Genomic DNA, 56,255 nt, shown 5'->3' with positions numbered 1-56,255 from the left:
CGTCGACCTCGTCCTCGGGGTGCCCCGGCATCCGGAGCCGGGCGAGACCATCGCCGGCACCGGCTCACGGCGCTCCCCGGGCGGCAAGGGCGCGAACCAGGCCTGCGCGGCAGCCCGCCTGGGCGGCGACGTCCGCTTCGCGGGCCGCACGGGCAGCGGGCCCGACGCCGATCTCGCACTCGACCTGCTGCGCCGCGCCGGCGCGGACCTGACCGCCACGACCGAGCTCCCCGATACGGAGACCGGGCTCGCGGTGGTCACCGTCGACGAGGCGGGCGAGAACAGCATCGTCATCATCGCGGGGGCGAACGGCTCCTGGACCCCGCAGGACATCGAGAAGCTCCGGGCCGAGGTGTCGGAGAGCGATCTCGTCGTCTCCCAGGGAGAGATCCCGGCCGCCGCCGTGGATCAGCTGGCGCAGCTCTGCGCCGAGACCGGCACGAGATTCCTGCTGAACCTGGCTCCGGTGATCGACGTCGCCGAGAGCACCCTCGCCAGGGTGGACCCCCTCGTCGTCAACGAGTCCGAAGGACGCCTCGCTCTGACCGCGCTGACCGGTGCAGACGCGCCCGACGACGACGTGGCCACGGTGCGCCGGCTGCGGGAGGCAGGCGTCCGATCCGTGGTCATGACGCGCGGCGCCCGCGGCGCGATCCTGGCCGCCGACGCAGAGATCTCCGAGATCGGCTCCCCGACGGTGCAGGCCGTGGACACGACCGGCGCCGGAGACGCCTTCGTCGGCGCCCTGGCACTGGGCCTCGCCCGCGGCGAGAGCGCAGCCGACGCCTGCCGCCGCGCAGCGCGCGTCGGCGCCTTCGCGGTGACCCGGCACGGAGCGCAGCCGTCGTACCCACAGCAGGAGGACGTCCTGCCGGGGTGATGCCCGGGGCGGGCGCACTGCTCGAGGCGCTCTGGTCGCGAGCCTTCTGCCTGAACCAGAGCTGAGCAGGGTTGCGCGGTCTCGTCGCCGGAAGAAGGACGTGAGACGATCAGCTCACGAGCTATCGACCCGGAGGAGCGTAGATGCTGTCCATCGACAGGGACACCATGGGCGATCTGGCCCGTCGACATCACGTGGTCCGTCTGGTCGCCTTCGGCTCGATGACGACCGACGCGTTCGATCCAACACGCAGCGATGCCGACTTCCTCGTCGAGTTCTCCGCGTCGTCGCCCTCCCCCTTCGAGGACTACTTCGGGCTGAAGGAGTCCCTGGAATCCATCCTGGATCGCCCCGTCGACCTCATCTCCCCGACCAGCCTCGAGAATCCGCACTTCGCAGAGTCCGTCGCCCGGACTGCGGTCGAGATCTATGCAGCCTGACGCAGCCGCCCTGATCTGGGATGCACATCGCGCAGCCCGTCGAATCCGGGAGTTCCTCGCCGGTCGATCGCTGCAGGAGTACCGAGAGAACGTCCCTACGGCAACCCTGCTCGGGTGAACTCGTCCTGCAGGGCGGGGCGACGCCGGTTCCGCTCACGCATCTCGCGGACGTGCCGGTCGAAGTGCTCGAGTCCGCTGGCTCTCCGCGCGACATCACGGGCCTCGTGCAGCAGCTCTGCGGCACATCGGTACGCCGAGCGCTGCGCTCCGTCGACGGCGCGCTCCGCCTCTCGCATCAGGAGCGGGAGAGCGTCTGAAGGATTCGTCCGAGCACGCGCACGGGCCAGCTCGAGCCACAGGCTCGAACGGCATCCGCCCTCCTGCGCAGCCTCCCACGCACCGTCGATATCCCCCTCCCACAGCAGGGAGGAGACCAGCGCAGTGCAATCCCCTCCGCGAGAGCACGTGCCCAGCTCCTTGAGCACGGAAAGCGCTCGGTCACGCCAGCGCGTGAAGTCTGCGCCGGTGCCGCTCTTGAGGCTTCTGTACGTGAAGGTCCCGGGTGCATCGGTGAAGTTCTTCCACAGCAGCTCGCCCGCGAGATCCACACGGCCCGCCTCTCGATGGATGCTGGCAGCAAGCTCCAGCAGGCTCGCGTCGGAGCCACACGTCCCAAGACCACGGTCGATCCATTCCAGCGCCGCGTCCGCACGACCTTCCCGGTGCAGAAGTCCGGCGATGCGCAGGTAGTCATGGGACACCTCAGCGTGTTCCGTGAGCACCTCGATCAGCTGGTCCGTCCCGCCGAGCACCTCGGCGACCTGCTCCCGCAGGTACCGCACCGCGAACCGCCCGCCGTCCTCCTGCTCACCGCGAGCGGGCAGCCCTCTCCATCGCTCCGCCAGCAGGTCTCGATAGGTGTGCAGGCCACCTTCACCCAGGATCTCGGCGTACTCCGAAGCGGCATCGAAGAAGACTTCCGTCCAGCTGTCCACCGCCTGCTCGACGAGAGTGGCGGCGAGAGCGTCGGGATCAGGGGCCACCGACTTGCTCGCCCGCAGATGGATCTCCTCGATCTGCTGCAGAACCATCACGAGCCCGCCGTCGGAGTCATCAGCACACTGGCCGAACTCGCCGACCAGATCGAGAGCGAACAGCGTCAACCGGGCGGCTGAGGCTGCGAACCCTTCCTCGATGAGTTCCCCGACCTCGTCGAGCACCTCGCCGATGCCCCAGAAATAGTCTCCGGCGTCCCGGTAGTGCACGAAACCCTCGACAGAGAAGGCTTCGACCAGCGCCGATCTCAGCGGCGCCTCATCGAACGCCGTGGCCGCCGGTGCCCCGGCCTCGACGAGCAGTCGCGCGCGGAGCATCGCATCCACTCGAGTTGCCGCCAGCAGCTCGCCCACCAGCCTGCCCACCGGCAGCTGCGCGAGATGGGCACGAAGCAGCTCGTCCTCCTCGTCACCTGCTCGTGGCTCAACGTCTCGTGTGCCCTCCCCGGATGCGGAGCCGACGACGGTCACCTCGGGCTCCGGGGAACTGGATCCGGACACATCTGGGGTGTCCTCGGAGTCCACCTCCAGCCAGCGCAGCAGCACGGCGACCATGTGCTTGCAGACGTCCCAGTCCTCCGCGAAGGGACAGGTGCAGCTACCGAGGAATCCACGCTCCGCCAGCTCGATCTCCACCTCGTAGTCCTCGGATCCGGTGACGACCGCAGCGACATGCCTCGTGGTATGCCCGAGCAGGCGCACTCGCCCGTCGGCCGCGTAGCGACGGCCGCGTTCGAAGAGGACGTCACCCACCCGGTCGCTGAGCACATCCACAGAGATCTCCGACTTCCGCATACGGCAAGTCTGACGCACCCCTCTGCCCAGGGAGCCCCCCGACCAGGACGTGGGCGATCAGCGGTGCACATCGCGTTCTACCAGCCCGACACCGCGCACCACCCCCGCTCGAGCATCAGTTCCAGACCGAACCGCTGCGAGGAGAGCGGAACCGCTGCGGAAGAGCTCCTCGACACCCTCAACACCTGGCTCGCACCTGCTGGTTCTCGGACAGGGCGTGGTGGACGAGTTCTCGGACAGAGCGTGGTGCACGGCGCGCTCAGGCCTTCGCCCAGCCTCCCCGCCTACGCTGACCGGAGTCGTCCAGCCCGCGGCCGCCTGCGCGCCGCCGCGCTGACCACCCAGAGCATCAGGAGGCATCCATGACGGGCAACGGGGCATTCGTCGAGGTCGACGTGGCAGCCGGCCGCGTGCGTGGCGCATGGCGAGGGGAGCCCGGCGCGGCGGGCGCGTCCGCCGCGTTCCTCGGCATCCCGTTCGCCGAGGCGCCCGTCGGCGAGCTGCGGTTCGCCGCCCCGGTGCCGAAGGCTCCATGGGCCGGGGTGCTCGACGCGCTCGAGCACGGGCCCACTCCGCAGCGCGGCGATCCCGGCATCACGCTGATCCCCGAGCCGAGCATCCCGGGCGACGCGACCCTGAACCTCAACGTGTTCACGCCCTCCCCCGACGCCGGGGAGGAGAGCCCCGCGCTGCCGGTGCTGGTGTGGATCCATGGCGGCGGCTTCGTCTCCGGGTCCGCGGCGAGCCCCTGGTACGACGGCCGCGCCTTCACCCGCGACGGGGTGGTCGTCGTGACCGTCTCGTACCGGCTCGGGTTCGACGGCTTCGGCTGGATCGAGGATGCGCCCTCGAACCGCGGGGTGCGCGACTGGCTGCTGGCGCTGGAGTGGGTGCGCGAGAACATCATCGCGTTCGGCGGTGACCCGGACCGCGTCACCCTCGCCGGGCAGTCCGCCGGCGGCGGCGCCGTGCAGACGCTGCTCGGCATGGAAGCGGCCCAGCACCTCTTCCACAGCGTCTACTCGATCTCGGGTGTGACCACGGACGTCACACACGAGCGCATTGAGACGTTCGGTCGGGAGCTCGCCGCAGTCCTCGGCGTCGAGCCGACCCGCGTCGGGTTCAGCACGCTCAGCGAGGAGCGGATCCATGAGGCGGAGAAGGAGGCGACCGCGATGACCCCGGCGACGCTCCCGAGCCTGCTCGAGCACGGCCTGCCGCTCGGCCCGACCATCGACGGCGAGCTCATCCTCCGGCCGACGGACGAGTCGCTCGCCGCCGGCGTCGGCGCCGACAAACCGCTGGTGCTCGGCACGACCGACGACGAGTTCTCGATGGTCTTCGCCCAGAACGCGAGAAAGATGCGCATGATCCCGAAGTCGTTCCTGCTGCGCAAGCTGGGGATGCCGAAGCAGACGATGAAGCCCTACCTCGCCGCGAACGCCGAGGTCGCCTCCCGCGGCACCGCCCGTATCGGCGGACGCTTCCTCACCGACCGCATGTTCCGCACGGCGCTGCTGCGCACGGTCTCTGCCCGCCAGGACGGCCAGCGCGTCGCGGCCGACGCTGCGCAGGCCGCCATGGACCGCGGGGTCTCAGCTGCAGCACGCAGCGAGGCTCCGACCTGGGTGTACCGGTTCTCGTGGCCGTCGGGGGTGTTCGGCTTCGCCCAGCACTGCCTCGACGTGCCGTTCTTCTTCGACTGCCTGGGCTCGCCCATCGGCATGGATGCGCTCACCGGCCCGAATCCTCCGCAGGAGCTCGCCGACGACGTCCACGCCGCAGCCGTCGCCTTCATCGCCGGCGGCGATCCGGGATGGGAGCAGTACACCGAGCCCGGACGCTCGACGCAGATCTTCGACACCCCGACCTCGCAGGTCGCCTACGGGTATCGGAGCGTGCGACCGTTGCTGTGACGGGACCTGCGGCCAACGCACGGGAGGGAGCTCACCACCCATGAGCATCAGACTGCTGCGCTTCCAGGCCGAATAGTTCCGACTCGCACCCGGCGGCGACGTCAGGGAGCTCTCAGCGCTCCCACCCCGTGACCAGGACCGGTCTGGCCGCGTAGGTGGCGACTGGATTCGCCAGCGGGCTGGGTTCGTGCTGCCCGGTCGAGACCAGCTGCAGGCCCGGAAGGCGCGTGACGAGGGCCCGGAAGGCTTCGTCGAGCTCGACCCGGGCGACCTGCTGCCCGATGCAGCCGTGCGGGCCGTGCCCGAAGGCGACGTGCCCCCGAGCATCGCGACGCACGTCGAAGGCGTCCGGGTCCTCGAACCGTCGCTCGTCGCGGTTCGCGGAGACCGTCGAGACCGAGACGGTCGTCCCGGCCGCGATGGTGCGATCCGCGATCTCCACGTCCTCGGTGGCGGTGCGGGGGAACACGGTGAGGAACATCGTGCAGAAGCGCACGATCTCCTCGACGGCCCCTGGCACGAGATCGGGGTCCGCGACGAGGGTCCGGTACTGCTCGGCACTGTCCAGGAGCGCGACCGTGCCGGTCGAGATCATGAAGGCGACCGTGTCCCGACCGGACATGCTCAGCATGTGCAGCAGCCCCTCGACCTCGGCGGCGGAGAGGTCGTCGTTCGCGAGCAGGTCGCTGATCACGTCCTCCCCCGGATCCGCTCGCCGCACCTCGATCGCCTCCCGCAGCAGGTCGTGCCGGTCCTGGGGCGGGGCGCCGTGGACGAAGCACTGCGCGTAGCGGTCCACCAGATCGTCGCTCACCCCGAGCACGAGCGCGTGGACCCGGATCGAGATCGGCTCGGCGAAATGCTCGAGCAGATCCGCGACGGGGCCGGCGGCGATCAGGTTCTCCAGCTCCTCGGCCACGATCTCCGCGATGCGCGGCCGGCGCGTCCGCCCTGCCCGCACGGAGAAGCGTCCCGTGACAGCCTTACGCAGCCGCCGGTGCTCCTCACCGTCGAGTCCGAGGATGTTCGTGCTGGCCACGGCGAGCGCGCCGGCATCGTCCAGCGGGCCGCCGGGGAACCCGTCGTCGAGCTGGGCGTCGCTGCGGGGCATGCGCTGGGGCTGCTGGCTGAAGCGCCGATCGGACAGCACCTCCTTCGCCTCGTCGTACCGGGTGACGAGCAGGCCCTCATGCCCGTCCCGGAAGTCCAGCGGCACGAGCGCGTCGGCGTCCCGCCACCGCGCGAACAGCGCCGACGGCTGCGTCGGCATCGAGTCCGCGGGGAGCACGCGCGCCCCATGACCCAGGGGGCACGCGGTCATCGTGGGGTCTCCTGGCTCGCTCCGTGTCTCCGGGACATGGGTCAGCCCGTGACCCTGATGGCGCGGGACGGACACAGGGCCTCGGCATCGCGCACCGCGGTGCCGCCCTCGGACTCCGGATCCTCTGCCGCGTTCGGATCCAGGAGCACGACGAGGCCGTCGTCGTCCTGGTCGAAGACGTCCGGTGCGGTGAGCGCGCACTGCCCCGCCCCGACGCACACTGCTCGGTCGACATCGATCTGCATCATGGCCTGCCTCCCCGTCCGAGTATCTCGGAGGAACCACGATATGCCGCCAACGGTCGCAGAACACGGAGTATCTTGGGCATCTCGCTGAGGATGTTGCTCCATCGATCCCCACGTCGCCACCACCGCTGCCATCGCCCCGCCGCCAGCACCAGCACCAACACCAACACCAACACCAGCACCACTGTCATCGCCACCGTCACCGCGAATCGAGGCACCAGCCGACATGCCGAGCCCCGACCCCGCCGTGCGACTCCGTGACCGCTTCCCGACGCTGCGGCTCGCCGGCGTCTCCGCGGAGAGGTATCCGCGGTTCATCAACCCCGTCGTCGACCCCCATCACCTCGACGTCCTGCTCCTGACCTTCGTGCTGTCCGGGCAGGGGCACCACCTCATGGGGGCCACGACGCAGAAGATCGTCTCCTCGTCGGTCTCGGTCACGGCACCCGGGCAGACCCACAGCCTCGTCACCGACGACGACGGGCTCGAGGTCGTGAACGTCTTCCTCGACCCCGATCTCCACCCGCTGCCGAACCTGCAGCCCCCGCACGACGAGGCCCTGGCGGCCTTCCTCCCCCTGCCCTCGGCCCCGCAGGTGGTCACCACCGACCTCGCACAGGTCGAACTGGCACCGTCGGACACGATCGCACCGCTGCTCGATCTGCTCGTGCAGGAGACGGAGCATCCGCGGAGCCCCGACCTGCTGTCCTCGCTGCGCACCGCCCTGCTCGCCACCTGCGCACACGCCGTGATCGACCGCGGGCTCATCAAGGCGACCACGCGGACCCACCCGTCGGACGACCGTGTGCTCGCCGTGCGCGACTGGCTCGACCGGCATTACCGCGAGCCGCACGCCCTGGCCTCGCTCGCGCAGCGCGCCCAGCTCGAGCGCACCTACTTCTCCTCCCGCTTCACGAAGGTCGTCGGACTCCCCTCGAGCGAATACATCGCGCGTCTGCGCATCCGCTACGCCCTCAGCCTGCTCCAGGCGACCGACGAGCCGATCGCCGCCATCGCCCGGAGCAGCGGCTTCCACGACCTGTCGAACTTCGGCCGCACGTTCAGCCGGCTCATGGGGAGGCCGCCGCGGCAGTTCCGCGCGGAGACCCGGAGCGTCCGCCACGACGCGTCGGACGGCGGCGAGGGCGCCGGCTGACCGCCCACCGGCCGTCCAGGCTCGCCGTGGCAGGATGCCCGCACTGCATGATGTGAGCATGGATGAGGGAGGTGGATCATGGCCTGGATCGTCGACGTGGTGATCGCGCTGATCCTGCTGGGCACCACGGCCTCCGGCCTGAGGTCGGGTTTCGCCGCAACCCTGGGAGCGCTGGCAGGTCTCGCCGCCGGGGCGTGCGCGGCCGTATGGGCCATGCCCTTCGTCTCCGACGCCATCGATCCTCCGTGGCGCCTCGTGGCGGTGATCGGCACGCTCATCGCGCTGCTCGTCGTGGGCAGCGGCATCGGCGGCCGGATCGGTCACGCGGTGCGGCGCGGGGCCGATCGCCTCCACCTGGGGATCATCGACCGCCTCCTCGGCGGCGCTCTCGGGCTCGTGATCGGGCTGGTCGTGGTCTTCCTGGCCGGGAGCGTCGTCACCGGATCCGACGTCTCCGGCTCCGACCTCCCCGCCCTCACGACCGCCGTGGACTCCTCCCGCGTGCTGCAGTTCGTGGACCAGGTGACGCCCGCGCTGTTCGACGGCGTGCTCGCTCGGCTCCGCTGACACCTGCGGGGTGACTCGCAGCGGTGCATGGTCCGTCGTGCGGCGCTGATTTCCCGCTGCCGGACATCCCATGGTGGTGCGTCACGAGGTGCTCGTACACCGCCGAGTGTCACTGCCGCCTCCCGGGATGTGAAGTAGTGCAGCAGTGCCCCGTGTACCCCCGATACCCAGCTCGAAATGCTCAGGAGGAGCGCAGCACTGCGTTTGCGATCAGCAGGTCGAGGCGACGCACATCGATGTGCTTGCCGACATTGATCTTGATATGGCCGGCTCGCGTCCAGAGCTCGATCTCCGCATTCAGGTCCAGGGTGCCGGCGTTCTCCGAGGACCACATGTTGATCGCCGAGTACGGCAGGGAGTAGATCTCCACCTTCTTTCCCCGGAGCCCCTGGGCGTCCCTGACGATCAGCCTCTTCGTCGTGAAGACGGCAGAATCGCGGAACGTCTTGTACGCCGCGATCGCGCGCTCCTCCGGGACGAGCAGCGGCGTGACATCTTCTGGGATCGGGCACTCCTCAAGGAAGGTCCATGAGGTGATCGCAGCAACCGACGTGTCCATAACTGACTCCTTGACTTCGATGAACGACCTGTTCAGCAGGGATCGCTGGGTCTGTGACCTGCACTCAGCGAAGAGTAGCGGCGGGCACTGACACCCGGATAGTGCCTCACGCCCCTGTGTCGAGCACCGTTCTCGTCGCGAGATGGTCGCTGCTCCCGGCCCGGAACGAGGTCGAGGAGGCGACGTCGAGACCTCGGGTGAAGACGTGGTCGATCCGGGCGACGGGAGCGCTCGCGGGCCAGGTGAATCTCGGCGAGATGCCGGTGGGACGCACCCAGTCCGCGGCAGCGCGCAGCGGCCGCAGCGCGGGATCCGTGGAGGCGGCGTTGAAGTCGCCGACCACCAGGACCCGCTCCGAGCGATCCGCGGCGATCACGTCGGCGACCTGCGAGAGCATCTCGTCGCGCCCCTCCTGCTTGCCGAGACGCACGGAGGCCGCGTGCACCAGGTACAGGGAGACGTCCCCGGCAGGAGCCTGGACGGTCACGCGCGCCGCGCGCTTCCACCCCAGCCCCAGCGAGAGCGGTTCGCCCGCACCGAGCGGGTACCGGCTCCAGATCCCCTCGGTCCCGACCTCGTACCGGTAGGGGTAGTCGGCGTCGAGGACCGACTGCGCCGCCGCCCGGCTGTCGGCATCGAGCTCCGTGAGAGCGATGACGCCCGCGCCCTCATCGACCGCGGCCCGGGCGGAGTCCGCGGCGGTCCCGGATTCGGCCCTGACGTTCTGGGCGACGACGACCATCGGGTCGCCCTGTGCATCGGAGCCGACACCCGGCATCGCGGGGACCATCGCTGCGGCCCAGAGGAGTGTCGGCACCAGGAGCACGACGATGCTGCGGCGAGCCGACCACACCGCGAGGATCAGGCAGAGCACGAGCGGGATCGCCAGCCACGGAAGCAGGACAGCACCGATCGTTCCCGCCACTCCGGGGATCCAGCCGCAGACGATCAGCGCGACGAGCACCACCGCGAGGACGACCCCGATCCGTCCGCGCCGTACGAGGTGGCGGGCCGGCTCCGGCGTGGGCAGGGCATCCGACGAAGGCGCGTCCGACGGCGGGGCAGAAGACATGGCGAGCTCCTCACGAACGGACGGATCGTCGGCAACCGAGCGGCACCTGGGGCGCGGCGCGACGAACGCGAAGACGCTCCCCGCTGCCGGGCACCCCCGTGCCGAAGCCACACTGTATGGCGTCCTCACCTGGGAAGGCCGGATGGAACGTCCTCTCGCACCGACCCTCCACATCATTGCCACAGAACCCTGGTCGTGAGCTCGGATGTTCCCCACCCGCGACGTCCTGGACGCCACGGACCGCGTCCGCATGGAGCCACTCGAGAAGCGGTGGCTCTCCGCCGTCGAACGGTGCATTCCGACGGAGCAGCACCGCTAGACGTTTCGGTTATTTCGAATAAAATGGGGGTCAGAGCTCCAGGAGGACCGATGACTGCCGCCGCCCACCGCCGTACCCCCGAGACCTACGTACCCCGAGACGAAGAGCATGGCCAGCTTGTCGATCTCGTCGCGGCGCTCCGTGCACGAGGGACCGACGTGGCAGCGCAGCCTGCACTCGTCACTGCTGCCGGCGATCGCCTCGACCTGCCGTCGGACGTCGCAGACGCCTTCGAGCAGATCGTTCGCCACCTCGCCGAAGGCCACGGGGTCACAGTGGTCCCCCACCAGCGACTGCTCACCACTCAGGAAGCCGCTGACCTGCTCAACATCTCGCGCCCCACCTTCGTGAAGCTTCTCGAGCAGGGTGAGCTCCCGTTCGAGATGCGTGGCCGCCACCGTCGGGTGCGCCTCGAGGACGTCATCGAGTTCCAGGAATCGCTACGACAGGACCGTGCTGACACCTTGGACACGATGCAGCACGATGGCCAAGCCGACGGTCTCTATGACCTGCTGGACGGCCCGACACCCTCGACACGTTGAGCTGAGCGTTGTTCACCGTCACCCTCGATGCGTGCGTTCTCGTGCCGATCACGCTCTGCGACACGATCCTGCGTATCGCCGAGACGGGTGCCTTCGGAGTTCGATGGTCGGCTTCGATCCTCGGTGAGACCGAACGGACACTGGTGAACAAGCTCCATGTCCCACCAGCGTCTGCGGCGAAACGCGTCGGCATGATGCGTAGAGCATTCCGCTTCGCCGAGGTTGACGACTACTCAGCCATCGAGCCCTTGCTCACGAACGATCCGAAGAATCGACATGTCCTCGCGTGCGCGATCAGGGCACAGGTGCACACCATCGTCACCTTCAATCTCAAGGACTTCCCTGCTCCAGCGCTCGCACCGTGGGAGGTTGAGGTCGTCCATCCCGACACATTCCCCCTGAACCAGCTCGATCTCGCCCCGGCACACGTCACCACGGCCATCGAACACATGCTGTCCTCCTTCAAGAGCCCTCCGCGAACGATCGACGAGCTCCTCGGGTCGCTAGCGAGGTCCGGAGTGCCGGGCTTCGCCGACGAGCTACATCAGCACGTCACGGAGGGCTGACAGCAAAACGTCGCCCACCGCGAGCGTGCGCCCTCACCCCTTGAGCCCCGAGAACGCGAGCCCCTCGATCACCCGGCGCTGCATGAGGATGAACAGGATCAGGAGGGGGGCCATCGCCATGAGCGAGGCGGCCATCATCACGGGGTAGTCGATGACGTACTGCCCGTTCAGTGACGCGATGCCGACGGAGAGCGTGCGGCGCTCCGCGCGGCTGGTCACCACCAGCGGCCACAGCAGGTTGTTCCAGGCGGCGAGCACGGTGACGATCGCCAGTGCGCTGATCGACGGGCGGGCCAGCGGGAGCATCACCTTCCAGAAGATCTGGAAGGGGTTCGCGCCGTCCAGCCGCGCCGCCTCCTCCAGCTCATCGGGAAGGTTCACGAAGAACTGCCGCATGAGGAACGTGCCGAAGGCGCTGAAGATCGTCGGCGCCACGATGCCCGGCACGGTATCGAGCCAGCCCAGGTTCTGGACGATCTGGTACGGCGGGATCAGGTACGCCTGGTTGGGGATCATGAGGATCATGAGGATCGAAGGGGATGGGCGGTTGCTCCTCGACACGCTGGCGGAGTCCTTGCACGTCACGGTCGTGACGGCCGCGGGCTCCTGACGCAGCGCGGTCTCGCACGCAGGGCCATCGACCGCCCGGTGGAGACTTGGCAACGCTCTCCACACCCTCCCGACCTGCGCCCCTACACTCGCGCCATGACTACGACGTCCCAGATCACCGGCGCCAGCTCCGGCCTCGGCACCGAATACGCCCGCCAGCTCGCTCGCCGCGGCGACCACCTCGTGCTCGTGGCCCGTGACAGCGGCCGGCTCGAGGCTCTGGTCGCTTTGCTCCAGCGCGCGGGGGCCGAGGATGTCGAGGTCCTGAGCGCGGACCTGTCCTCGATGGACGGCATCACCACCGTCACCGACCGCCTCATGGATACTGCGCGACCGGTGGACACGCTGATCAACAGCGCAGGCTTCGGCCTCCCGCTCGCTTTCGAGAAGAACGACATCGAGGACGAGGTGCGCCACCTCCGGCTCCACGACGAGGTGCCCATGCGGCTCATGCATGCCGTGCTGCCCGGCATGCTGGCACGGCGCTCCGGCGCGATCCTCACCATCTCCTCGGTCTCGGCTGTCACCCCACGGTCCACCTACGCCGCCTCCAAGGCCTGGCTGGTGATGTTCTCCCGCTGGGCGAACAGCTACTACGGCCCCCGCGGAGTCACCGTCACGGCCGTGTGCCCCGGATACACCCACACCGAGTTCCATGAGCGGCTGGGCCTCGCGAAGGGCGAGGAAGGCATCCCCGACTGGCTGTGGCTCGATGCCCCGCGGGTCGTCGAAGAGTCGCTGCGGGACGTGAGCCGAGGCAGGGCCGTCTCCGTGCCGAGCAAGCGCTACAAGGCGATCTACAACGCCGCGCGCTTCGCCCCCACCGGGCTCATGGCCAAGCTGGCTGCGCGGGGGCGCTGAGCGAGCCTCAGGAGGCGGTCGCCTCCGGGAGCCTCTTCGCGGTCCGTGCCCGCGCCGTCTCCCGCTCCACCTCGCGGTCCTTCGGCGGAGCCGAGGTCACCAGATCCGCCAGCAGATGCTCGGTGACGTGGGCGATTTCGGCGACGGCGCCCTCGAACACCACCGCGTTCGTCTGGGACGGCTTCGGCATCCCGCTGACTGTCAGCACGTACTGCAGCGCGGCGTCATGCACCTCCTGGGAAGTCGCTTTCGGGGCGACATTGTGGAGCGGACTGATGTTCCGGCACCTGCCACAAGGCTGGCACGGGCCGACGGGAGCGGCACGGGCTGCCACGCAGGAGTCGTTCCGTCGGCCCCGTACTGGAGGGCCGAGGCCCCACGGGGACCGGCTCCGCAGCGCTCCCCTGCAGTCCACTGAGGACGCTCAGCGAGAGTCGGGCACGCTCGGCGCGCTGACGGCGACCGGGGCTGCGTCCTCCCCCGCGAGCTCCACCGCGACGCCCTCGCCGGGCCAGTCGTAGCCCGCCGGGAGGTCGGCGGCGCTGATCGTCAGCGGGCCCTGCGAGCCGCTGAGGAACACGAAGCACTGCCCGTCCTTCTCCACGGCTCGGGCCCAGGTCGTTCCCGGGATCTCCTGCTCGCCGAGCCCGCGCGAGCCGGCCAGGTGCGCCTTGTGCTCGGCCATGAACCCCCCGACTGCTTCGAGGGTCCTCACCTGGAGCTCGGGCAGCGTGCCGTCGGCCCGCGGGCCCACGTTCAGCATCACCCGGCCGTCCTTGGAGACCGCGTCGACTACGTGACGGATCGCCCGCGGACCGGACATGTACTGGGTCTCGTCCTCGACCTGGTTGTAGCCGAAGGACAGCCCGATCCCGCGGTTGTTCTCCCACGGCTGGTCCTCAGGGATCTCCCCGGCCTGGTACTCCGTGGTCACGAAGTCCTGGTGCGCGCCGGAGAAGCGGTCATTGATCAGACCCTCAGGACGCTGGTCGTAGAAGTGCTCGAGCAGCTCGCCGAGCCCGCCCCGGTCGAAGTGGAAGTTCTCGTCGGGCCAGCCGATGTCGTTCCAGAACACGTCGGGCTGGTACCGGTCGATGAGGTCGCGCATGTGCGCGCTGCAGTATTTCCCGTACTCATCGTCGCGTGGCCGCTTCCGATCTCCGACGTCCTGGCCGCTCACAAGCGGTTCCGTCGGCCGGACATGCCAGTCCAGCCCGCCGGAGTAGTAGACCCCGAACCGCAGTCCGGCATCCTTCGTGGCCTGCGCGATCGCCCCGACGAGGTCCTGGCGGGGCCCGCGCCGCACGGTGTTGCGCTCGCCGGTGCCCGGGGCGTCCCACAGCGTGATCCCGTCATGGTGCTTGGTGGTGGGGATGACGTAGTCCGCGCCGGCCTGGCGGAAGAGATCCGCCCAGGCCGACGGATCGAAGTTCGTCGGCTGCCACTGATCCAGGAAGTCGTCATACTGCGCGTCGCCGTGCACCTCCCGGTGATGCTCCGCGGCGGGCGAGCCCTCGATGCGGATGGTGTTGAAGTACCACTCCGCGTACGGGTTGTGGGCGAACCAGCCGAGGTCATCGGCGATCGCTCCGAGCTCCGCGGTGGGCTCCGCCCAGGCGGGGACCGAGTAGGCGCCCCAGTGGATGAAGATGCCCAGCGGGGCATCACGGAACCAGTCGGGCAGTCGCTGCGGGAGGGCATCCCAGGTCGAGGAGTCGCTCATGAGAATCTCTCTTTCCAGAGGGTCGTGATGGTCATCGTGGCAACCTCCGGAGGGCGGTCGCCCTGCTCCTGCGCTGCAGGTGGCGTTCCTGCGCTGCCTGTGACGTTCCTGAGCTGTGGTCGACACCGTCGGCCCGACATCGCAATGGGGCGGGCGCCCCGCCCGGGACTCAGCCCCCGACGGGCCCGCCTCGCTGCGCGAGCTTGTCCTTGATCCCGCGCACCGCACGCCCGAGGCCGGTGGCCTCGGGCTCCTCCTCGGCAGGGGTCTCCACGAAGTCGACGATCGCGCGCATGGTCGCCACGTCGATGCTGGGCATGCCGCCCGCCAGCAGGGTCCCGATCCGCTGCCCCACTAATGTCTCGAGGTTGTCGGCCGCCTCGTCGCCACGCTTCTCACGGGCGGTCCGGAGCCTGTCGGCCAGCATGCGCGCCGCCACAGGGGATGCGGGGATGGGCTCGGGGTGGCCGGCGACGGTGATCTGTTCCAAGGGGCGTCCCAACGTGTCGTGGATCAGCGCGCCGTGCGATCCGGCGCGGGGCAGGTCGACTGCGACCTGCTTCACAGCACAGTACCGGGATCGGCAGGCAGGATGCTGGGCCTTCCACCCAGCGTCCAGGCTGCGCAGCCTCTCCTGCCGAGCCGATCCGGACGGACCGTGATTGTCAGCGCCGGCCGTTCTCCCGGCGTGCGCGCAGCAGCTGGGCCTTGCGGATCTCCGCGTCCTCTCGCCCACGCTTCCTCTCGACCATGGCCTTGTTGCTGAAGTACCCGGGATGACTCGCGGCGTGCTCCGCGGCACGCTGCTCCCTCACGGTGGCACGCCTCCGGTGCGCTCTCCACGCGGCAGCGCCGCCGGCCATCGCGGCGCGCGCTCCGGTGGCCGCGGCCTGCCCGGCCCGGCGAAGGTCCTCGCTCTGCCGCCACCCCTCCTCCGGCGCCGCAGACTCCCTCACGCCGCTCTTCCTCGGAGCTGCCTGCGAGCCATCACCAGGAGCCGTCGGCGCCCCATCTGCGACCGCGCCGTGGCCGGGCACGCCCACGCCTCCTCCCGGGACTCCACTGGGACGAGGTCGCACGACCATCAGCGCGACGGAGCCTGCGCCTCCCAGCAGGGCGCACACAACCATGAGGACCGCGCGGAGCAGCCCGGCCATGGTGGTTCCCGCGGTCGGCTGCGCAAAGGCCACGGCCACCGCGATCAGGGCGACGAACATCGCGATCCCGGCACTGGCGAAGCCCAGAGCGGGTGCCCACCGCACTCCGCGATATCCGAGAATGGCTGCCGCGCAGTAGGCGGGGACCAGCAGGAGCCCCGAAAAGAACGGAGAGGGGAGGCTGAGGGCTGCGGCGAGGCCCAGAACGGCCACAGCCACCAAGACGAGTGGGGCTGTCGGCTGCTCGTCGGATCCCGGGAAATGCGACATGTGCGCTCCTGCTGACGGGGGTTCTGGAAGGGCGTGCTGTACTGACATCGGTTCCGAAACACCAGACCTTCGTCCGCACCGACCCCATGTCACCGTACATGAACATAGGGGCACGCTGGTGCTCGACAGGAAGCCCGGACCGTCCGGCATGACGCACTTCGTTCCCCTCGCGCACCAAGGAGCTCACCGTGAGATCGACGTTCTCTCCCGACCTGACATCCTTCGCGGGGCGCCTACTCGCAGCCCCTCTTGTGAACGACTGGGTCTCGACGCGAGCGGTCACGGAACAGCTGGGCCTCACCCAGTCCCTGGCAGCCCAACTCATGGTCTCCGAGCTCGCCGGCGATCTGGCCGACGGACCCACGAAGAGCTCGGGCGACGGTTCGGCCCACGGCCCTGCTGCGCGTGGCGACGAACCTGAGCCGGCCTGGGTGATCCGGTCAAGGTCCAAGCTCCTCATGCCACAGTCCGGCCTGGACCTGCTGTCGAGCGTCTCGTGGGCGGATGCGGACCCCGGGCCATACATCAACGTGCGCCTCGGTCCGGGAACGCTGCCGGACCGTCCCGAGGATTCCCGCAGGTACCTCGGCTTCCACCGGATCCTCACGGCGCAGGAGCGGTACGACGCCGCGACGCGATGGTGGTTCTTCACGCGGCTGGAGAAGTGGGTCGGCCTTCCCTTCGTGGCATCGATCGCCGGGTTCGTGACCCTCGCAGGGCGGATCGAACGGGTGACCTCCCATCCGTCCCGGGACGTCGTGGCGTTCGAGGTGGACGAGTCCGACGAGCACGTCCAGCAGGTGTTCGCGCGACGACGGATACCCGTGCATCCCGGAGGGCCCGCGCTGAAGATCCAGCACAGAGGCGCTTAGCCTGCGGGACCCGACTCCCTGTGCGAGGCCCGGCTGTCGGCGCTCCCGCCGCGCCGAGACCGCCTGCGCCAAGAGCCGGTTTCGTCGGGGCCCCGTTGGCGGAGCGATCACGTCCCCTCTCCCCGCTCCCACCGCCGCCTATAGGATCGAGGCGTACTCACCGCTTCCAGCGTCGGCAGCGATGCCTTGCCGACCTTCGCTGGAGCCTTCGTGACCTCGCCTTCCCTCTCGCCGCACGCCCCGCTGCCCCCCGGACGACTGCGGCTGGTCATCCTGGCCCTGTCGCTGGGCGCCTTCGCGATCGGCACCACCGAGTTCGCGAGCATGGGGCTGCTGCCGCAGATCGCCGAGTCCCTCGAGGTGGGCATCCCCCAGGCCGGCATGCTCATCACCTTGTACGCCCTGGGCGTGGTGATCGGCGCTCCGCTGGTGACGATCGCCGCGGTGAAGCTGCCCCGCGCGAAGCTCCTCGTGCTGCTGATCGCCCTGATCGGGGTGGGGAACCTGCTCTCGGCGCTGGCCACGGACTTCACGGTGCTGGCGTCGGCCCGCTTCGTCGCCGGCCTCCCCCACGGCGCGTTCTTCGGCGTCGCCTCGCTGGTCGCCGCGCGCCTCTCCCCGGCCGGTCGGCGCGCCCGCTCCGTGTCGCTCGTGATGCTGGGCCTGACGATCGCCACGATGCTCGGCGTCCCCGCCTCGACCGCGCTGGGCCAGAGCGTCGGCTGGCGCTGGGCCTACGTGATCGTCGTGGTGATCGCCGCGGCGAGCACCCTGGCGATCTGGCGCCTGGTCCCCGAACCGCCCAGCACCGGGGCCGACGGCGCCTCCGGCTCGATCCGCGGGGAGCTGCGCGCCCTGCGTCGCGTGCAGGTGTGGTTCGCGCTCGGCATCGGCTCGATCGGCTTCGGCGGCATGTTCGCCGTGTACAGCTACATCGGGGAGATCGTGCCCGGCGTGATGGGCCTCGGCGAGAGCGCCGTGCCGATCGCCCTGTTCGTGTTCGGCGTGGGCATGACGGCCGGGAACATCCTGGCCGGCCGCCTCGCGGACCGCAGCGTCTACGGCACCATCTTCCTGGGCCTGATCGGCATGGCGATCAGCCTCGCCATGTTCGCGCTGGTGGCCCACCAGGCCGTCGCCGCGATGGTCCTGCTGCTCGCGATCGCCGTGACCTCCCAGCTGATGGGCCCCTCGCTGCAGCTGTTCCTGCTCGACGCCTCCCCCGATGCCCCCTCGCTGGCCGCCGCCCTGCACCACTCGGCGCTGAACATCGGCAACTCCCTCGGCGCGGCGCTCGGGGCGGGCGTGCTCGCCGCGGGCTGGGGTCTGCTGGCTCCCGCGTGGACCGGAGTGGTGCTCGCTGTGCTGGGCCTCGGCATCGCGAGCTGGTCCTATCTCGTGCACCGGCGTCAGCAGGCGCGGGCCGACGTGCTCGCGGCCGAGGCGGCCGAGGTGCCGGCCGCCTGCTGACCCGCCCGTCGGCCGCCCCCGCTCGATCTGCTCGATCCACCGGGATCTTGTCGCCCCAACTATCCACGCCGCCACCTCTGCCCGCGCCGCTCACCCTGTCCCATCCCTCCGCCCATCCTCCCGTTAGTCGGGTCCTTGGTGCAGGATGTGCAGATGAGAATCGCACTGACAGGTGGCTCGGGAAAGCTCGGACGAACGGTGGTCCGCCACCTTCGCGACCAGGGACATCTGGTGATCAACCTCGACCAGGCCGGTGAACGCGGCGAGGGCTTCGTGCGCATCGACCTGCGCGACGCCGGCCAGGTGCTCGATGCACTCACCGGCATCGACGAGCAGGCGCCCGACGGGTTCGACGCCGTCGTGCACCTCAGCGCGATCCCGGCGCCGGGCCTGTCCACGAACACAGCCACGTTCCAGAACAACATGATCAGCACGTACAACGTGTTCAACGCGGCGATCAAGGCGGGCATCACGAACATCGTGACCGCGTCGAGCGAGACGGTGCTCGGCCTGCCGTTCGACACCCCGCCCCCGTACATCCCGGTCGACGAGGACTACCCGGCGCGCCCGGAATCCACCTACTCCCTCTCCAAGCACCTCGAGGAGCAGATGGCGATCGAGCTGACCCGGTGGCATCCGGAGCTCAAGATCATCGCGCTGCGCTTCTCGAACGTCATGGACGAGGCGGACTACGCCGAGTTCGAGTCCTTCGGCGCCGACGCGACGCTGCGCAAGTGGAACCTCTGGGGCTACATCGATGGTCGCGACGGCGCCGAGGCCGTGCGCCTCGCCCTCGAGCACCAGGCCACCGGCTTCGACCGCTTCATCATCGCTGCCGCGGACACGGTGATGTCCCGCGACAACGCCGAGCTCGTCGCCGAGGTGTTCCCGGACGTCCCGGTGCACGGCGACATCGCCGGCCACGGCACGCTGCTCTCGATCGACAAGGCGCGCAGAGTCCTCGGCTTCGATCCGCAGCACACCTGGCGCCGGTAGCACTGGCCTCCGCGGGCCGGTCGCCCGCTACGGAAGCTCCCCGGTCCCGTCGGCCCCGACCGACCCGCTCACCTCCAGAGCCGTCTGGTCCCGACTCCCCCTCCACGAGGACTACCGTGGCAGGGCATGCGATCCCGCTCCCCCGGGATCGCCCAGATGTCACACGGCCGAGGAGGTCACAGGTGGGTTGCACGACGCTGCTGGTGGGCAGGAAGGCGAGCGCCGACGGGTCGCCTCTCGTCGCCCGCACCGAGGACTCCTCGAACGGCTCCTTCGATCCCAAACGAGTCGTGGTGGTCCCTCCGGAGGATCAGCCCCGCGTCTACACGAGCGTCCTCGGCCACCTGCGGATCGAGCTGCCGGATAACCCGCTGCGCTACACCTCGGTACCCAACGCCTTGCCCGATGAAGGACTCTGGGGCTCGGCCGGGATCAATGCGGCGAACGTCGGGATGAGCGCGACGGAGACGCTGACCAGCAATCCACGGGTGCTCGGCGCGGATCCGCTCGTCGAGCTCGTCCCCGAGTCGGGCACTCCCGGCACGCCGGACCATCGGCCTGAGCGGCCCGGCGGGATCGGCGAGGAGGACATGCTGACTCTGGTCCTGCCCTACATCCGCAGCGCACGGGAGGGCGTGGAGCGCCTGGGCGCGCTGCTCGCCGAGCACGGCACCTACGAGATGAACGGGATCGCGTTCTCCGACGTGGCGGACATCTGGTGGCTGGAGACGGTGGGCGGGCACCACTGGATCGCGAAGCGGGTCCCCGAAGACCACTACGTGACGATGCCCAACCAGCTGGGCATCGACTCCTTCGATCTCGACGATGCGGACGGGGAGGGCAGGGATCACCTCGCGAGCCCGGATCTGCGGGCGTTCCTCGAAGAGCATCATCTGGACCTCACGCTGCGCCCCGCCTCGAGCACCGGCTTCGGTGCGGCCCCGTCGAGCGCCGGCGGGAGCGTCATCAACCCGCGCGAGGCCTTCGGCTCCCACACGGATTCCGACCACGTCTACAACACGCCCCGCGCCTGGTACATGCAGCGCACCTTGAACCCCACGAGCGAGGACTGGGACGGCCCCGGACCGGGGAACCGGCCGGACTCCGATGACCTGGCGTGGAGCCGCAGGCCGGAGCGGAAACTGACGATCGAGGACGTCAAGGACGTGCTCAGCTCGCATTACCAGGGCACGCCGTTCGATCCGTACTCCGCGCACGGCAACGAGGCCCAGCGGCGCGCGTTCCGCCCGATCGGCATCAACCGGCACAACGCCCTGGCGATCCTCCAGATCCGTCCCGACCGTCCGGAATCCTCCCGGGCGCTGCAGTGGATCGCGTACGCCTCGAACCCGTTCACCACGCTGATCCCGATGTTCACGAACGTCGACGAAGCCCCGGAGTACCTGGCGACCACGACCGCGCAGGTCAGCACCGACAGCTTCTACTGGACCTCCCGCCTGCTCGCGACCCTGGCAGATGCCCACTTTGCCGACGCCATCCCGCTCATCGAGCGCTACCAGCAGAGGACGCTCGCGCTCGGGCATGCCGCGGTGCATGCAGCCGATGGGGCGGCCTCCCAGCCTCCGCACTCTGCGGCGACGGGCGGATCCTCTGCAGCCGACGGGTCCGCTGGGCAGAACGTCCCTTCGCTGCTCGCCGAGGCCAACATCGCCATCGCCGAGCAGATCCGCACCGAGACCGATCAGGTGCTCGCCGCGGTGCTGCACACGACGAGCAACCTCATGACGAACCGGTTCTCCCGCTCGGACAGCTGATTCGACGCACACCTGCACACTCTGACGGGACATGGCGACCCGCAGCACGGCCGATGCCCCGAGGTCTCCACAGCCAGGCCCAGCGCATCCATCCGGGAGCGGCCGTCCGGGACTGTCAGACGAGGAATCGCAGCAGCAGCAACGGCAAGCGCACCACGAACTTCAGCACGACCCAGAACACGTCACCCAGCTCCAGTACCCACAGCGCGACGGTGCCGCTGCTGTTCCCATCCCCTCGTCGGCGTCGGCGGCTCATGGGGCCTCCCTTCCTCGTGACGGAGCAGCACCACCCTCAGCAGCAGCGCCTTATAACCGTCGACTCTACGCAGAGCGACCGCACCGTGCAGGGCTTCCCGCATCCCTGACCGAGAGCGGCCGGACCGTCACGCCGTCGTCACCAGGGGCTGGGCTTGTAGTCCTTCACGAAGCAGCCGTAGAGATCCTCGCCGGCCTCGCCGCGCACGATCGGGTCGTACACGCGCGCGGCGCCGTCCACGAGGTCCAGCGGCGCATGCCAGCCCTCCGCGGCGATGCGCAGCTTGTCCTGGTGGGGGCGCTCGTCGGTGATCCAGCCGGTGTCCACGGCGGTCATGAGGATCTGGTCGGTCTCGAAGGCCTCGCCGGCGCTGGTGCGGGTGAGCATGTTCAGCGCAGCCTTGGCCATGTTCGTGTGCGGGTGGCCGGCGCCCTTGTAGCGCCGCGAGAACTGGCCCTCCATCGCCGAGACGTTCACGATGTACGCGCGGCGGGCCCCGGCCTGCACGGCGGCTCGCATAGAGGCGCGCAGGCGGCTGATCAGCAGGAACGGAGCGGTTTCGTTGCACAGCTGGACCTCGAGCATCTCGAGGGCCTCGACCTGGTCCACCGTCTGCGTCCACGAGTTGGTGGTCTGCAGGTCCGGCAGCAGCCCTCCGGCGTCGACCGCGGTACCCGCGAGGTGCTGGTCCAGGCTCGCATTCCCGGCACGCAGCGCGAGCGCCGTCATCGAGGCGGCCGACTGCGCCTTCCGGGCGTGCTCGAGGGATTCCCCGTCGTGCTGCGGGACCGATTGGGCATCCAGCACCCCGGCGATCGATGCGGGGTGGGCCTGGGAGATCCGGTCGAAGGCCGTCATCTCCGGCAGCGCGAGGTCGGTGGGCAGCGGTGCCTCCTCGAGCTCCACCAGGGACGAGTAGGCGCTCGGCGAGCGGCGCACCGTCTGGGCGGCGTTGTTGATGAGGATGTCCAGCGGGCCGGCCGCGGCGACGTCGTCGGCCAGTGCGATCACCTGGGTGGGGTCGCGCAGGTCGATGCCGACGATCTTCAGGCGGTGGATCCAGTCCGCCGCGTCCTCCATCTGGGCGAAGCGGCGAGCCGCGTCCTTGGGGAAGCGGGTGGTGATGGTGGTGTGCGCGCCGTCGCGCAGCAGGCGCAGCGCGATGTACATGCCGATCTTGGCGCGGCCGCCAGTGAGCAGGGCGCGCTTGCCGGTGAGGTCGGTGCGCTGGTCGCGCTTGGCGTGGGACATCGCGGCGCAGTCCGGGCACAGCCAGTGGTAGAAGGCGTCCACCAGGGTGTAGTCGCGTTTGCAGATGTAGCAGCCGCGGGCCTTGTTCAGCTCCCCGGCGTAGGCACCCTTGGTGGCTGAGACCAGCGGGATCCCTTTGGTCTCGTCGTCGATGCGCAGCGGAGAGCCGGTCGCGGTGGCCGCCACCACGGCACGGTCCGCCTTGCGCTGCTCCCACGTCTTGGTGCCGCGTCGGGACTTCGCCAGGCGCTTCTCGAAGGTGCGCGAGGCTCGCTTGAGAGCCACGAGATCCTCGTCGTCATCCGCCAGCTTCGGACCGGCCGCCAGCACGCGCAGGGCGGTGGCGAGCTCGTCGGCGGAGAACGTGGCCGGCTTGCCGGCACCGGCCGACGAGTCGGCTGCAGAGGCGGAGGGAGAGTGGTCAGGCACCGCTCGAGTCTACGACCGCAGGGGGCACAACCCCGCGCTGTAGCATCCCGCAGATGGCCAGGATCATGCAGGTGCGCGACAGCATCGTCATCGCCGCGGAGCCGCTCGAGCTGTATGAGCTGATCGCGGACCCTTCGCAGATGGGCCGCTGGAGCCCGGAGAACACCGGCGCCGAGGTGCCCCGCCCCGGGAGCCCGGCGACCGTCGGCATGACGTTCACCGGCTCGAACCGGCGCGGCAGGGCTCGCTGGGTGACCTCCTGCACCGTCACGGAGGCCGTTCCCGGCGAGCGGTTCACGTTCGAGGTCACGGCGATCGGGCCGACGAAGCCGCTCCTCAAGGGTCGCATCGCGAGGTGGAGCTACACCTTCGAGCCGGCCGACGGCGGCACCCTCGTCACCGAGACCTGGACCGACGGCCGCACCCGCTGGCCCGATGCCGTCGCCAGCCGCTTCGACAGGTTCGTCACCGGAGGTCGGCTGTTCTCCGACTTCCAGCGCGGCAACATCGCCCGTACCCTCGCCGCGCTCCGCGCCGATGTCGAGGGCACCCCACGCCCAGGGGACGAGCGGGCCCCGCGCGACTGATCGCGGTGCCGGGCTCGCCATGGCCTGCCGCCGCGCACCTCATCTTGCATGATCCCGGTAAACCCCAGAGACTCGCAGTTCAGACGCATCGAGTGGAGCGAGGTCGCCCATGCCCCAGCAGGCACAGCAGGTTCAGCAGGTCCAGCACGTCGAGCAGGTCCAGCGCACCGTCCAGGCGCAGGACAAGTCCTTCCCCGTCGGCCTCGTCGGCCGCGAGATCACCGCGCTGGAGACGCCGCTCGCGGAGTTCTCCACACCACTGCTGGTGCTCGACGAGCAGGCGATGGCGCACAACCTGCAGGTGATGGCGGCGTGGACCGGCGAACGCGGGCTCGAGCTGATGCCGCACGGGAAGACGACCATGGCGCCGGTGCTGTGGCGCCGTCAGCTCGAGGTGGGCTGCACCGGGATCACGGTCGCGACCGGCTGGCAGGCGGACGTCGCCCTGCGCGCCGGCATTCCCACTGTGCAGATCGCGAACACGTGCACCGACCCGGCGCTGCTGCGTCGGCTCGCCGCGCACCTGGCAGAGCATCCCGAGCAGGAGCTCGTGTGCTGGGCCGATTCTCTCGCCACCATCGATCTGCTCGAGCGCGAGCTGCCGGGCGGTTCCGGGCTCGGCGTGCTGGTGGAGCTCGGGGCCGACGGGGGCCGCACGGGCGCCCGCACCGAGGACGAAGCCGTGGCGATCGCGGAGCGCGTGGCCGCCTCGAGCACGCTCACGCTGTACGGGGCGTCCGGCTACGAGGGCGCGCTGGCCCACGACCGCTCCGAGGAGGCGCTGGCCGTGGTCGGCGCGTACTGCGAGCGGCTGGCCGCGCTGGTCGAGCGCCTGCGCCCGCTGATCGACGGCACCCCGTGGGTCACCGCCGGCGGCAGTGCCTACTTCGATCTGGTGGCCGACGCCTTCGCGCCGCTGAGCGACGTGCGGGCGATCCTTCGCTCCGGCGCGTACATCGTGCATGACTCCGGTTTCTACCGGGGAATCTCCCCGCTGGACATGATCCGGGACGTCGCCGAGGCACAGGCTCTGCTGCCGGGAATGTTCGCCTACGCCCGTGTGGTCTCGCACCCTGAGCCCGGCCTCGCCCTGCTCGACGCCGGCAAGCGCGACGTGCCCTTCGACGAGGGTCTGCCCACGGCGCTCTCCTACTCCCCCGCGCTGGGCGGCGAGCAGCAGCCGCTCGAGGCCGAGGTGACAGCACTGAACGACCAGCACACCTTCCTGCGCTTCACCGGCGACTCCCCCCTCGCTGTCGGCGACGTGGTGCGGCTGGGGCTCTCCCACCCGTGCACGGCCTTCGACAAGTGGCGCCTCATCCCGCTCCTCGACAGCAGCACAGGCATCGTCCACGAAGCCGTCGAGACCTTCTTCTGAGCCGGGCGCGCCCGACCTGCTGAGCAGGGGGCGTCTGGCCTCTGAGCAGGGGGCGTCTGGCCTCCTGAGCAGGGGGCGCCTGGCCTCTGAGCAGGGAAAGTCCAACCTCCTGGGCAGGGGGGCGTCCAACAACGGGTTACCCGGAGGTATCCAGCAGCACGTGTCGTTGAGCGGCCTCTCAACGACACACCACGCATGCTGGACACGTCGGCCAGCCCCGCGTGACGGCGCTGCCGGTCCCGTGGACCTGCGCGGCCCTGCACGTGGCCCTGCACTCGCCCCGGCACGGGGTCCGGCACAGGGCCCGGCGCGCCGCCCAAGCTCGTGGCACGGCGCGCGCTGCCCGGGCATGAGGTCTGACGCGTCGAATACGGGCGGCGATACCGACGCGTGGGACCACATGGAAAGTCTGCAGGGAGTGTCCGACTGCGGGTTACCCGGAGGTACCCAGCAGTACGTGTCGTTGAGCGGCGCCTCAACGACACGCCACGCATGCTGGACAGATCAGGACAGGTCTGGACAGGACAGGACAGGACAGGACAGGACAGGTCTGGACAGGTCAGGACAGGTCTGGACAGGTCAGGACAGATCAGGACAGGTCTGGACAGGACAGGTCTGGACAGGACAGGACAGGACAGGACAGGACAGGACAGGACAGCACAGGACAGGACAGGACAGGACAAGTCTGGACAGGTCAGGCCAGGCGAGGCCAGGTCGCCGCGACTGCTCCCGGCGGGCGCCCCGCTCAGCCCCGCCGCACCTCGTCGAGGTAGCCGTAGATGGTCACGCGGGAGACGCCGAGGCGGGCGGAGACCTTGTCCGCCGCGCGCTTGATGCGGAAGGCGCCGCGGGCCTCGAGCAGGCGCAGGATCTCGATGCGCTCGGGTTTGGTCAGCGAGGGCACCGGCTTGCCGACGTGGGCGATGGCCTCCTCGACCATGTCGTCGAGAACGCTCGAGATATCCGGTCCCACCAGCTCCTTCGGATGCTCCCGGACCTCGTCGCGCACGGCAGGAAGCAGGGCGCTGAGCGCGGTCAGGGCGGTCTGTGCCGGGGTGAGGTCCACGTTGATGCAGAAGGAGGCGATGACGACGCCGTCATGGTCGCGGTAGTAGGTGGAGGAGCTGATCAGCTCCCGTCCATCCGCCGTGCGGCCCCGGTAGCCGTGGGCGTCGTGGTCCGTCGACGGGTCGCGCAGCACCTCGAGGCCGAGGTTCGTGGAGGGGCCGCCGACGGTGCGTCCGCTGAGCTGGCCGTTCACGATCGCTGCCACGGAGTGGTCGAGATCGCCGCCGGTGAGATCGTGCAGCACCACCTCGCAGTGCGGGCCCACGACCGCGGCGATCGCGCCCATCAGGGGGGGTCAGCACCCGGTAGGCCTCGTCGAAGCTCGCGAACCGGGCGCCCTGCTCGGGGACCGCGGGATACGCGGGCCCCGCGGGGGCCGAAGACTCCGAACGATCTGAAGGCTCCAGAGGGGTCAGAGACTCCGAATGATCCGAAGGCCCCGAGGGGGTCGGAGACTTCGGACGATCCGAAGGCTCCAGAGGGGTCCGGAACTCCGCGGGGCCGGGGGCACTGTGCGCTGCGCTCATGGGACACATCATGGCACTTGCGGCTCCGCGGTAGACGTAACCTCTGTCAAGGCTGTATAAATTCAGTCAAGCACGGTTCGTCGAGGAGGACTCCATGCATCCGACCACCCCACCGGCAGCCCAGCCTGCCCCGCTGCCGGGATCCCAGCCGGACCCGCAGAACACGCGGGACCCGCAGAGCGCGCAGCTGAACGCCAGGCAGCGACGCACCATCGCCGGCGGCGCCATCGGCACGCTGATGGAGTACTTCGACTACTACCTCTACGGTCTGGCCTCGGCCGCGGTGTTCCCCGCGGTGTTCTTCTCGTCGGACTCCGTCTTCGTCGCCCAGCTCTCCAGCTTCGCGACGTTCGCCGTGGGCTTCCTGCTGCGCCCCGTGGGCGGGCTCGTGTTCGGCTACATCGGCGACCGCTACGGCCGCAAGCTCACCCTGCTCATCACCGTGATCGGCATGGGTCTGACCACCGCCGCGATCGGCCTCATCCCCTCGGACGCCACCATCGGCCTGGCCGCCCCGGTCCTGCTCATCATCGCCCGCATGTTCCAGGGCCTGTTCGTCGGCGGCGAGATGGGCGGCGCGGCGACGATGGTCGTCGAGCACGCCCCCGTCGGCCGCCGCGGCCTGTACGGCGCGCTCCTGATCAGCGGCGCCGGCATCGCCAACGTGGCCTCCGCCGGCATGATGGCGGGCCTGGGCCTGGGCCCGGAGTCGTTCTTCATGACCTGGGGCTGGCGCATTCCGTTCCTGTTCGCCCTGGTGCTCGCGATCATCGCGGTGTTCCTGCGCCGCCACCTCGAGGAGTCCGAGGAGTTCACCCAGCACACACGCGACGTCGCGGACAAGAAGGTCGCCGCGACCTCGCCGCTGCGCGAGGTGGTGCGCCACCCCAAGAATGCGATCCTCGGGATCCTCATCGGCCTGCCGCAGTCGATCGCCGGGTACGTGGTGCTCACCTTCGGCCTCGCGTTCATGGTGGCCGACGGGGTCCCCGCGCAGGTCGGCTTCATCGGCACGATGATCGTGGGCGCCCTGCAGATCGTGATGGCGCCGCTGTACGGCGCGCTCTCGGACAAGGTGGGGCGCCGGCGGGTCTACATCGCCGGCTGCGTCGGCTTCGCGGTCCTGGTGTGGCCCGCCTTCGCGCTGTACGGCACCCACCAGCCGGGCATGATCTGGCTGGGCATGATCATCGGCTTCGTGATCCCGGGCATCGCCATGCAGGGCACCTTGCAGACGATGCTCACCGAGATGTTCGACGTCGAGCAGCGCACCACCGGCGTGAACATCGGCTACCAGCTCTCCAACACCCTCGGCGGCGGCCTCGCCCCGCTCATCGCGACCGCGCTCGTGGGATGGGCGAGCGGCTCGATCTGGCCCGTGGTCGTCTACGTTGTGGTGATCTGCGCGATCGGCGCGATCGCCACCGCGACCGCCTCGATGCGCCCCGATACGGCCGACGCCGGCCGCCTGAACGCCCTGGAGGGAACCCGATCGTGATGAGACTGCTGATCCGCGGAGGGCGCGTCGTCGAGGGCGGCACCGTCACGGCCGCCGACGTGCTCGTCGAGGGCGAGCGCATCGTCGCCGTGGGCCGCCTCGATCCGGCCGACGCCGCGGGCGCGCAGATCCTCGAGGCCGACGGCCGCCTCGTGGTGCCGGGCTTCGTGGACGCGCACTCCCACGCCGAGGGCGTCGTCGTCGATCCGGAGGTGCAGCTGGCCCTGCTGCGCCAGGGGGTGACGACCGTGATCGGCGGGCAGGACGGCGTCTCCTACGCGCCGGGCGACGGTGCCTACGGCGCGCAGTACTTCGCCGCGATCAACGGCCCGCACCCCACGTACCGCGGGCCCCGCGTCGAGGATCTGCTGGCGACCTACGACGGCGCGGCCCCGCTGAACGTCGCCTACCTCGTCCCCGCCGGCACCGTGCGCCACCAGGTGCTCGGGAGCGCGGACCGCCCCGCGAGCACCGAGGAGATTGCTCGCATGGTCGAGCTGGTCGCGCAGGGCGTGGCCGACGGGGCGGTGGGGCTCTCCACCGGACTCGACTACACGCCGGGCCTCTACGCGGGGGCCGACGAGATCGCGGCGCTGTGCGGTCCGCTCGCCGCCGACGGCCTGCCGTACGTGACACACATGCGCGGCGGCTACGAGGACAACTCGCAGGTGGGGGTCGAGGAGGTGGCACGGATCGGCCTCGACGCGGGTGTGCCCGTGCACGTCTCCCACTTCCACACCCGAGCCGACGAGGCTGCGCGGCTGATGGACTGGTTCGACCAGCAGGGGGTCGACGCGAGCTTCGACGCCTACCCGTACACGCGCGGCTGCTCGATCCTGGGGATGACCCTGCTGCCTCCGGCCGTGAACGCGATGGACCCCGACGAGGCCGCGGCCCTGCTGCGCGATCCGGCCGAGCGCGAGCGCCTGCGCCGTGACTGGTTCCCGGGGGTCGACGCCTACCCGAGCCTGGGACCGGAGTGGCCCGAGCTCATCACGATCGCCCACACCGTCGCCCCCGAGTTCGCCTCGGCGCACGGCCTCACCCTCGCCGAGCTCGCGCGGCGTCGCGGCACCGACCCCATCGATGCCGCGCTGGATCTGCTGGCGGCCTCCCGCCTCGAGGTGAACGTGGTGATGGCGGTGCGCGACCAGCGGCCGGTCGAGGACCTCGGCCGCCTGATCGCCCATCCGGGACACCTGGGCGGCTCCGACGGAATCTTCATCGGCGCCCATCCGCATCCGCGTTCCCGCGGCACCTTCGCCACCTACCTCGCGACCTATGTGCGCGAGCACGGCTTCCTCACCTGGCCCGAGGCGATCGAGCACCTCTCGACCCGCGCCGTTCAGCGGTTCCACCTCGGCGAGCGCGGCCGCATCCTGCCCGGGCACATCGCCGACATCGCCCTGGTCGACGAGGACGCGGTGCGTGCGACCGCCACCTATGACGACCCGACAGCGCTGGCCGTGGGGGTCGACGACGTGCTGGTCGCGGGCCGTCCGGTCCTCTCCGGGGGCCAGCTCACCGGCGACCTCCCCGGCAGCGGCCTGCGCGCCGCACCGGGCCCGCGCTCCCCCGGCGCCCGTCCCGCGGCCGGCTTCCGCGCCGAGCCCGACCCCCTCCGCTCCGGCGGCCATGACTCCGACGGCGGATGAACGACCGCCCGTCGGCCCCGCGGGGCCCGTGCCCCGCACCTGACCGTGATCACCCACGACCTCGAGGAGAACGATGACCAAGCAAGCCCTCCACACCGACAACGCCCCGCAGCCCGCGGGCCCGTACAGCCAGGCGATCGTCAGCGGCGACCTGATCTTCACCGCCGGTTTCGGCCCGCAGGATCCGGCCACCGGCGAGGTCTCGTCCGACGTCGGCGAGCAGACCCGCCAGGTACTGCGCAACATCCAGGCGGTGCTCGCCGAGCGCGGCGCCACCCTGGACGACGCCCTGAAGACCACCGTGCACCTGGCGGACCTCGCCGACTTCCAGGAGTTCAACGCCGCCTACCGCGAGTTCTTCTCCGAGCCGTTCCCGGTGCGCACCACGGTCGGCTCGCAGCTCGCGAACATCCTGGTCGAGATCGACCTCGTAGCCCGCATCAGCGCCTGATCCGGCCACCCGGCGCCTCTCATGGCGCGAGCGGGGCAAAGGTGGGGGTATCCGGCATGGATGCCCCCAACTTTGCCCCGCTCGCGTCGATGATGGGCACTGCGCCACCCGTGCCGGACGCCGCCTCCCCACCGGCCGCCCTGCTCCACGTCGCCCGGTCCCCGCTCACCCCTGGTGGGCCCGGCACCATCACCGTCCGCGCCCGCTCCCGGAGGCGCGTTTGGCGCGATGATCTATGGTCAGGATCTAGGGGTGCCACCGGGCGCCCAGGATCGGACGCACGTGCTGCCACGCCAGAACGACCAGATCACCCAGGACATCGAGAGCGACCGGAGCGGACCGACGACGGACCCCGCGCTCACCCTCGGAGTCTTCGGATTCTCCCGCAAGACGGACGAGTGGCGGGTGCCGATCCACCCCGCACACGTCGATCGGATCCCTGCCGAGCTGCGCAGCAGGATCCTCCTCGAGGAGGGCTACGGCGAGCGCTTCGGCATTCCCGACTCTGAGCTCGCCCAGCACGTGGCCAGGGTGGTCACCCGCGCCGAGCTGTTCGAGCAGGCCGACATCCTCGCGCTGCCGAAGCCGCAGCATGAGGACATCCGTGCTATGCGCGAGGGCCAGACGCTCTGGGGATGGCCGCACTGCGTGCAGGACCGCACCCTGACCCAGCTGGCCATCGACAAGCGCCTCACGCTCATCGCGTTCGAGGCGATGAACCACTGGAACCAGGACGGCTCCTTCAACCTGCACGTGTTCCACACCAACAACGAGCTCGCGGGCTACAGCTCGGTGCTGCATTCGCTGCAGCTGCTGGGCTCGACGGGGAACTACGGCCGTCGCCTCACCGCCACGGTCATCGGGTTCGGAGCCACCGCCCGTGGGGCGATCACCGCGCTGGGCGCCCTGGGCATCACCCAGATCCGAGTGCTCACCAACCGTGCCGTCGCCGCGGTCGCCTCCCCGATCCACTCGGTGGACATCGTGCAGTTCGCTCATGCCGACGAGCCCTATATGAGCGCGGCCATCACGGACGAGGGCCGGGTCCCGCTGGGGCCGTTCCTCGCCGAGAGCGACATCGTGGTCAACTGCACCCTGCAAGACCCCAACGCCCCGCTGCTGTACCTGCACGAGGGTGACCTGCAGCAGTTCACGCCGGGCAGCCTGATCATCGACGTCTCCTGCGACGAGGGCATGGGCTTCTCCTTCGCCCGGCCCACGTCGTTCGACGAGCCGATGCTGCGCCTGGACAACGGGGTGAACTACTACGCGGTGGACCACAGCCCGTCGTACCTCTGGAACTCGGCGAGCTGGGAGAACAGCTCAGCGCTCCTCCCGTTCCTGGAGACCGTCATGTCCGGACCCTCCGCCTGGGCGGGCGTGGAGACCATCGACAGCGCGATCGAGATCCAGGACGGCGTGATCCGGAACCCCGCCATCCTCGAGTTCCAGGACCGCGAGGCGGAGTACCCGCACCGCTGAGCCGAGCGGGTCACGATCGATGCTCAGCCCGCGACCGGTCTCCTGGGCCGGACTCCCGGGCCGAGCATCGATCCCTCCGCGGCCGCGGATCTCGACAGCTGGTGGCTCGTCGCTGCCTGCGAGGGATCCGCACTACAGTTCTCGTGGGGACAGTGCGACGGGGGCCGCCAGCAGATCAGGGCCGTTCTTCGCGCGTGGACCGAGGTGCGTGGACGCGCATCAGCCATCGACGTATGAAGGACGTGAATCGCGCTATGTCGCACCCATCCGACGGGGACCGCTTCGACTCGCCGTATCCGGAGCAGAACCTCTCCGCCGACCAGCCCTGGGCCGATTCCGAGCAGCAGGCCTCGCCGTACGGGGACCAGCAGGCCTCCGGTGCCGCATCGGGCTCCGAGGTTCCCAGCCAGTCGGCCTCGGCGTACGGCCAGGGCTCGCCGGCGTATGGACAGGGCTCGCCCGCGTACGGGCAGGGCTCCCCGGCGTACGGACAGGGATCACCTGCCTACGGCCAGGGCTCCCCGGCCGCCGGCGCGCAGATCCCTCAGGATCCGTCCTGGGTCCCCGTACCGAAGCAGGACGGCGAGGCAGGCTTCTTCCGCGCCCTGTTCGACTTCACGTTCACCCACTTCATCACGGTGAAGTTCTCGGCCTTCCTGTACATCGTGGCGTTCGTGGTCGCGCTCCTGGTGTGGCTGGGGCAGATCCTCTGCGGCATCATGTTCGGCTCGGTGCTGGGCAGCTTCAACAGCTTCTACGGGGAGTCGAGCTTCAACGCCGTGCCCCTGATCCTCGCGATCGTGTTCGGCTGGATCCCCTCAGTGATCGCGCTGATCGCGATGCGTCTTGGTCTCGAGTTCAGCGTCGCGACGGTTCGCACCGCGCAGAACACGAAGAAGATCGCCGAGCGGGCGCAGGCCGCCTGAGGTCAGAGCGGGCAGACCAGGCATACAGGCAGGTCAGCGGCGCAGCCCTGCCCCGATCTCGGCGAAAGTCTCTCGCATCGTCTCGTCGTTCCAGGACCACACATCATCGCCGCGCAGCACCGCGTCGGCGCCGCCGTCGCAGTAGATGGTCTGCCCGGCGCAATGGCTGTTCTCGACCGAGGTCAGCCAGATCAGCAGGTTCGCGACGGACTCCGGGCCCTGATGGCCGTTCAGCGGCATGGGCACATACGCATCGGTCATCGCCCTGCCCTTCTCGCTGGCCAGGAGATCCGCCGTCATGGGCGTGACGACAGTGCCGGGGGCGACGGCATTGAGCGGGATGCCGGCGCCGGCCCAGCGAGCGGTGGGCGCCTCGCGCCGCACCCAGCGGGAGATGGCGCGCTTGGACGAGGGGTAGATGACGTTCGCGAGGCCGGCGTCCTCGGCCATGCGGGTCGCGATCTCGTCGGCCTCCTTCTCGTCATCCGCGAGCAGCGCGTCCACGAGGGCCGGGACCACGGGCTGCATCGAAGCCATGGAGGACACCAGGGAGACGCGGGGGGCCTCGGAGCGGGCGAGAGCCGGCTGCATGGCCTCGAGGAACTCCGTCATGCCGAAGTAATTCACCGTCGCCGTGATCGGCTTCGGGATCGACAGGCCGGCGCAGGCGATGACGGCGTCGACGGTGCCCCCGGCGAGGCGGGTAGCCTCCTCGGCGGCGGCGACGCGGCCTTCAGATGTGGAGAGGTCGCCGGGGACCTCGACGTCGCGCAGGTCGACGCCGATCACGGTGTCGCCGCGCGCGGTGAGGATCTGGGCGGTGGTGCGGCCGATGCCGGAGGCGGCGCCGGTGACGACGTAGGTACGGGACATGGTGGGGTCCTTCCGGGAGTGGGAGTACGTGCAGCTGGGGGTCAGTGCATCCGCGGGACAGGGCGGCGAGCCTGAGGGCCAGCAGGTCAGTGGGTGGAATCCGGCCTCGCGGCCGCCGGCCGACCCGAGGACGGAGCATCCTCCGCAGCCCCCGGGGTCAGCAGCCCGTCGGTGAAGCGGACGAGCAGGGTGGACAGGGTGCGCACGTCGGCCGCATCCCAGCCGGCCGTGGCCTCGGCGAGCATCGCGACGCCCGCGGAGACGAGCTGCTCGTAGGTGCGGCGCCCGTCGGCGGTCAGGGCGATGCGCGCGGAGCGGCCGTCGGACGAATCCGGGGTGCGCTCCACGAGACCGGCGGTGGTCAGGCGCGTGAGGAGCTTCGAGGTGGAGGGGCGGGTGAGGTGCAGATCATCGGCGATGGCGCTGGGGCGCTCGGCACCTCCGGCGATGCCGAGCACGTACAGCGCGCGCACGCCGACGGGATCCAGCGAGACCCCGCACTCGGCGGTGATCCGCCGCTGGAACTCGAGCGAGGACCACTGCGACATCAGCGCGGTGAGCGCCGTGAGCGTGGCGCGATGCAGAGCGGGGTTCGTCGCGTCCATGGCGGACACCGTACGCCCATGTGATTGCCTCCAGCAACTACCTGATCGTCTCGAGAGCCGCATCGCCTCGCCCCAGCAAGCCACCGCGACTCCCGTCCACACCAGTCACACCCCGGTGGAGTCGGAGCAGTCACCCTGATACACTTGCGGCAATAGTTCAGCCCGCCCAGCTACGTCTGGTGTGGGCTGGATCTATCTTCGGGGGAATTATGGCGACAACGAAGCCGTTCACAGACATCCCAGGTCAGCTGGCGATCTTGCGTGGCCGCGGCATGTCTGCAGACACGACATTCGCTTCGCAGTGGCTATCGAACGTCGGGTACTACCGCCTCAGCGGCTATTGGTACACATACCGCGGACACCACGCTGATGGCACTCCAACCGACCAATTCCTACCCAACACCTCGTTGGCCGACGTCACCATGCTCTACGAATTCGATCGCAAACTGCGCACCCTGATCCACGACGCCATCGAGCGCGTCGAAATCGGCGTCCGGAGCCATGTGAGCTACCACCTTGGCTCTTCTGACCCCCTCGCGCACGAGAACAGCATGCTCTTCCGCCCTTCCTTCAATCACTCTCGCTGGCTCGACGTGGCGCGGCGGCGGATTGCACGCGCCAGATCCCATAGTGAACCCATCCGACACCACCTCTCCCGCTATAGCGGGAGCGTGCCGATCTGGGTCCTTACCGAAGTTCTCGACTTCGCAGACATCTCAAAACTCTACGAAGGCATGCACTCTCGCGACCAGTGGGCTGTCGCCAGCAGACTCGGCGTCACCATCGATCTGTCCACTCTGTCGAAGAACCGGCAGCAGAAAGCCAAGAAGGAACACCCGCTCACGAGGTGGCTCGAGCATCTCTCTATCTTGCGCAACTCCATCGCTCACCACGCACGGGTGTGGAACCGTTCGTTCACGCCAGCCCCAACTGCCGCTCTCCGCACGATCCCGACGCTGTCATCGTTGCCTCGCGGCCAAAGCGAACGCCTCTATGGGTCACTTGCCCTTCTCGCCCATCTCTTGGGCGGCCTTTCCCCAGGCTCCACCTGGAATCTGAAAGTGCACTCCCTGGTTGAGGACGAGTTTGAGCACATCGAGGGTCGGACGCCGTCAGAGATGGGATTTCCTAGCGACTGGAAGCGCTATGACCTGTGGTCAATCCGTTGCGGAGACTGGTGACAGGTCCCTGTGGGCTGCGCTGCTGCGAGAGAATGAACCATGGCCCCGCAGCTCACGATCACCGAGGACTTCCAGCGCGCCCTGGACCTGCTGGACGCCGGCAGCCACCTGTTCCTCACCGGCCGGGCCGGCACCGGCAAGTCGTCGCTGATCAGGCGCTTCCTGGAGACCACCGACCGCAACGCCCTCACCGTCGCGCCCACCGGGATCGCGGCGCTGAACGTGGAGGGGTACACGATCCATCGCCTCTTCTCCTTCCCGCTCGGTGTGAGCGAGGAGCGGGTGCGGGGACCGCGCTACTACCCGGGCCGCTTCGCGCAGGCCCTCTCCACGCTGGACACCCTGATCGTCGATGAGGCCTCGATGGTGCGGGCGGACCTCTTCGACGCGCTGGCCGCCGCCCTCGAGCGCTTCGGGCCGCGGCCGGGCGAGCCCTTCGGCGGGGTGCAGCTGGTGCTGGTCGGCGACCTCTTCCAGCTTCCACCCATCGTCACCGACGCGGAGGCCGCGCACATCGAGGAGCGGTACGGCACCCCGTTCTTCTTCTCCGCGCACTCCTTCGATCGGGACCGCTTCCCGGCGGTGGAGCTGACCACCGTCTTCCGCCAGCTCGGCGACGATCGTCTGGTGGACCTGCTCAACGCCGTGCGCGAGGGCGCCCTGATGGAGGAGGCCCGGGCGGAGCTCAACTCCCGCACCGACCCGGACTTCGAGCCGCCGCTCGAGGAGTTCTGGCTGACACTGGCCACCACCAACCGCATCGTGACCTCCCGCAACCGCCAGATGCTCGAGCGCCTCCCCGACGCCCCGCAGACCTTCACCGCAGCGGTCACCGGGGAGACCGACGGCTTCGAGCGACCCACCGAGGAGGCACTGCGACTGGCCGTCGGCGCCCAGGTGATGCTGCTGAACAACGACCCGCTCGACCGCTGGGTCAACGGCACCCTGGGCCAGGTCACCGCGATCGGCGCCGACGCCGACGGGCCGGTCGTCGAGGTGCGGCTGCGCGACGGCCGACGCCACCAGGTGGGTCCCCACACCTGGGACATCACCCGCCCCTCTGTCGACGGCGGCCACCTGGTCCATCAGGTGATCGGCACCTTCACCCAGCTGCCGATGAAGCTCGCCTGGGCCATCACGATCCATAAGTCCCAGGGTCAGACCTTGGACCGCGTGGTGGTGGACCTGACCGGCGGCACCTTCGCCAACGGCCAGCTGTATGTGGCGCTGTCGCGGTGCACCAGCCTCGCGGGGCTCGTCCTGAAACGCGATGTGCTCCCCCGCGACCTGAAGTCCGATGTCCGGGTGCGGCGGTTCCTCGCCTCCTCCACAGCTCCTGCCGAGACGCTCGGCGACGCCTACATCTCGGCGCTCATGGTCGGCAACGTCGGCGATCGGTACCGGCCCCGGCCGGTGGAGATCGCCGTGGTCACCGACGACGGCGACGAGGCGACCACCATCGTGAACCCCACGAGCGACCTGTTCGCCGCCCGCACCGAGTACGGCATCACCACGCGCGACGTGCAGCTCGCCCCGGTGCTCACCGAGGCCTGGGCCGCGCTGTCCCCGCTGCTTGCGGGCCGCATCCCCGTAGGCCCTCGGATCGATGAGCAGCTGGGCTGGATCGACTTCGAGCTCAAGCGCAACGGCGTCGTCGAGCGCATGCCGCTGGGCGCCGATGTGCCGACCACCGACCTCCTGGCCGACGAGCGCGCGGGCCTGCGCTCCCCCACCGCGCTCGGACGGGCACGGGCGATCCGGGACGTCGTCGAGCGTCGGCGCGCGGGAGTCACCGGACCAGGGGCAGGCGCCGGCGGCAGCACGACCACCCGCACCGCCGCTGCCGACGCGGGCACCCCGTTCCCGCAGCTCGCACGGGGACGGGGCTATCTGCTCTCCCGCACGAGCGGCGAGCTCGGGAACCCCGGGCCGGAGGGCTTCGTCGTCGGCGGCAACCTCTCCGCGCACGACGACGCCGCGCAGGTGCTGGCCGAGGTGCTCGAGGCGGCCTGGGGCCGGGTCATCTCCCACGACCAGGAGGTCGTGGACCGTCTGCGCGGCGTCGAGACCCATTTCGGCGTGCAGGTCCTGCCCGAGGGACTGGAGATCACGGGGGCGATCGACCTCGCGGAGATCCTCGTGCCCGGCGCCCGGGTGTGCTTCACCGGCGAGGTCGTCTCCGCAATGCACGGGTCCGTGGATCGCTCCGAGATGGAGCATCTGGCGCAGCAGCGCGGGCTGATCCCGGTCCCGAACCTCACCAAGACGCGCACGGACGTCCTGGTGGTCGCCGAGCGCGGCACCCAGTCGAACAAGTCGAAGAACGCCGCCCGCTGGGACAAGCCCGTGCTCGACGCCGAGGAGTTCCTGGCGTGGGTGCACAGCGCGGTGTGACGCCCATCGTCCCGAGCCGCACAGCCGGGATTCCTCGGCCGACGACGGACCGAACAACCTACCGATAAGTACGCTTCGCCCCTTCTCGTGATGATCAGGGCATCCGCCGAATCTGCCACGCGGGAATGCGCTCACCGCTTCAGGTCACGATTCGCACCGGTTGCTGCAACTGACGGCAACTGGTTTCAGCGAGCAGGTGAGCATCGCATGCTGCGGCAACCCCGCGGACGCAGCTGTCCCGGGATGCATTCGGGAATTCCCGGTGCACCCTGCGGACCCGCCGCAGCCACGAATTCGAACAATGCTGCTTGACGCCGCTCCATGCGGACTCCGAGAGGAAACAATGGGCAATACCCCTATGGGCGATGATTTCTCCGCCCCCGGCACGGTGACCACCGAGACCGGCACGATCCTTGCGCGACCCACGAACCTCGACCCGGGCGTCGCCATCGTCGAGAGCGACGGGCGCCGCCCGGGCGCGACGGGCACGAAGGACACGAAGGGCACCGGCAAGGCCATGGCCGCCATGGGCTTCTCGCAGGCCGTCGACAACTCCGAGGGCGGGTTGATCAACACCTTCTTCCCGCTCATCGGCGCCGCCTTCGGAATCGGCGAGGGAATGCTCGGTCTCCTGAGCGCGATCAGCAAGTTCGCCCGCATGATCTTCGGCCCGTTCTGGGCCATGATGGCTCTTCGCAGATGAGGGTGTTTCTGCGGAAGGTGAATCGGCCCGGGTTCTCTGCCGCTACTTTGTGGGTGCGGGCTCTCGGGTGAGGGCCTCGTAGTGGAGCGTCTCGAACTCTATCGGGGTGAGCATCCCGAGGGAGCCGTAGAGACGTCGGTTGTTGTACCAGTTGACCCAGCCGGCGGTCGCGAACTCGACGTCTGCCAGCGTCCTGAACGGCCCGGAGTGGAAGACCGTGGTGCGGATGCACTCGGTCTTGTACAGGCCGTTCACGCTCTCCATGAGGGCGTTATCGAACGCGTCGCCGACGGACCCGATCGACGGGGCAATGCCCTCGAGGTCGAGGTGCTCGGTGTATCGGATCGAGGTGTACTGGGACCCGGCGTCGCTGTGCGCCACCAAAGACCCTGGTGAGACCGGGTTTCCGTCGCGGTCACGCTGCCACAGTGCGATCCTCAGCGGGGTCATGACCAGGTCGGTGAGCATGCTGGAGCTGGCGTGCCAGCCCACGATTCGCTGGGCGAACACGTCCACGACGAACGCGACGTAGACGAACCCCGCCCAGGTCCGGACGTACGTGAAATCGGCGACCCAAACTCGGTCAGGAGCCCGGGGCCGTGAAGTCACGATTGAGCAGGTCACCGGCACGTCTCCCATCTGGATTCGGGATAGTGGTGCGCAACTTCTTCGCCCGCCGGACGCCCTCAAGGCCGAGCGTCCGCATCGCCCGGTCAACCGCACCCCGAGAGGTGCCGGCCAGTCCCGGTCGACGGCGGAGGAGGGCGACCCACTTCCGTCGCCCGTACAGGCCCTCCGGCGTCATCTGGACCTGCCCAGTGACCTGATTGACGGTCCAGGCGAGCCCGCGGATCTTGTCCTCCACGAGGGCGTCTGTGACGGTGCGGGCAGCGATGCGGGTGGGCCTCTTCCACGCTCGGTAGGTCCGCGCAGCGATCCTCAAGCCCTGCTGGCGCAGGACGCGAAGGATCGGCTCGACTGCGTAGCCCCCGGCTCTCATCTCGTCGATGAAGGCCAGGATCAGCGGTTGCGGGGGTCGAGCTCCCCCGCGAAGAAAATCGATGCTTTACGGAGGATCTCGTTATCCTCCCGCAGCCGCTTGTTCTCCGCCTTCAGTCGCTTGACCTCGGCAGACTCTTCGCTCGTGACACCCGGACGCGTCCCGTCGTCGACGTCGGCCTGCGCCAGCCAGCGCCGCACGGACTCCTTCGAGACGCCTTCTTGTCGGGCGACCGCGACCACTACGGCGAACTGGGAGGGGTACTCCTGCTGGTGCTCCCGCACGAGCCGCACGCACCTCGCGCGCAACTGGGGATCGATCTTCTTCGGCATGCTGTCCATCCTTCCGGACTCAAACAGCAGCGGCATCAAACCTGGGCCGATTCACATCCACCACCACCACCGACCCGCACCAACGAGATTGACACGCAGAACCGTGTCACGCGCAGCATCGGGAGAGACGTCCCGAACTGGGGCACCTCAGCAGGACAGTTACCAGCAGGTTTTCTACGGTTCCCAATAGGGTCCAAGAATGCACTTTTGCGACATATCTGTCGCACTGGGTATACCCCAATGGAGCGCCGGCACTGTGCCGCAAACGATGGGACTCACGAGCAACATCTCGTCCGCCCTGCATGGACTACGGTCGCGCGTTCCGCCTTGCCACGCCGCGATCGTCCCTGAGGCTCGTCCACCGCGCCTAGCGAGGAAGGTTCAGAGCCAGGTCCCAGACCTTCCCTCCACAGGGTGCGGTGGACGCTGTTCAACGGATGGCGGCGCGGATGGCGGCTGCCGCGGCGGCAACGTCGGGAGCGCTGTAAATCGCGCTTCCGGCGACGGCCACGTCTGCTCCCGCCCGCTGGACGGCCTCGACGGAGTCCGCGCTGACGCCGCCGGCGACGGAGAACGAAACTCCGGCGGCCGCGCCGGCGGCGAGCAGGGCGTCGAGGCTGTAGCCGTCTTCCGCCTGCTCATCGAGTCCGGCGTGCATCTCGACGAAGACGGCGCCGAGGTCCACGGTCTCGCGGGCCCGCGCAGCCTTGTCGGACACGCCAATCAGATCTACGACGACTCCCTTACCGTGCTTGTGCGCCGCGGCGACCGCTCCGACGATCGTGCTGTCACCGGCGACTCCGAGCACGGTGACCAGATCCGCGCCGGCCGCGAAGGCGATGTCGGCTTCCAGTTCGCCAGCATCCATGGTCTTGAGATCGGCGAAGACAATCTTCTCAGGGTGGGCAGCCTTGACCGCTGTGATCGCCGCGAGGCCCTCGCTCTTGATTAGCGGGGTGCCGAGCTCGAGGATGTCGACGTAGGGAGCAGCCTTCGCGGCAAGCTCGAGGGCGGACTCGGTGGTCAGGGTGTCCATGGCGAACTGCAGGCGCATGTCAGGGTGTCTCTTTCTCTTGGTCGTGCGGTTGGTCGTCGGGGGGTGAGGGGGTTATTCGAGGTTGGCGTGACGGGGCCAGAGCGCATCCGCGCTCTTTCCGCTCCGCTGCCACAGGACGTCGAAGAGGGCGTCGCCTACAAGCACGAGAACCTGCTCGAAGAGGCTGCCGGCGTACTGGGCAGAGTGCTGTTCGGACCGGTCCGTCTTCGTCGCCGCGGGGATGACCAGGGTGGCGTGGGCCAGCAGCGCAAGCCGTGACTCGGGGTCGGCCGTGATCCCGACTACGCGGGCACCGACGGATCTCGCGGTCTCCGCCGCGCTCACCACCCCCGGGGTGGTGCCGGAGCCGCTGGCGGTCAGGAGCAGGTCGTCCTCTCCGATCGCCGGGGTCGTCGTCTCGCCGACGACGTGGACCTCCAACCCCGCGTGCATGAGGCGCATGGCCGTCATCCGTAGCGCGAGCCCGGAGCGTCCAGCACCGTGGACAAAGACCCGCCGGGCTTTCGCGGTCAGCTCGACGGCGGCCTCGAGTGCGGGCAGGTCGGGGAGGGTGACGGTCCCCTCGATCTCGCCGACGATCCGTGTCAGCGATTCCTGGATGGTTGGTTTCTCCATGCCGACCATGTTGGGACGGATCGAGAGGCGCCACAGCTGCCCGATGGGCGAGGCGCCCCCTCCGATCGGGTAGGCCTGCCAGGTCGAGGTAGGGTGGTGAGATGGACGAGCTGCCGACACCGGCCGAACGGGCCGACACTCTGGCCCGCGACCGCGCCCTGACCGAGCAGGGCGATCGGCATGCGGTCGCCCTCGGGTCGATCCTCGCCGTGCTCCGCTCGGGCCGGTTCTCGGATGTGGCCGCGCGCAGGGAGGCCACGGAAATCGCTTCCTCGGCGCTCATCCGTGCTCGCTCGACCCATGAGCAGCACGAGAGCGTGCTCGAGCCGGTCGTCGAGGCGTTCTCGCGCCTGCGCACCGAGCTGCGTCCTCTCATTCGCTCCGGGCCGCTGCACGTCCAGTTTGCCGAGCCTCCTGCGCAGGGGCGGGCGCTCCCAGGCCCGGTCGCTCGCGAAGCCCGCGCCATCTCCCGCACCGCAGTGCTCTCGCTCGTGGACCGCGCGGATGCCGCACGGGCCCGGGTCGGCTGGGACTGCGACGGCCGCAACCTGCTCATGGAAATCCGCGACGACGGAGGCGGTGCGGTGTCCGCCCACGACGACGTGCTGCGCCCGATCGCGGAGCGTGTGGTGGCGCTCGACGGCACTATGGACGTGGAGGCAACCCCGGGATGGGGGACGACGCTGCGAATCGAGATCCCCCTGGACCCGCCGAGCGCGGCACTGACGGTGGAGAGCGCCGAGGAGCTCACCGCCCGCGAGAAGCAGGTGCTGCGCCTGGTCGTGACCGGTATCTCGAACCAGCGTATCGGTGACCAGCTCGGGATCACGGCGAACACTGTGAAGTACCACGTGGCTAACCTGCTACGGAAGTACGGCGCCCGCACCCGCGCCGAGCTAGCGTCCATCACCCACTGACGGGAGGGCCTGCCGCACCGATGGGTGAGGTCAGACTGACACCTATCGACGCAGCAGTCCCGTAGGTCAGGTCACTATGACAACCGGACAGACCCTGACGTTGCGTGCCATCCTCCCGCCTGGCTGTACCGCTAGCCAGCACGTTCCGGCAGAATCGAGCTGTGTCCCACTCAACCTCGCCCCCGCGCGGCATAGCCGGAAGACTCCGCACGGAGTCGGGCTCGGCCGTGCTGCTCATCGTTGTCACGGCCTTCGCCCTCCTCTGGGCGAACTCGCCACTGTCCTCTTCCTATTTCGTGCTGTGGCACCAGATCGTGGGGATCGACGTCGGCCCGTTCGGGCTGCACCTGGATCTGCACCACTGGATCAACGACGGACTGATGGTCGTGTTCTTCTTCGTCGTGGGTCTCGAGGTGCGCCAGGAGTTTGCACACGGGGCTCTGCGGGACAGCAGCCGCGCCCGTCTGGCGGCGATCGCGGGCGTCGCGGGTGTGGCGGTGCCCGCGCTGGTGTATGTCCTGGTCGTCGGCGCGTCCGGTGGCGAGGGACTACGCGGGTGGGGGGCGGTCGTCGGAACGGACACGGCGTTCATGCTCGGTGCTCTCGCGATCGTCGGCCCCCGGCTTTCCGGGCAGCTGCGCGTCTTCCTCCTGACCCTCACGGTGGTCGACGACTTCCTTGCGGTGTCGATCATCGGGGTGTTCTACAGCGACGAGATCCGGCCCATCCCGCTGCTGGTCGCTCTGGGCTGCCTCGTCGCTCTGTGGTTGCTGAGCCGTTCCCGGCAGTGGAGTGCCGCTCCGTATGTGGGGATCGTCATCGTGCTGTGGCTGGCGACTCTGTCCTCCGGCATCCACGCCTCGCTGACGGGCATGATCGCCGGGCTTCTGATCCCGGCCTACCCGACGCAACGGCACAAGGTGGTCGCCGCCCGGCAGCTGTTCCGCGACTTCTGGCAATCCCCGAGCGCTTCTTCGGCGCGTGCCGTCGGACGGGGGTTGTCCAAGGGCGTGTCAGTCAACGAGCGGCTGCACGAGTACCTCCGTCTCCCCACGGCGTTGCTGGTCGTGCCGATCTTCGCCCTGGCCAACGCCGGGGTCGACCTGGGCGGTGGGGTGGTGGCCGACTCGCTGGGCTCGCCGGTGACGTGGGGTGTCATCGCGGGGCTCGTGCTCGGCAAGCTCCTCGGGATCGGGATCGCGACGCTCCTCGCCGTTCGGATGGGCGTAGGCCGACTGCCGGAGGGGGTCGGTATGGGCAGCGTGTTCGGCGGGGCAGCACTTTCCGGCATCGGTTTCACCGTGTCGCTGCTGGTCATCAGCCTCGCTTTCGACTCCTCCTCGGATCTGGGGCGCCAGGCGACGCTGGGCGTGCTCGTGGCGATGGTGCTCGCCACCGTTCTGGGCTGGTCGATCTTCAAGGTCGCGGCCCGTCGGTGGGGAGAGGAGACGGCGGATCTCCCGATGACGCTCGACTCTGCGGTGGACCCCGAGGTGGATCACATCCGCGGACCGGAGGACGCCCGGCTCACCCTCGTGGAGTTCGTGGACTTCGAGTGCCCGTACTGCGCGCACGCCACTGGCTCATGGGAAGACCTGCACGGGCGCTTCGGTGACGATCTGCGCTACGTCGTGCGGCATCTGCCTCACCATCCTCACGGCCCCCTCGCCGCACGGGCCGCCGAGGCGGCCGCGAAGCAGGAGATGTTCTGGCCGTGGCTCGACTTCGTCTTCACTCGGCAGCACGCGCTGGAGAGGGAGGATCTCATCGGCTACGCGGCCGAGCTGGGCCTCGATGTCCAGGCGTTCATCGAGGATCTCGACAGCGACGAGGTTGCTGCGAGGGTGCAGCGGGACATCGCGAGCGCGGAGGCGAGCGGCGCCAAGATGACCCCGACGTTCTTCATCGATGGTTGCCGGATGGTGGGCAGCTATGACGCGCGCTCACTGACCGAGATGCTGGAATCCAGCCGTCGCGGGAGCCGCACCCAGGCGGCGAAGGCCTGAGGCCGATCCGCGAACCCGGAACCCGGTGGGACGCGGGCCCCCTGCACAGCACGCCGAGGGCGCGCTCGTCACCGTATCGGTCCTGGTGAAAGCGGTGTCGACGGGACGGCTCCCCTGTCACCGTGAGGCGCTCGCCCCTGCCACCACGAGGTCGATGAGCTGACGCAGAGCCGCCTCGACGTTCTCGCTCTCGTTGCGCCCCTGTCGGGAGCGGTTGAGCTCGGCCAGCACCCCGGTGACGATGAGCCGGGCGCCGGTCGCCTCGACCTCACCGGAGGCCCCGCCGGCAGCTCCGGCCGCGCCGTCCCGCGCCACGGCGACCGCACCCGAGGCGTCGCCCCGGCTGTCCCGCAGGCGCGCGGCGATCTGCTCCTCGAGGCGATCGACATGGTCGAGGACCTGCCGTCGGTGCGGCATCTCTGCACCGAAGAGGATCTCGCGGGCGACCCATGTCGTGGGCTCGGGCCAGCGGCGCATCGCGGCGACGAGCGGCGAGACGAGCGCCGCGATCTGGTCCGCGGTCTCCCCTGCCGGCGGCGCCGCGGCGGCTCCGTCGGGCGCGGCGGACGTGGCGCGCGCAGGGGTGGTCATCGCTTGCTCGTGGGCTCCCCAGAGCGCATCGACGACCATCATCAGCAGGTCGGTCTTCGTCGCCGCGTACTGGAAGACGGTCCCCTCAGCCACGTCGGCCGCGCGCGCGACCTCGCTCATCGAGGTCCGCTGGAATCCTCGCTCCTCGAAGTGGGCGCGCGCGGCGGCGAGGATGCGGGCGCGCTTGTCCGCCTTCGCCTGCTCGCGCCTGCCCAGCGCCGCCGACGGCCCCAGTTCCGTGTCATCCCGAGTTTCCATGCGGCCATTGTAGTCGACTCAATTCTGAGTACACTCGATATTGAGGCCGGGTGATCGGCATCCGGCACACGTCGGGAAGGATCGACCATGCAGCACACGGCAGGTAACTACGAGGCGTTCGCGCGTCCCCGCCCCGCACAGCACGCGCAGGAGACGAAGGCCTACATCGTCGGCAGCGGGCTGGCCGGGCTCGCGGCGGCCGTCTTCCTGATCCGCGACGCCGGGGTCCCCGGTGCCAACGTCACGATCCTCGAGAAGGACGACATCGCCGGTGGTGCTCTCGACGGCCTCGACGTGCCGGAGAAGGGCTTCGTCATCCGCGGCGGCCGGGAGCTGGAGAACCACATGGAGTGCCTGTGGGACATGATGAGCTCCATCCCCTCCCTCGAGCTCGAGGGCGCCTCCGTGCTCGACGAGTTCTACTGGCTCAACAAGGACGACCCCAACTACTCGCTGCGTCGGGCCACCGTCCGCCAGGGCGAGGACGCGGGCCACGAGGGCCGCTTCGACCTGCCGAAGCGGGCCCAGAAGGACCTGCTCAGGATCTTCCTCGCCGAGCGTGCGGAGATGGAGGGCAAGCGCATCGACGAGGTGATGGGCCGTGAGTTCCTCGACTCGCCGTTCTGGATGTACTGGCGCACCATGTTCGCCTTCGAGGAATGGCACTCCGCGCTCGAGTTCAAGCTCTATCTCCACAGGTTCGTCCACCACATCGGCGGACTGCCCGATTTCTCGGCGCTGAAGTTCACGAAGTACAACCAGTACGAGTCCTTCGTCCTGCCGCTCATGCACTACCTCACCGAGCACGGCGTCGTCTTCCAGTCCGGCACCGAGGTCCTCGACGTGGACTTCGCCCACCGCAACGGCGAGATCCGCGCCACCGCGCTCCACTGCCGCCGCGACGGCGCCGAGGAGACCATCGAGCTCGGTGAGCACGACCTCGCGCTGATGACGATCGGCTCGCTGGTGGACAACTCCGATGAGGGCGACCACCACACGGCCGCCGTGCTCGACGAGGCCCCGGCCCCGGCCTGGGACCTGTGGAAGCGCATCGCGAAGAAGGACCCGTCGTTCGGTCGCCCGGAGGTCTTCTGCTCCTCGATCGAGGAGACGAAGTGGGAGTCGGCCACCGTCACCACGCTCGATCAGCGCATCCCGGCCTACATCGAGCGCATCGCCCAGCGCGATCCGTTCAGCGGCCGCGTGGTCACCGGCGGCATCGTCACCGCCGAGGACTCCTCCTGGCTGCTGAGCTGGACGGTCAATCGCCAGCCGCATTTCAAGAAGCAGCCGAAGGATCAGATCGTCGTCTGGGTCTACGGCCTGTTCGTCGACGTCGAGGGCGACTACGTGAAGAAGCCCCTGGCGCAGTGCACCGGCGAGGAGATCACCCAGGAGTGGCTCTACCACCTGGGCGTGCCCGTGGAGGAGATCCCTGAGCTCGCGGCGACCGGTGCCCGGTGCGTGCCGGTGATGATGCCCTACGTGACGAGCTTCTTCATGCCCCGCCGCGCGGGGGATCGGCCCCGGGTCGTCCCGGAGGGCGCCGAGAACTTCGCGTTCCTCGGGCAGTTCGCGGAGACCGGCCGCGACACGATCTTCACGACCGAGTACTCGGTGCGCACCGGCATGGAGGCCGTCTACGAGCTCCTCGACGTGGAGCGCGGCGTGCCGGAGACCTGGGGCTCCACGTACGACGTGCGCGACCTCCTCGAGGCCGCGGCGCGCATGCGCGATGGCGAGAAGGTGGAGATCCCTGGCCCGGCCGCGCTGCGCAGCTACCTGCGCGGCAGGCTCGAGCACGGGGAGATCGGCCAGCTCCTCGAGGAGCACGGTCTGATGTGAGCCTCGTGCCCGCCCACCCGGGGGTGCGCCTCGGCTCGGACCCGAGGCGCACCCAGGGGCTGGTCGGCGGGATGACGGTGCCGCGAGCTCGAAGCCCGAGAACGTGTCGCGGGGGCTGCCGCGCGCAGCGCCGGCCGACCGGCGATGGTGGGATCTGCCGCGCCGGATGCCAGATCGGGGCCCCGCAGCCGCCGTCCGGACCGAGGCCCGCTATCGAGTCTCGGCGCTCGGATGGTGCGCATCATGGGAGTGAGCGATGCTTGCGAGCTCGGCGCGCGTGCGGGCGCCGTATTTCCGCAGCAAGTTGGCCACGTGGTACTTCACGGTGTTGGCCGTGATCCCGAGCTGGTCGCCGATGCGCTGGTTCGAGATCCCGGTCGCGACCAGGCGCAGCACCTGCTTCTCGCGGTCGGTGAGTTCCTCGGCGCCCTCCACGGTGACCGCAGCGCCGGGCGGGTCCAGCGGGATCTCGATCCGCAGCGTCGTCCCCCAGCCCGGGGTCGTCTCCACGTCCATGGTTCCGTCGAGCGCCGCCACTCGCTCCACGATCGGACGCAGTGTGTCGTCGTGCGCCGTCACCGCGATTCCCCCGTCGTCACGGACCTCCATCAGCAGGTTGCGGCCATCGCAGTCCCAGCCGATCCGGGCGCGTGCAGCGTCCGCGCGGTCCACGAGCGAGAGCACTGCTGTGCGGGAGATGGCGCGGGCTTCCCGAGCGACCGGTCCCGGCAGCGCCCGTCCTCGCGCAGGAGGCTCTGCGAACTGGACCTGCAGCGGCCCGGAGCGGATCAGAGGACGCAGTTCGGTGCGCAGGCGCGAGAAAGCCTCGGCTACCGGCTCGAGCACGCTCTCCTGCTGCTCATGGACCGAACGAGCACGGATGAGTGCGGAGGAGGCGATCTCCGTGGCCTCCCTGCGCGCGGCCGCATCCGCGAGTCGGCCGGAGCGGAGCACGGCGAGGATCGATTCGAGGGTGACCGCATGTTGATCAGCCTGCTCGGTCAGGGCACGGTCCCGCGACACGGAGCGGGCACCTTCCAGCGGGGTCGGGAGGTCGCTCACTCCCCTATTCTAGCCCGACCTGGGAGGCCCACCCGATCGAACGGGGCACCCAGCTCATCGGGCAGCAGTGGACCGCCGCGGACCGGCCCAAGATGGTCGACATGGAAGAACGAGGCATCCAGGATTCGCTGACGCGGATCGTCAACGAGATCGAGGGGGCAGCTGCCCTTCCCGACGCGCCCGCGCTCGCGGCCGCCGTCGAGCTGACAGCGGACGCCCGGCGGGTCTTCGTCCACGGCGCCGGACGCTCCGGGCTCGCGCTGCGGATGACGGCCATGCGCCTCATGCACCTCGGGCTGCAGGTCCACGTCGTCGGTGAGACGACGACCCCGGCGATCGGAGAGGGCGATCTGCTCCTGACTGCCAGCGGTTCCGGCACGACCTCGGGAGTGGTGAGCGCGGCTGAGACGGCGCGATCCGTCGGTGCCCGCGTCATCGGGATCACGACCGACCCCGAGTCACCGCTTGCTCAGCTGTCCCACGCCGTCCTGGTCGTCCGTGCGGCGACGAAGACGGACCGGTCCGAGCAGCAGTCGGCCCAGTACGCCGGCAGCCTCTTCGAGCAGCTCCTCGTCCTCGTCGGCGACGCTCTCTTCGACGTCCTGTGGCAGAGGAGCGGACAGAGTGCGGACGCGCTCTGGCCCCGTCATGCCAACCTCGAATGACCTTTCTTCCCCGTTCCATCATCGACACCACCACGAGAAAGAGACACCCTGACATGCGACTGCAGTTCGCCATGGACACCCTGACCACCGAGTCCGCCCTCGACCTGGCCGCGAAGGCCGCCCCCTACGTCGACATCCTCGAGCTCGGCACACCTCTGATCAAGAGCGAGGGCCTCGCGGCGATCACGGCGGTCAAGGCCGCCCACCCCGACAAGACCGTCTTCGCCGATCTCAAGACCATGGATGCCGGCGAGCTGGAAGCTGACATCGCCTTCTCTGCCGGAGCCGATCTGGTCACCGTGCTCGGCGTCGCCGGTGACAGCACGATCGCCGGAGCGGTCGCCGCGGCGACCAAGCACGGCAAGGGCGTCGTCGTCGATCTGATCGGCGTGTCCGACAAGGCCGCACGGGCCCGAGAGGTCGTCGCCCTCGGCGCCGTCTTCGTCGAGATGCACGCCGGCCTCGACGAGCAGGCGGAGGACGGCTACAGCCTCGACGCCCTGCTCGCCGCTGGCAAGGCCGCCGAGGTCCCGTTCTCCGTCGCCGGCGGCGTCAGTGCGGACTCTGTCGAGGCGGTCCAGCAGGCGGGAGCAGACGTGGCCGTCGCGGGCAGCGCCATCTACAGCGCATCGGACGTCGCCGCCGCGGCCGCCGCCATCCGCTCCGCCATCCGGTGACCACCGCCCACCGCATCCCGTGGAGAGAGGGCAGGTGACGGCACGCCCGGCCCCTGCCCCCTCCCACCGGGTGCGGTGGACTGATGCCGCAGTCGATCCCCGCGTGGCGCAGAGCGCCACGTGGTCCTCCTCCCCGCAGGGCGTGCCCGCCATCGGGGTCGGCCGGAGGCCCGCTCGATCCAGGCGATGGTTACTTTCATGGAGCGCATACGCCGGACCTCCGCAACGGCTCGATCGACAGCAGCGGACTCCGGCTCATCGACCGCCGTCCGGAGGTCCCCGCCAGGACCGGCGCCGGTGACATGAAACCGGTCCCTCCGCGACGTGCGCGTGTTGGCGGCCCTGCCGCCGGTGATCGTCCTCCTCGCCCCGCGATGCGTTCCGGATCGTGAGGGGCGCCAGGAGCGTCGCAGCGAGCTGCCCGGTCTCCCAGGATCACGCCCCTCCTCGCTCCCCCACGCCGCTGAGCTCCGGCATGCCGGCCCCACCGGCGCCAGGCCCGCCCCGGGCATCGTCCAGGACGGGATCGGCGAAGGATCCGTGCACAGAGCCGGCCCGCGACCGCCGCTGGAGCGACGATCGCGGGCCGGGTGCATGACGGCCCGGGATCAGGCGGGGATCATGCCGTGGGGATCGATGATGAACTTCTCCGAGACACCGGCATCGAACTTCGCGTAGGCGTCGGGGGCTTCGTCGAGGCTGATGACCTTGGTGTTGAGCATGTCGCTGAGGTAGGGCATGCGGTCCCACAGGATCGACATCATCAGTTCGCGGTTGTAGTGCATGATCGGGGCCTGGCCGCCGGAGATCCGAGGGGACTTGATCCACGCCTTGCCGAAGTCGAGCGGGAAGGTTCCCTCCTGCTCGGCCTTGGAGGAGGCCAGCGGGTCGGGGCCGTAGACGCCGACGATGCCGGTGGCGCCGCCTGCGCGGGTGGCGTCCATGACCTGGTTGATGGCGTGTGCCGGGTTCATGTCCTCGGCCTCGCGGCCGATGCCGTGGGCTTCGTTGCCGACGTAGTCGACGGCGCAGTCCACCATGGGCTCGCCGAGGATGGCCTCGATCTGATCGGTCAGCGGCACGTCCTGGTTGAGGTCGATGGTCTCGCAGCCGTTGTTCTTCATCAGGTCCAGCCGGTCCTGGTGGTAGTCACCGACGATGATGCAGGAAGCGCCCAGGAGCCGGGCTGCTGCGGCGCCGCAGCGACCGACGGGACCGGCGCCGGCGATGTAGACGGTCGAGCCGGGCTTCGCCCCGGCCTCCATGAGGCCGTGGAACGCGGTGGGAAGGATGTCCGAGAGCAGGGCGAGGTCACGGATCTTCTCCATGGCCTGGTCCTTGTCCGGGAAGCGGAGCAGCTGGAAGTCGGCGTAGGGGACGAACATGTATTCCGCCTGCCCACCCTGGAAGTCGCCCAGGTTGAACCCGTAGGCGCCGCAGGACACGTCGGGGTTCACGGTCTCGCACACCTCGGTGTGGCGGGCACGACAGTTGCGGCATCGGCCGCAGGCGACGTTGAAGGGAACCGAGACCAGGTCGCCCTCGGAGAGGAACTCGACGTCGGAGCCGATCTCAACGACCTCGCCGGTCATCTCGTGCCCCATCACCATGCCCTGGGGGACGGGGAAGGAACCGCGGTAGATGTGCAGGTCGGAGCCGCAGATGTTGGTGGCGACGATCTTGAGGATGACGCCGTGCGGGGCGCTCCTGCCGTTCGGCATCTCGAGCTTCGGGAAGTCGAGGGACTCGACGCGCATGTCCTTGACGTTCTGGAACACGACGGCGCGGTTGCTGCTTGCCATGACGATCTCCTCCAGTTGGGGATGGCCCGGTCGCGGAAGTGCCACGGTCATTTGGATGCCCGTCGCCCGCGACCTCGGCTCTCGTCGAGCGTAGCCGAGCAGGAACCTCGTCCTCCACCGAGATGCCCGCCGCCGCTGCGGCGACAGGCGCCACGGGCAGGTGGACCGTGGAGGACCGGGCCATGCTCCGACCGATCGGTTGAACGCGTTGCTAGTGTCGCCTGCATGGTCGAATCACGCAGGTCCGCGCCGTCGGACTCCACACCCGTTCAGCCCGACGTGCAGGTTCTCGGCGCGCGCGAGCACAACCTCCAGGACATCGACCTGACGGTCCCCCGCGACGCTCTGGTGGTGTTCACCGGCGTCTCCGGCTCGGGAAAGTCCTCCCTGGCCTTCGGAACCCTGTTCGCGGAGTCCCAGCGCCGTTACCTCGAGTCCGTCGCTCCCTACGCCCGTCGCCTCATCGACCAGGCAGGCGTCCCGGACGTCGACTCCATCACGGGCATGCCGCCGGCCGTCGCTCTTCAGCAGCAGCGTGGAGGCCGCAGCGCGCGGTCCTCGGTGGGCAGCATCACCACGCTCTCCTCGCTGGTGCGCATGCTCTACTCCCGGGCCGGCCACTACCCCGATGATCAGCCGATGCTCTACGCCGAGGACTTCTCCGCCAACACCGTGCAGGGCGCATGCCCGGAGTGCCACGGCATCGGCCGGGTGTACGAGGTCACCGAGGACATGATGGTGCCGGACCCTTCATTGACGATCCGCGAACGGGCCATCGCCTCCTGGCCGACGGCCTGGCACGGTCATCAGCTGCGCGATGTCCTCGTCGCGCTCGGCTACGACGTCGATGTGCCCTGGAAGGATCTGCCGAAGGAGGATCGGGACTGGATCCTCTACACGGACGAGACGCCGTATGTCCCGGTCCACTCGCGGCTTACACTCTCCGAGGCCCGGGCCGCGACCGCGGCGGGCGTCGAACCGAGCTACTCGGGCACCTTCGTCGGCGCGCGTCGGTACGTGCTCGATACGTTCGCGAACACCAAGAGCGTGTCGATGAAGCGACGCGTGGCGGAGTTCCTCTCGGTCGCTCCCTGCCCTGCCTGCCATGGGAAGCGGCTGAAGCCGGAGGCCCTGTCCGTGACGTTCGAGGGTCTCGACGTCGCAGATCTCTCCTCGCTGCCGCTCGCGGAGCTCTCCACGCTGATCGACCAGGCGGTCGAACGGGCCACCGGCGCTCTCGACGGGGCTGAGTCGGCGGGCCGCACAGGTGGCCAGGCTGACCGACGCGACGCCGGGCAGCGGATCGACGCCGGAGGATCCGCCCCCGCGGCCGTCGAGGACGCGCGCATGTCCCCTGACCGCTCGGTCGGGAAGCTGGCCGCGACAGCGCGATTGGGCGCGGAGCTCGTCAACAGACTGCGGCCGATCATCGATCTGGGTCTGGGGTACCTCTCCCTGGGCCGCACCACCCCCACCCTCTCCGGCGGGGAGCTGCAGCGACTGCGACTCGCGACCCAGCTGACCTCTGAGCTGTTCGGTGTGGTCTATGTGCTCGATGAGCCGTCCGCGGGTCTTCATCCGCAGGACGTCAGCGCTCTGCTCGGCATCCTCGACGGGCTCAAGCGCCGGGGCAACAGCCTGTTCGTGGTGGAGCATTCGGTGGATGTGATGCGGCACGCCGACTGGCTGGTCGACATCGGGCCCGGCGCGGGTGAGCGCGGCGGCCGCGTCGTCTACAGCGGGCCCTACGAAGGGCTCGCCGAGGTGGAGGAGTCCGTCACCCGCGGCTATGTCTTCGGGGGCAGCGGCCTGCCCCGCCGGACGCCTCGCGAGCCGCAGGGATGGCTGAGACTCGAGCACGTCACGCGCAACAACCTGCGCGACGTGACGATCTCCTTCCCGCTCGGGGTGTTCACCGCCGTCACCGGAGTCTCGGGATCAGGCAAGTCCAGCCTGGTCAGCCAGGCACTGCCTGCGCTGCTCGGCGAACGGCAGGGACGAGCAGACCAGGCGGAGGACGCCGCCCCCGCCGAAGGGGACGAGCTCCTGCTGTCGGACGAGCCCGACGAGCTCGAGGGAGAGATCCGCGGCGACGTCGCCGGGGTGCGGCGCGTCGTGAGCATCGACCAGAAGCCCATCGGTCGCACCCCACGCTCGAACGTCGCCACCTATACCGGTTTGTTCGACCACGTGAGGCGGAGGTTCGCGGAGACGCCCGAGGCTCGCGCTCGCGGGTACAAGGCGGGCAGATTCTCCTTCAACGTCACCGGCGGTCGCTGCCCTACCTGCAAGGGCGAAGGATCCGTCATGGTGGAGCTGCTCTTCCTCCCCTCGGTCTACACCGAGTGCCCTGACTGCCATGGCACCCGCTACCAGTCCAGCACGCTGGAGATCATCTGGCGCGGCCGCGACATCGCCGAGATCCTCGCCATGAGCGTCGAGGAGGCCCACGACTTCTTCCACGGCGAGTTCGACATCATGCGCTCGCTCGCGGCGCTGATCGACGTGGGTCTCGGGTACCTGCGTCTCGGGCAGCCAGCGACTGAGCTGTCCGGCGGTGAGGCGCAGCGCGTCAAGCTCGCCACCGAGCTCCAGCGATCCCAGCGCGGGGACACGCTCTACGTCCTGGACGAGCCGACCTCCGGGTTGCACTGCGCCGACTCCGACCGGCTCGTGACCCACCTACAGGCCCTCGTCGACGCCGGCAACACCGTCGTCGCGGTCGAGCTCGACATGCGCGTGGTCGCCGCAGCCGACCACGTCATCGACCTCGGACCCGGCGCGGGAGACGACGGCGGCACGGTGGTCGCCTCAGGAACGCCCGCGCAGGTCGCCTCGTCCGGAGTCGGTGCATCGGCACCGTACCTCGAGGCTGCGCTGCAGGAGACCGCCTCCCTGGGGTGAGAGTCGGAAGGCTTCGATGAGGGCAATGACCCCACGCAACGGGCGCATCGGACGAGCAACCTGCGTCGCCCGATCGAGAATCCACGCCGCGTGCATGCGGAACTCGGTCAGCAGGCGCTCCGCGCCGTCTGCGATGAGGTCGTGAACCGGCGACCCTCGAACGACGCTGACCGGACGTTTCGCCCCATGGTCGGCGCCGTGCCGGGGCGCGGGATAGCGGGGTCATGACGCGCGAGTCCGACGGGAACCCGCAGGGTCGTGCCGTTCACCATCTTCCGCGGGTTCCGCATGACCCACGGGCGCAGTCCGATGAACGACTGCCCGACCGCAGCCGGACCGGGCAGAGGCCTGCGGCGTCGCGGTGACGGGGCTCGGGAGCGGACTCGGCAGCGGGCAGGCCGAGACGCTACGAGCCCCCGCCGGCCACCAGGACTGCGTGCGCCTCGGCGAGGACTGGGTCGAGATGGAGAACGATGACGCCGAGCTCGCCGACATGTGGCCTGCCGGCCATCGCCGTCGACGACTCCACGACCGATCCCGTGCAGTTCGTGCTCGACCGGAGATCCGGCGACGGGCTCGAATCGCCGGATGCGATCGGTGCGGTACCCCGGCGGCATCGGAGTCGTCGACGTCTTCGTGCTCCGGCGTCCCGGCGTCCCGGCGTCCCGGCGTCCCGGCGTCCCGGACGAGATGGCGACGTGCGGCCCGTCTCTGACCAACGAGGTCTACACTGGAATTCGAGCGCGGCGCTCACATCCGGCAAGGCCCCGGTGAAGAACGACAACCGTCGATGGCGGCAGGTCATCGTCGACCACAGGGTCGAAGCTTCTCCATCGTCTCCCAGGATCCGGCCGGAGAGTCGGCAGCCAACACCTGCCAGCACTCCGATGAGCGCAACGGCGACTGCACGCGAGTCGTCCTGCACCTGAACCACGCTGCCCGGTACGGACAGCGTGCGGCTCGCCCGCACGGGCAGGCCGTCACCTCCCACAGAACGGAGCAGAACATGGCAGACGAATTGCACGGCAAGCGGATCGCGATCCTGGCCGCGGACGGCGTCGAGCGCGTGGAGCTCGAACAGCCCAGACAGGCCCTGCTGGACGCGGGGGCCACCACCGAGCTGCTGTCGCTGCACGAGGGCGAGATCAAGGCCCGAGAGAACGACCTGGATGAGGCCGGAACGTTCCCGGTCGATGCCCTGGTGAAGTCCGCCTCGGCCGACGACTACGACGCCCTGCTGCTTCCGGGCGGGACGGTCAACCCCGACCAGTTGCGGATGGACACCGACGCAGTCGGATTCGTGCGCGACGTCATGGTCGCCGGCAAGCCGGTTGCCGCGATCTGCCACGGACCGTGGACGCTGATCGAGGCCGGTGTCGTGGAGGGTCGGACGCTGACCTCGTACCCGAGCATCCGCACCGACCTGCGCAATGCCGGAGCGAACGTCGTCGACGAAGAGGTGGCACGCGACGGGAACCTGATCACCAGCCGCTCGCCCGAGGATCTCCCGGCCTTCTGCGCCGCGATCATCGAGCTGTTCAGCCAGGACAAGTGAGGAAACCATGATCAACTCTGCATTGTCGGTCATCGTGCACGCCAAGCCCGGGAAGGAGGAGGACGTCGCGGACTTTCTCCGCAGCGCCCGTCCCATCGTCGAGCAGGAGGAGGGTACGCGGGCCTGGTTCGCTCTGCAGTTCGACGAATCGACCTTCGGGATCTTCGACGTGTTCCCCGATGACGAGGCCCGCCAGACCCACCTCTCCGGTGGCGTCGGTCAGGCACTCGCTGCACAGGGAGCAGATCTGTTCAGCACAGAACCGAGCATCCAGAACGTCGACGTGATCGCGTACAAGCTGCCCGGCGAGACCTCCTAGAGAAACAGCGTCGATTGACCTCGGGGTGCGGCCCCGATCGGCTCCACAGCCGTGGCCACGGCTGTGGAGCCGATTCACCGCACGTGCCAATCCAGGACGGAGCTGCTGATCCCGTCCTGAACGAGGCTCGGCGTCGTCCTCTAGGACATGTCTCTTGAGTCGCTTTCATCGACAAGCACAAGGATCGGCACGGCGTCAAGCCGATCTGCACGGTGCTGAA

The 56,255-nt window shown here is 69.3% G+C and carries 50 protein-coding genes and 1 pseudogene (1 of these 51 running past the window's edge); 30 read left to right on the top strand and 21 right to left on the bottom strand.

Annotation, left to right across the window (positions count from 1 at the left end):
* Together ACT3UL_RS16635 and ACT3UL_RS16630 are read left to right on the top strand one after the other, a co-directional pair.
* On the top strand, positions 1-880 hold the 3' portion of the coding sequence (locus tag ACT3UL_RS16635) for a ribokinase (RefSeq protein WP_444579493.1). It extends 56 nt beyond the left edge of the window; only the last 880 of its 936 coding nucleotides appear in the window; its start codon lies beyond the left edge, outside the window; its stop codon occupies positions 878-880.
* Positions 881-1,023: 143 nt separating this feature from the next.
* Positions 1,024-1,320 carry a nucleotidyltransferase family protein gene (locus tag ACT3UL_RS16630; protein ID WP_441463017.1) on the top strand — a complete coding sequence of 99 codons (297 nt, stop codon included), beginning with the start codon at positions 1,024-1,026 and terminating at the stop codon, positions 1,318-1,320.
* Between the two features lie 95 nt (positions 1,321-1,415).
* On the opposite strand, the gene ACT3UL_RS16625 is transcribed toward ACT3UL_RS16630, so the two are convergent.
* Positions 1,416-3,170: an SWIM zinc finger family protein gene (locus tag ACT3UL_RS16625; RefSeq protein ID WP_444579492.1), complete on the bottom strand. Its 1,755-nt coding sequence runs from the start codon at positions 3,168-3,170 to the stop codon at positions 1,416-1,418.
* 362 nt (positions 3,171-3,532) lie between these two features.
* Here ACT3UL_RS16625 and ACT3UL_RS16620 point away from each other — a divergent pair, with 362 nt between their 5' ends.
* Positions 3,533-5,086, top strand: coding sequence for a carboxylesterase/lipase family protein (locus tag ACT3UL_RS16620; RefSeq protein ID WP_444579491.1), 1,554 nt, complete (start codon positions 3,533-3,535; stop codon positions 5,084-5,086).
* 112 nt (positions 5,087-5,198) lie between these two features.
* Here ACT3UL_RS16620 and ACT3UL_RS16615 read toward each other — a convergent pair whose 3' ends face one another.
* Both ACT3UL_RS16615 and ACT3UL_RS16610 read right to left on the bottom strand, forming a co-directional pair.
* Positions 5,199-6,407 (bottom strand): cytochrome P450, encoded by a 1,209-nt coding sequence (locus ACT3UL_RS16615; RefSeq protein WP_444579490.1) that lies wholly within the window; start codon positions 6,405-6,407, stop codon positions 5,199-5,201.
* A 41-nt stretch (positions 6,408-6,448) separates the two neighbouring features.
* Positions 6,449-6,655 carry a ferredoxin gene (locus ACT3UL_RS16610; protein ID WP_226850929.1) on the bottom strand — a complete coding sequence of 69 codons (207 nt, stop codon included), beginning with the start codon at positions 6,653-6,655 and terminating at the stop codon, positions 6,449-6,451.
* Between the two features lie 223 nt (positions 6,656-6,878).
* Between ACT3UL_RS16610 and ACT3UL_RS16605 the strand changes: the two genes are divergently transcribed.
* Together ACT3UL_RS16605 and ACT3UL_RS16600 are read left to right on the top strand one after the other, a co-directional pair.
* Complete coding sequence (locus ACT3UL_RS16605; RefSeq protein WP_444579489.1) at positions 6,879-7,808, top strand: helix-turn-helix domain-containing protein; 930 nt, start codon at positions 6,879-6,881, stop codon at positions 7,806-7,808.
* A gap of 78 nt (positions 7,809-7,886) precedes the next feature.
* The gene (locus ACT3UL_RS16600; RefSeq protein WP_444579488.1) at positions 7,887-8,375 is read left to right on the top strand and encodes a CvpA family protein; all 489 of its coding nucleotides are present in this window, start codon (positions 7,887-7,889) and stop codon (positions 8,373-8,375) included.
* A 181-nt stretch (positions 8,376-8,556) separates the two neighbouring features.
* Here the strand turns inward: ACT3UL_RS16600 and ACT3UL_RS16595 are convergent, their stop codons facing one another.
* On the bottom strand, positions 8,557-8,934 hold the full coding sequence (locus ACT3UL_RS16595) for a PH domain-containing protein (RefSeq protein ID WP_441463024.1): 378 nt from the start codon (positions 8,932-8,934) through the stop codon (positions 8,557-8,559).
* 106 nt (positions 8,935-9,040) lie between these two features.
* Positions 9,041-10,006 carry an endonuclease/exonuclease/phosphatase family protein gene (locus tag ACT3UL_RS16590; RefSeq protein WP_444579487.1) on the bottom strand — a complete coding sequence of 322 codons (966 nt, stop codon included), beginning with the start codon at positions 10,004-10,006 and terminating at the stop codon, positions 9,041-9,043.
* 369 nt (positions 10,007-10,375) lie between these two features.
* On the opposite strand from ACT3UL_RS16590, the gene ACT3UL_RS16585 reads away from it, so the two are divergent.
* On the top strand, positions 10,376-10,867 hold the full coding sequence (locus ACT3UL_RS16585; protein WP_444579486.1) for a helix-turn-helix domain-containing protein: 492 nt from the start codon (positions 10,376-10,378) through the stop codon (positions 10,865-10,867).
* 8 nt (positions 10,868-10,875) lie between these two features.
* Positions 10,876-11,433, top strand: a complete 558-nt coding sequence (locus ACT3UL_RS16580; protein ID WP_444579485.1) for a PIN domain-containing protein — start codon at positions 10,876-10,878, stop codon at positions 11,431-11,433.
* Positions 11,434-11,466: 33 nt separating this feature from the next.
* Here the strand turns inward: ACT3UL_RS16580 and ACT3UL_RS16575 are convergent, their stop codons facing one another.
* The gene (locus ACT3UL_RS16575; RefSeq protein ID WP_444579484.1) at positions 11,467-11,994 is read right to left on the bottom strand and encodes a carbohydrate ABC transporter permease; all 528 of its coding nucleotides are present in this window, start codon (positions 11,992-11,994) and stop codon (positions 11,467-11,469) included.
* A 144-nt stretch (positions 11,995-12,138) separates the two neighbouring features.
* Here ACT3UL_RS16575 and ACT3UL_RS16570 point away from each other — a divergent pair, with 144 nt between their 5' ends.
* Positions 12,139-12,903 carry an SDR family NAD(P)-dependent oxidoreductase gene (locus ACT3UL_RS16570; protein WP_444579483.1) on the top strand — a complete coding sequence of 255 codons (765 nt, stop codon included), beginning with the start codon at positions 12,139-12,141 and terminating at the stop codon, positions 12,901-12,903.
* A gap of 7 nt (positions 12,904-12,910) precedes the next feature.
* On the opposite strand, the gene ACT3UL_RS16565 is transcribed toward ACT3UL_RS16570, so the two are convergent.
* The 4 genes from ACT3UL_RS16565 to ACT3UL_RS16550 form a co-directional block, all read right to left on the bottom strand.
* Positions 12,911-13,237, bottom strand: coding sequence for a DUF2277 domain-containing protein (locus tag ACT3UL_RS16565; RefSeq protein WP_444579482.1), 327 nt, complete (start codon positions 13,235-13,237; stop codon positions 12,911-12,913).
* A 90-nt stretch (positions 13,238-13,327) separates the two neighbouring features.
* The gene (locus ACT3UL_RS16560) at positions 13,328-14,626 is read right to left on the bottom strand and encodes an alpha-L-fucosidase (RefSeq protein WP_444579481.1); all 1,299 of its coding nucleotides are present in this window, start codon (positions 14,624-14,626) and stop codon (positions 13,328-13,330) included.
* A gap of 169 nt (positions 14,627-14,795) precedes the next feature.
* A complete protein-coding gene (locus ACT3UL_RS16555) occupies positions 14,796-15,191 on the bottom strand; it encodes a hypothetical protein (protein ID WP_444579480.1) in 396 nt (131 codons plus the stop codon).
* 100 nt (positions 15,192-15,291) lie between these two features.
* Positions 15,292-16,053, bottom strand: coding sequence for a hypothetical protein (locus ACT3UL_RS16550; protein ID WP_444579479.1), 762 nt, complete (start codon positions 16,051-16,053; stop codon positions 15,292-15,294).
* Positions 16,054-16,241: 188 nt separating this feature from the next.
* Between ACT3UL_RS16550 and ACT3UL_RS16545 the strand changes: the two genes are divergently transcribed.
* The 4 genes from ACT3UL_RS16545 to ACT3UL_RS16530 all read left to right on the top strand — a co-directional run bounded on the left by ACT3UL_RS16545 (position 16,242) and on the right by ACT3UL_RS16530 (position 21,166).
* Positions 16,242-16,925, top strand: coding sequence for a hypothetical protein (locus tag ACT3UL_RS16545; RefSeq protein ID WP_444579478.1), 684 nt, complete (start codon positions 16,242-16,244; stop codon positions 16,923-16,925).
* A 210-nt stretch (positions 16,926-17,135) separates the two neighbouring features.
* The gene (locus ACT3UL_RS16540; protein WP_444579477.1) at positions 17,136-18,395 is read left to right on the top strand and encodes an MFS transporter; all 1,260 of its coding nucleotides are present in this window, start codon (positions 17,136-17,138) and stop codon (positions 18,393-18,395) included.
* Between the two features lie 153 nt (positions 18,396-18,548).
* Positions 18,549-19,391, top strand: coding sequence for an NAD-dependent epimerase/dehydratase family protein (locus ACT3UL_RS16535; protein ID WP_444579476.1), 843 nt, complete (start codon positions 18,549-18,551; stop codon positions 19,389-19,391).
* Between the two features lie 182 nt (positions 19,392-19,573).
* The gene (locus ACT3UL_RS16530) at positions 19,574-21,166 is read left to right on the top strand and encodes a C69 family dipeptidase (RefSeq protein ID WP_444579475.1); all 1,593 of its coding nucleotides are present in this window, start codon (positions 19,574-19,576) and stop codon (positions 21,164-21,166) included.
* Positions 21,167-21,281: 115 nt separating this feature from the next.
* On the opposite strand, the gene ACT3UL_RS16525 is transcribed toward ACT3UL_RS16530, so the two are convergent.
* Together ACT3UL_RS16525 and ACT3UL_RS16520 are read right to left on the bottom strand one after the other, a co-directional pair.
* Positions 21,282-21,422: a hypothetical protein gene (locus tag ACT3UL_RS16525; protein ID WP_444579474.1), complete on the bottom strand. Its 141-nt coding sequence runs from the start codon at positions 21,420-21,422 to the stop codon at positions 21,282-21,284.
* Positions 21,423-21,560: 138 nt separating this feature from the next.
* Positions 21,561-23,102 (bottom strand): SDR family NAD(P)-dependent oxidoreductase, encoded by a 1,542-nt coding sequence (locus ACT3UL_RS16520; protein ID WP_444579473.1) that lies wholly within the window; start codon positions 23,100-23,102, stop codon positions 21,561-21,563.
* A gap of 53 nt (positions 23,103-23,155) precedes the next feature.
* Here ACT3UL_RS16520 and ACT3UL_RS16515 point away from each other — a divergent pair, with 53 nt between their 5' ends.
* Together ACT3UL_RS16515 and ACT3UL_RS16510 are read left to right on the top strand one after the other, a co-directional pair.
* Entirely contained in the window at positions 23,156-23,689 is a 534-nt protein-coding gene (locus ACT3UL_RS16515; RefSeq protein WP_444579472.1) for an SRPBCC family protein, read from the top strand.
* A 109-nt stretch (positions 23,690-23,798) separates the two neighbouring features.
* Entirely contained in the window at positions 23,799-25,067 is a 1,269-nt protein-coding gene (locus ACT3UL_RS16510; protein WP_444579471.1) for an alanine racemase, read from the top strand.
* A gap of 745 nt (positions 25,068-25,812) precedes the next feature.
* Here ACT3UL_RS16510 and ACT3UL_RS16505 read toward each other — a convergent pair.
* Positions 25,813-26,421, bottom strand: a complete 609-nt coding sequence (locus tag ACT3UL_RS16505; RefSeq protein WP_444579470.1) for a helix-turn-helix transcriptional regulator — start codon at positions 26,419-26,421, stop codon at positions 25,813-25,815.
* 335 nt (positions 26,422-26,756) lie between these two features.
* Here ACT3UL_RS16505 and ACT3UL_RS16500 point away from each other — a divergent pair, with 335 nt between their 5' ends.
* The 5 genes from ACT3UL_RS16500 to ACT3UL_RS16480 all read left to right on the top strand — a co-directional run bounded on the left by ACT3UL_RS16500 (position 26,757) and on the right by ACT3UL_RS16480 (position 32,674).
* The gene (locus ACT3UL_RS16500) at positions 26,757-28,160 is read left to right on the top strand and encodes an MFS transporter (protein ID WP_444579469.1); all 1,404 of its coding nucleotides are present in this window, start codon (positions 26,757-26,759) and stop codon (positions 28,158-28,160) included.
* Positions 28,160-29,815, top strand: a complete 1,656-nt coding sequence (locus ACT3UL_RS16495; RefSeq protein WP_444579468.1) for an N-acyl-D-amino-acid deacylase family protein — start codon at positions 28,160-28,162, stop codon at positions 29,813-29,815. The genes ACT3UL_RS16500 and ACT3UL_RS16495 overlap by 1 nt, the downstream gene beginning before the upstream one ends.
* Before the next feature lie 73 nt (positions 29,816-29,888).
* Positions 29,889-30,266 (top strand): RidA family protein, encoded by a 378-nt coding sequence (locus tag ACT3UL_RS16490; RefSeq protein WP_444579467.1) that lies wholly within the window; start codon positions 29,889-29,891, stop codon positions 30,264-30,266.
* A 318-nt stretch (positions 30,267-30,584) separates the two neighbouring features.
* The gene (locus ACT3UL_RS16485) at positions 30,585-31,748 is read left to right on the top strand and encodes a N(5)-(carboxyethyl)ornithine synthase (protein ID WP_443398360.1); all 1,164 of its coding nucleotides are present in this window, start codon (positions 30,585-30,587) and stop codon (positions 31,746-31,748) included.
* A gap of 254 nt (positions 31,749-32,002) precedes the next feature.
* A complete protein-coding gene (locus tag ACT3UL_RS16480) occupies positions 32,003-32,674 on the top strand; it encodes a DUF4282 domain-containing protein (RefSeq protein WP_444579466.1) in 672 nt (223 codons plus the stop codon).
* 33 nt (positions 32,675-32,707) lie between these two features.
* Here ACT3UL_RS16480 and ACT3UL_RS16475 read toward each other — a convergent pair whose 3' ends face one another.
* The gene (locus tag ACT3UL_RS16475; protein ID WP_444579465.1) at positions 32,708-33,547 is read right to left on the bottom strand and encodes an SDR family oxidoreductase; all 840 of its coding nucleotides are present in this window, start codon (positions 33,545-33,547) and stop codon (positions 32,708-32,710) included.
* An 86-nt stretch (positions 33,548-33,633) separates the two neighbouring features.
* Positions 33,634-34,152, bottom strand: a complete 519-nt coding sequence (locus ACT3UL_RS16470; RefSeq protein ID WP_443404477.1) for a MarR family winged helix-turn-helix transcriptional regulator — start codon at positions 34,150-34,152, stop codon at positions 33,634-33,636.
* A 209-nt stretch (positions 34,153-34,361) separates the two neighbouring features.
* Between ACT3UL_RS16470 and ACT3UL_RS16465 the strand changes: the two genes are divergently transcribed.
* From ACT3UL_RS16465 to ACT3UL_RS16455, 3 genes are all read left to right on the top strand, one after another.
* On the top strand, positions 34,362-35,333 hold the full coding sequence (locus ACT3UL_RS16465) for an Abi family protein (protein WP_444579464.1): 972 nt from the start codon (positions 34,362-34,364) through the stop codon (positions 35,331-35,333).
* Positions 35,334-35,372: 39 nt separating this feature from the next.
* On the top strand, positions 35,373-37,727 hold the full coding sequence (locus ACT3UL_RS16460; RefSeq protein WP_444579463.1) for an AAA family ATPase: 2,355 nt from the start codon (positions 35,373-35,375) through the stop codon (positions 37,725-37,727).
* 343 nt (positions 37,728-38,070) lie between these two features.
* Positions 38,071-38,430: a hypothetical protein gene (locus ACT3UL_RS16455; RefSeq protein WP_444579462.1), complete on the top strand. Its 360-nt coding sequence runs from the start codon at positions 38,071-38,073 to the stop codon at positions 38,428-38,430.
* A gap of 42 nt (positions 38,431-38,472) precedes the next feature.
* Here ACT3UL_RS16455 and ACT3UL_RS16450 read toward each other — a convergent pair.
* From ACT3UL_RS16450 to hxlB (ACT3UL_RS16440), 3 genes and pseudogenes are all read right to left on the bottom strand, one after another.
* Positions 38,473-39,762, bottom strand: a pseudogene (locus ACT3UL_RS16450) (IS3 family transposase).
* A gap of 430 nt (positions 39,763-40,192) precedes the next feature.
* A complete protein-coding gene (hxlA, locus tag ACT3UL_RS16445; protein ID WP_444579461.1) occupies positions 40,193-40,816 on the bottom strand; it encodes a 3-hexulose-6-phosphate synthase in 624 nt (207 codons plus the stop codon).
* 54 nt (positions 40,817-40,870) lie between these two features.
* A complete protein-coding gene (hxlB, locus tag ACT3UL_RS16440) occupies positions 40,871-41,443 on the bottom strand; it encodes a 6-phospho-3-hexuloisomerase (RefSeq protein ID WP_444579460.1) in 573 nt (190 codons plus the stop codon).
* Positions 41,444-41,535: 92 nt separating this feature from the next.
* Between hxlB (ACT3UL_RS16440) and ACT3UL_RS16435 the strand changes: the two genes are divergently transcribed.
* Positions 41,536-42,351, top strand: a complete 816-nt coding sequence (locus tag ACT3UL_RS16435; protein WP_076807933.1) for a LuxR C-terminal-related transcriptional regulator — start codon at positions 41,536-41,538, stop codon at positions 42,349-42,351.
* A gap of 161 nt (positions 42,352-42,512) precedes the next feature.
* The gene (nhaA, locus tag ACT3UL_RS16430) at positions 42,513-44,357 is read left to right on the top strand and encodes a Na+/H+ antiporter NhaA (RefSeq protein WP_444579459.1); all 1,845 of its coding nucleotides are present in this window, start codon (positions 42,513-42,515) and stop codon (positions 44,355-44,357) included.
* Between the two features lie 117 nt (positions 44,358-44,474).
* Here the strand turns inward: nhaA and ACT3UL_RS16425 are convergent, their stop codons facing one another.
* A complete protein-coding gene (locus tag ACT3UL_RS16425) occupies positions 44,475-45,206 on the bottom strand; it encodes a TetR/AcrR family transcriptional regulator (RefSeq protein WP_301471567.1) in 732 nt (243 codons plus the stop codon).
* Between the two features lie 87 nt (positions 45,207-45,293).
* Between ACT3UL_RS16425 and ACT3UL_RS16420 the strand changes: the two genes are divergently transcribed.
* Positions 45,294-47,051, top strand: coding sequence for an oleate hydratase (locus ACT3UL_RS16420; RefSeq protein ID WP_443404499.1), 1,758 nt, complete (start codon positions 45,294-45,296; stop codon positions 47,049-47,051).
* Positions 47,052-47,261: 210 nt separating this feature from the next.
* Here ACT3UL_RS16420 and ACT3UL_RS16415 read toward each other — a convergent pair whose 3' ends face one another.
* Complete coding sequence (locus ACT3UL_RS16415; RefSeq protein WP_444579458.1) at positions 47,262-48,113, bottom strand: LuxR C-terminal-related transcriptional regulator; 852 nt, start codon at positions 48,111-48,113, stop codon at positions 47,262-47,264.
* Between the two features lie 92 nt (positions 48,114-48,205).
* Here ACT3UL_RS16415 and hxlB (ACT3UL_RS16410) point away from each other — a divergent pair, with 92 nt between their 5' ends.
* Positions 48,206-48,778 carry a 6-phospho-3-hexuloisomerase gene (gene hxlB / locus ACT3UL_RS16410; RefSeq protein WP_444579457.1) on the top strand — a complete coding sequence of 191 codons (573 nt, stop codon included), beginning with the start codon at positions 48,206-48,208 and terminating at the stop codon, positions 48,776-48,778.
* 53 nt (positions 48,779-48,831) lie between these two features.
* Positions 48,832-49,455 (top strand): 3-hexulose-6-phosphate synthase, encoded by a 624-nt coding sequence (gene hxlA, locus ACT3UL_RS16405; RefSeq protein WP_301472098.1) that lies wholly within the window; start codon positions 48,832-48,834, stop codon positions 49,453-49,455.
* Positions 49,456-50,063: 608 nt separating this feature from the next.
* Here hxlA (ACT3UL_RS16405) and ACT3UL_RS16400 read toward each other — a convergent pair.
* Entirely contained in the window at positions 50,064-51,257 is a 1,194-nt protein-coding gene (locus ACT3UL_RS16400; protein ID WP_444579456.1) for an alcohol dehydrogenase catalytic domain-containing protein, read from the bottom strand.
* 225 nt (positions 51,258-51,482) lie between these two features.
* Here ACT3UL_RS16400 and ACT3UL_RS16395 point away from each other — a divergent pair, with 225 nt between their 5' ends.
* From ACT3UL_RS16395 to ACT3UL_RS16385, 3 genes are all read left to right on the top strand, one after another.
* Positions 51,483-54,161 (top strand): excinuclease ABC subunit A, encoded by a 2,679-nt coding sequence (locus ACT3UL_RS16395; RefSeq protein ID WP_444579455.1) that lies wholly within the window; start codon positions 51,483-51,485, stop codon positions 54,159-54,161.
* A 1,006-nt stretch (positions 54,162-55,167) separates the two neighbouring features.
* Positions 55,168-55,716: a type 1 glutamine amidotransferase domain-containing protein gene (locus tag ACT3UL_RS16390; protein ID WP_443404511.1), complete on the top strand. Its 549-nt coding sequence runs from the start codon at positions 55,168-55,170 to the stop codon at positions 55,714-55,716.
* 7 nt (positions 55,717-55,723) lie between these two features.
* The gene (locus tag ACT3UL_RS16385; protein ID WP_087102950.1) at positions 55,724-56,035 is read left to right on the top strand and encodes a putative quinol monooxygenase; all 312 of its coding nucleotides are present in this window, start codon (positions 55,724-55,726) and stop codon (positions 56,033-56,035) included.
* Positions 56,036-56,255: the final 220 nt, after the last annotated feature.

This window comes from Brachybacterium sp. 107 (assembly GCF_052379725.1).
Classification (GTDB): domain Bacteria; phylum Actinomycetota; class Actinomycetes; order Actinomycetales; family Dermabacteraceae; genus Brachybacterium.
Note: the sequence above shows the minus strand (reverse complement) of the source record. Positions and strands in the feature narration are given on the sequence as shown.

Excerpts from the sequence above, each read along its gene's own strand:
- ACT3UL_RS16630 (WP_441463017.1), top strand. The coding sequence starts at position 1,024 with ATGCTGTCCATCGACAGGGACACCATGGGCGATCTGGCCCGTCGACAT.
- ACT3UL_RS16625 (WP_444579492.1), bottom strand. The coding sequence starts at position 3,170 with ATGCGGAAGTCGGAGATCTCTGTGGATGTGCTCAGCGACCGGGTGGGT.
- ACT3UL_RS16620 (WP_444579491.1), top strand. The coding sequence starts at position 3,533 with ATGACGGGCAACGGGGCATTCGTCGAGGTCGACGTGGCAGCCGGCCGC.
- ACT3UL_RS16615 (WP_444579490.1), bottom strand. The coding sequence starts at position 6,407 with ATGACCGCGTGCCCCCTGGGTCATGGGGCGCGCGTGCTCCCCGCGGAC.
- ACT3UL_RS16610 (WP_226850929.1), bottom strand. The coding sequence starts at position 6,655 with ATGATGCAGATCGATGTCGACCGAGCAGTGTGCGTCGGGGCGGGGCAG.
- ACT3UL_RS16605 (WP_444579489.1), top strand. The coding sequence starts at position 6,879 with ATGCCGAGCCCCGACCCCGCCGTGCGACTCCGTGACCGCTTCCCGACG.
- ACT3UL_RS16600 (WP_444579488.1), top strand. The coding sequence starts at position 7,887 with ATGGCCTGGATCGTCGACGTGGTGATCGCGCTGATCCTGCTGGGCACC.
- ACT3UL_RS16595 (WP_441463024.1), bottom strand. The coding sequence starts at position 8,934 with ATGGACACGTCGGTTGCTGCGATCACCTCATGGACCTTCCTTGAGGAG.
- ACT3UL_RS16590 (WP_444579487.1), bottom strand. The coding sequence starts at position 10,006 with ATGTCTTCTGCCCCGCCGTCGGACGCGCCTTCGTCGGATGCCCTGCCC.
- ACT3UL_RS16585 (WP_444579486.1), top strand. The coding sequence starts at position 10,376 with ATGACTGCCGCCGCCCACCGCCGTACCCCCGAGACCTACGTACCCCGA.
- ACT3UL_RS16570 (WP_444579483.1), top strand. The coding sequence starts at position 12,139 with ATGACTACGACGTCCCAGATCACCGGCGCCAGCTCCGGCCTCGGCACC.
- ACT3UL_RS16560 (WP_444579481.1), bottom strand. The coding sequence starts at position 14,626 with ATGAGCGACTCCTCGACCTGGGATGCCCTCCCGCAGCGACTGCCCGAC.
- ACT3UL_RS16550 (WP_444579479.1), bottom strand. The coding sequence starts at position 16,053 with ATGTCGCATTTCCCGGGATCCGACGAGCAGCCGACAGCCCCACTCGTC.
- ACT3UL_RS16535 (WP_444579476.1), top strand. The coding sequence starts at position 18,549 with ATGAGAATCGCACTGACAGGTGGCTCGGGAAAGCTCGGACGAACGGTG.
- ACT3UL_RS16525 (WP_444579474.1), bottom strand. The coding sequence starts at position 21,422 with ATGAGCCGCCGACGCCGACGAGGGGATGGGAACAGCAGCGGCACCGTC.
- ACT3UL_RS16515 (WP_444579472.1), top strand. The coding sequence starts at position 23,156 with ATGGCCAGGATCATGCAGGTGCGCGACAGCATCGTCATCGCCGCGGAG.
- ACT3UL_RS16510 (WP_444579471.1), top strand. The coding sequence starts at position 23,799 with ATGCCCCAGCAGGCACAGCAGGTTCAGCAGGTCCAGCACGTCGAGCAG.
- ACT3UL_RS16505 (WP_444579470.1), bottom strand. The coding sequence starts at position 26,421 with ATGGGCGCGATCGCCGCGGTCGTGGGCCCGCACTGCGAGGTGGTGCTG.
- ACT3UL_RS16500 (WP_444579469.1), top strand. The coding sequence starts at position 26,757 with ATGCATCCGACCACCCCACCGGCAGCCCAGCCTGCCCCGCTGCCGGGA.
- ACT3UL_RS16495 (WP_444579468.1), top strand. The coding sequence starts at position 28,160 with ATGAGACTGCTGATCCGCGGAGGGCGCGTCGTCGAGGGCGGCACCGTC.
- ACT3UL_RS16490 (WP_444579467.1), top strand. The coding sequence starts at position 29,889 with ATGACCAAGCAAGCCCTCCACACCGACAACGCCCCGCAGCCCGCGGGC.
- ACT3UL_RS16480 (WP_444579466.1), top strand. The coding sequence starts at position 32,003 with ATGTCGCACCCATCCGACGGGGACCGCTTCGACTCGCCGTATCCGGAG.
- ACT3UL_RS16475 (WP_444579465.1), bottom strand. The coding sequence starts at position 33,547 with ATGTCCCGTACCTACGTCGTCACCGGCGCCGCCTCCGGCATCGGCCGC.
- ACT3UL_RS16470 (WP_443404477.1), bottom strand. The coding sequence starts at position 34,152 with ATGGACGCGACGAACCCCGCTCTGCATCGCGCCACGCTCACGGCGCTC.
- ACT3UL_RS16465 (WP_444579464.1), top strand. The coding sequence starts at position 34,362 with ATGGCGACAACGAAGCCGTTCACAGACATCCCAGGTCAGCTGGCGATC.
- ACT3UL_RS16460 (WP_444579463.1), top strand. The coding sequence starts at position 35,373 with ATGGCCCCGCAGCTCACGATCACCGAGGACTTCCAGCGCGCCCTGGAC.
- ACT3UL_RS16455 (WP_444579462.1), top strand. The coding sequence starts at position 38,071 with ATGGGCAATACCCCTATGGGCGATGATTTCTCCGCCCCCGGCACGGTG.
- hxlA (WP_444579461.1), bottom strand. The coding sequence starts at position 40,816 with ATGCGCCTGCAGTTCGCCATGGACACCCTGACCACCGAGTCCGCCCTC.
- hxlB (WP_444579460.1), bottom strand. The coding sequence starts at position 41,443 with ATGGTCGGCATGGAGAAACCAACCATCCAGGAATCGCTGACACGGATC.
- ACT3UL_RS16435 (WP_076807933.1), top strand. The coding sequence starts at position 41,536 with ATGGACGAGCTGCCGACACCGGCCGAACGGGCCGACACTCTGGCCCGC.
- ACT3UL_RS16425 (WP_301471567.1), bottom strand. The coding sequence starts at position 45,206 with ATGGAAACTCGGGATGACACGGAACTGGGGCCGTCGGCGGCGCTGGGC.
- ACT3UL_RS16420 (WP_443404499.1), top strand. The coding sequence starts at position 45,294 with ATGCAGCACACGGCAGGTAACTACGAGGCGTTCGCGCGTCCCCGCCCC.
- hxlB (WP_444579457.1), top strand. The coding sequence starts at position 48,206 with ATGGTCGACATGGAAGAACGAGGCATCCAGGATTCGCTGACGCGGATC.
- hxlA (WP_301472098.1), top strand. The coding sequence starts at position 48,832 with ATGCGACTGCAGTTCGCCATGGACACCCTGACCACCGAGTCCGCCCTC.
- ACT3UL_RS16400 (WP_444579456.1), bottom strand. The coding sequence starts at position 51,257 with ATGGCAAGCAGCAACCGCGCCGTCGTGTTCCAGAACGTCAAGGACATG.
- ACT3UL_RS16395 (WP_444579455.1), top strand. The coding sequence starts at position 51,483 with ATGGTCGAATCACGCAGGTCCGCGCCGTCGGACTCCACACCCGTTCAG.
- ACT3UL_RS16390 (WP_443404511.1), top strand. The coding sequence starts at position 55,168 with ATGGCAGACGAATTGCACGGCAAGCGGATCGCGATCCTGGCCGCGGAC.
- ACT3UL_RS16385 (WP_087102950.1), top strand. The coding sequence starts at position 55,724 with ATGATCAACTCTGCATTGTCGGTCATCGTGCACGCCAAGCCCGGGAAG.